The 54,151-nt window shown below is 40.7% G+C and carries 71 protein-coding genes, 2 tRNA genes and 3 pseudogenes (1 of these 76 cut by a window edge); 35 read left to right on the top strand and 41 right to left on the bottom strand.

Going from position 1 to position 54,151, the window contains the following annotated elements; translation table 11 throughout:
- On the top strand, nt 1-162 hold the end of the coding sequence (gene nifH / locus F8S12_RS28575) for a nitrogenase iron protein (RefSeq protein WP_196519648.1). Its footprint begins 732 nt before the window's first position; 162 of the gene's 894 nt are visible here — the last part of the coding sequence; the start codon falls outside the window, past its left edge; it ends in the stop codon at nt 160-162.
- Between the two features lie 150 nt (nt 163-312).
- Nucleotides 313-1,755 carry a nitrogenase molybdenum-iron protein alpha chain gene (gene nifD, locus F8S12_RS28570; protein ID WP_196519647.1) on the top strand — a complete coding sequence of 481 codons (1,443 nt, stop codon included), beginning with the start codon at nt 313-315 and terminating at the stop codon, nt 1,753-1,755.
- Nucleotides 1,756-2,082: 327 nt separating this feature from the next.
- Here the strand turns inward: nifD and F8S12_RS28565 are convergent, their stop codons facing one another.
- The 13 genes from F8S12_RS28565 to F8S12_RS28505 form a co-directional block, all read right to left on the bottom strand.
- A complete protein-coding gene (locus F8S12_RS28565) occupies nt 2,083-2,586 on the bottom strand; it encodes an SLATT domain-containing protein (RefSeq protein ID WP_196519646.1) in 504 nt (167 codons plus the stop codon).
- 526 nt (nt 2,587-3,112) lie between these two features.
- Complete coding sequence (locus tag F8S12_RS28560; protein WP_196519645.1) at nt 3,113-3,526, bottom strand: type II toxin-antitoxin system VapC family toxin; 414 nt, start codon at nt 3,524-3,526, stop codon at nt 3,113-3,115.
- Complete coding sequence (locus tag F8S12_RS28555; protein ID WP_196519644.1) at nt 3,523-3,837, bottom strand: hypothetical protein; 315 nt, start codon at nt 3,835-3,837, stop codon at nt 3,523-3,525. Before F8S12_RS28555 ends, F8S12_RS28560 begins: the two co-directional genes overlap by 4 nt.
- Before the next feature lie 289 nt (nt 3,838-4,126).
- Nucleotides 4,127-4,342 (bottom strand): hypothetical protein, encoded by a 216-nt coding sequence (locus F8S12_RS28550; RefSeq protein WP_196519643.1) that lies wholly within the window; start codon nt 4,340-4,342, stop codon nt 4,127-4,129.
- 309 nt (nt 4,343-4,651) lie between these two features.
- On the bottom strand, nt 4,652-4,885 hold the full coding sequence (locus tag F8S12_RS28545) for a hypothetical protein (RefSeq protein WP_196519642.1): 234 nt from the start codon (nt 4,883-4,885) through the stop codon (nt 4,652-4,654).
- Nucleotides 4,885-5,172 (bottom strand): type II toxin-antitoxin system HigB family toxin, encoded by a 288-nt coding sequence (locus tag F8S12_RS28540; RefSeq protein ID WP_196519641.1) that lies wholly within the window; start codon nt 5,170-5,172, stop codon nt 4,885-4,887. The genes F8S12_RS28545 and F8S12_RS28540 overlap by 1 nt, the downstream gene beginning before the upstream one ends.
- A gap of 471 nt (nt 5,173-5,643) precedes the next feature.
- The gene (locus F8S12_RS28535; RefSeq protein WP_196519640.1) at nt 5,644-5,844 is read right to left on the bottom strand and encodes a hypothetical protein; all 201 of its coding nucleotides are present in this window, start codon (nt 5,842-5,844) and stop codon (nt 5,644-5,646) included.
- On the bottom strand, nt 5,831-6,037 hold the full coding sequence (locus tag F8S12_RS28530; protein WP_196519639.1) for a hypothetical protein: 207 nt from the start codon (nt 6,035-6,037) through the stop codon (nt 5,831-5,833). The genes F8S12_RS28535 and F8S12_RS28530 overlap by 14 nt, the downstream gene beginning before the upstream one ends.
- Nucleotides 6,038-6,530: 493 nt before the next feature.
- Complete coding sequence (locus F8S12_RS28525) at nt 6,531-6,671, bottom strand: hypothetical protein (protein ID WP_230968336.1); 141 nt, start codon at nt 6,669-6,671, stop codon at nt 6,531-6,533.
- Nucleotides 6,672-6,767: 96 nt separating this feature from the next.
- A complete protein-coding gene (ppk2, locus tag F8S12_RS28520; protein ID WP_230968335.1) occupies nt 6,768-7,721 on the bottom strand; it encodes a polyphosphate kinase 2 in 954 nt (317 codons plus the stop codon).
- Nucleotides 7,722-8,027: 306 nt separating this feature from the next.
- On the bottom strand, nt 8,028-8,627 hold the full coding sequence (locus tag F8S12_RS28515) for a hypothetical protein (RefSeq protein ID WP_196519638.1): 600 nt from the start codon (nt 8,625-8,627) through the stop codon (nt 8,028-8,030).
- A gap of 134 nt (nt 8,628-8,761) precedes the next feature.
- Nucleotides 8,762-9,244 carry a hypothetical protein gene (locus tag F8S12_RS28510; RefSeq protein ID WP_196519637.1) on the bottom strand — a complete coding sequence of 161 codons (483 nt, stop codon included), beginning with the start codon at nt 9,242-9,244 and terminating at the stop codon, nt 8,762-8,764.
- Between the two features lie 268 nt (nt 9,245-9,512).
- Entirely contained in the window at nt 9,513-11,036 is a 1,524-nt protein-coding gene (locus F8S12_RS28505) for a slipin family protein (RefSeq protein ID WP_196519661.1), read from the bottom strand.
- A 452-nt stretch (nt 11,037-11,488) separates the two neighbouring features.
- Here F8S12_RS28505 and F8S12_RS28500 point away from each other — a divergent pair, with 452 nt between their 5' ends.
- The gene (locus tag F8S12_RS28500; protein WP_196519636.1) at nt 11,489-11,644 is read left to right on the top strand and encodes a hypothetical protein; all 156 of its coding nucleotides are present in this window, start codon (nt 11,489-11,491) and stop codon (nt 11,642-11,644) included.
- 24 nt (nt 11,645-11,668) lie between these two features.
- Here the strand turns inward: F8S12_RS28500 and F8S12_RS28495 are convergent.
- The 3 genes from F8S12_RS28495 to F8S12_RS28485 all read right to left on the bottom strand — a co-directional run bounded on the left by F8S12_RS28495 (nt 11,669) and on the right by F8S12_RS28485 (nt 12,886).
- Nucleotides 11,669-11,745: transfer RNA gene (locus F8S12_RS28495), tRNA-Ile, on the bottom strand.
- Nucleotide 11,746: 1 nt separating this feature from the next.
- A tRNA-Ile gene (locus F8S12_RS28490) sits at nt 11,747-11,822 on the bottom strand.
- Nucleotides 11,823-12,307: 485 nt separating this feature from the next.
- Nucleotides 12,308-12,886, bottom strand: a complete 579-nt coding sequence (locus tag F8S12_RS28485) for a hypothetical protein (protein WP_196519635.1) — start codon at nt 12,884-12,886, stop codon at nt 12,308-12,310.
- A 172-nt stretch (nt 12,887-13,058) separates the two neighbouring features.
- Here F8S12_RS28485 and F8S12_RS42485 point away from each other — a divergent pair, with 172 nt between their 5' ends.
- From F8S12_RS42485 to F8S12_RS28470, 3 genes are all read left to right on the top strand, one after another.
- Nucleotides 13,059-13,709: a TraX family protein gene (locus F8S12_RS42485; protein WP_196519634.1), complete on the top strand. Its 651-nt coding sequence runs from the start codon at nt 13,059-13,061 to the stop codon at nt 13,707-13,709.
- 337 nt (nt 13,710-14,046) lie between these two features.
- Complete coding sequence (locus F8S12_RS28475) at nt 14,047-14,478, top strand: arsenate reductase ArsC (protein WP_196519633.1); 432 nt, start codon at nt 14,047-14,049, stop codon at nt 14,476-14,478.
- A gap of 36 nt (nt 14,479-14,514) precedes the next feature.
- Entirely contained in the window at nt 14,515-15,870 is a 1,356-nt protein-coding gene (locus tag F8S12_RS28470; protein ID WP_230968334.1) for a sensor histidine kinase, read from the top strand.
- Between the two features lie 78 nt (nt 15,871-15,948).
- Here the strand turns inward: F8S12_RS28470 and F8S12_RS28465 are convergent, their stop codons facing one another.
- The 3 genes from F8S12_RS28465 to F8S12_RS28455 form a co-directional block, all read right to left on the bottom strand.
- Entirely contained in the window at nt 15,949-16,092 is a 144-nt protein-coding gene (locus tag F8S12_RS28465) for a hypothetical protein (protein ID WP_196519632.1), read from the bottom strand.
- A gap of 133 nt (nt 16,093-16,225) precedes the next feature.
- The gene (locus F8S12_RS28460) at nt 16,226-16,714 is read right to left on the bottom strand and encodes a hypothetical protein (protein ID WP_196519631.1); all 489 of its coding nucleotides are present in this window, start codon (nt 16,712-16,714) and stop codon (nt 16,226-16,228) included.
- Between the two features lie 66 nt (nt 16,715-16,780).
- The gene (locus F8S12_RS28455) at nt 16,781-16,969 is read right to left on the bottom strand and encodes a hypothetical protein (RefSeq protein WP_196519630.1); all 189 of its coding nucleotides are present in this window, start codon (nt 16,967-16,969) and stop codon (nt 16,781-16,783) included.
- Nucleotides 16,970-17,646: 677 nt separating this feature from the next.
- Here F8S12_RS28455 and F8S12_RS28450 point away from each other — a divergent pair.
- The 3 genes from F8S12_RS28450 (at nt 17,647) to F8S12_RS28440 (ending at nt 22,405) form a co-directional block, all read left to right on the top strand.
- On the top strand, nt 17,647-18,606 hold the full coding sequence (locus F8S12_RS28450) for an orange carotenoid protein N-terminal domain-containing protein (RefSeq protein WP_196519629.1): 960 nt from the start codon (nt 17,647-17,649) through the stop codon (nt 18,604-18,606).
- A gap of 854 nt (nt 18,607-19,460) precedes the next feature.
- A complete protein-coding gene (locus F8S12_RS28445) occupies nt 19,461-19,886 on the top strand; it encodes a hypothetical protein (RefSeq protein ID WP_196519628.1) in 426 nt (141 codons plus the stop codon).
- Nucleotides 19,887-20,179: 293 nt separating this feature from the next.
- Nucleotides 20,180-22,405, top strand: coding sequence for a sensor histidine kinase (locus F8S12_RS28440; RefSeq protein WP_196519627.1), 2,226 nt, complete (start codon nt 20,180-20,182; stop codon nt 22,403-22,405).
- Nucleotides 22,406-22,440: 35 nt separating this feature from the next.
- Here the strand turns inward: F8S12_RS28440 and F8S12_RS28435 are convergent, their stop codons facing one another.
- Nucleotides 22,441-23,070, bottom strand: a complete 630-nt coding sequence (locus F8S12_RS28435) for a Uma2 family endonuclease (protein ID WP_196519626.1) — start codon at nt 23,068-23,070, stop codon at nt 22,441-22,443.
- Nucleotides 23,071-23,474: 404 nt separating this feature from the next.
- Here F8S12_RS28435 and F8S12_RS28430 point away from each other — a divergent pair, with 404 nt between their 5' ends.
- Nucleotides 23,475-24,122 (top strand): class I SAM-dependent methyltransferase, encoded by a 648-nt coding sequence (locus F8S12_RS28430; RefSeq protein ID WP_196519625.1) that lies wholly within the window; start codon nt 23,475-23,477, stop codon nt 24,120-24,122.
- 527 nt (nt 24,123-24,649) lie between these two features.
- Here F8S12_RS28430 and F8S12_RS28425 read toward each other — a convergent pair.
- The 5 genes from F8S12_RS28425 to F8S12_RS28405 form a co-directional block, all read right to left on the bottom strand.
- Nucleotides 24,650-25,000 carry a XisI protein gene (locus tag F8S12_RS28425; protein WP_196519624.1) on the bottom strand — a complete coding sequence of 117 codons (351 nt, stop codon included), beginning with the start codon at nt 24,998-25,000 and terminating at the stop codon, nt 24,650-24,652.
- A 48-nt stretch (nt 25,001-25,048) separates the two neighbouring features.
- Nucleotides 25,049-25,525 carry a XisH family protein gene (locus F8S12_RS28420; RefSeq protein WP_196519623.1) on the bottom strand — a complete coding sequence of 159 codons (477 nt, stop codon included), beginning with the start codon at nt 25,523-25,525 and terminating at the stop codon, nt 25,049-25,051.
- Between the two features lie 164 nt (nt 25,526-25,689).
- A complete protein-coding gene (locus F8S12_RS28415) occupies nt 25,690-26,487 on the bottom strand; it encodes a dienelactone hydrolase family protein (protein ID WP_196519622.1) in 798 nt (265 codons plus the stop codon).
- A gap of 501 nt (nt 26,488-26,988) precedes the next feature.
- Nucleotides 26,989-27,927, bottom strand: a complete 939-nt coding sequence (locus F8S12_RS28410) for an SDR family oxidoreductase (RefSeq protein WP_196519621.1) — start codon at nt 27,925-27,927, stop codon at nt 26,989-26,991.
- A 60-nt stretch (nt 27,928-27,987) separates the two neighbouring features.
- A complete protein-coding gene (locus F8S12_RS28405; protein WP_196519620.1) occupies nt 27,988-28,707 on the bottom strand; it encodes a DUF4386 domain-containing protein in 720 nt (239 codons plus the stop codon).
- A 442-nt stretch (nt 28,708-29,149) separates the two neighbouring features.
- Between F8S12_RS28405 and F8S12_RS28400 the strand changes: the two genes are divergently transcribed.
- Nucleotides 29,150-29,719, top strand: a complete 570-nt coding sequence (locus F8S12_RS28400) for a Uma2 family endonuclease (RefSeq protein ID WP_196519659.1) — start codon at nt 29,150-29,152, stop codon at nt 29,717-29,719.
- Between the two features lie 194 nt (nt 29,720-29,913).
- Here F8S12_RS28400 and F8S12_RS28395 read toward each other — a convergent pair.
- The 3 genes and pseudogenes from F8S12_RS28395 to F8S12_RS28390 form a co-directional block, all read right to left on the bottom strand.
- Nucleotides 29,914-30,250, bottom strand: a pseudogene (locus tag F8S12_RS28395) (XisI protein).
- Entirely contained in the window at nt 30,238-30,372 is a 135-nt protein-coding gene (locus F8S12_RS41795) for a hypothetical protein (protein ID WP_269144857.1), read from the bottom strand. The pseudogene F8S12_RS28395 and the gene F8S12_RS41795 overlap by 13 nt, the downstream one beginning before the upstream one ends.
- Nucleotides 30,373-30,529: 157 nt before the next feature.
- Nucleotides 30,530-31,012 (bottom strand): HAMP domain-containing histidine kinase, encoded by a 483-nt coding sequence (locus tag F8S12_RS28390; protein ID WP_196519619.1) that lies wholly within the window; start codon nt 31,010-31,012, stop codon nt 30,530-30,532.
- A 265-nt stretch (nt 31,013-31,277) separates the two neighbouring features.
- On the opposite strand from F8S12_RS28390, the gene F8S12_RS28385 reads away from it, so the two are divergent.
- Nucleotides 31,278-31,817: a DUF2267 domain-containing protein gene (locus F8S12_RS28385; protein WP_196519618.1), complete on the top strand. Its 540-nt coding sequence runs from the start codon at nt 31,278-31,280 to the stop codon at nt 31,815-31,817.
- Nucleotides 31,818-32,207: 390 nt separating this feature from the next.
- Here the strand turns inward: F8S12_RS28385 and F8S12_RS28380 are convergent, their stop codons facing one another.
- From F8S12_RS28380 to F8S12_RS28370, 3 genes are all read right to left on the bottom strand, one after another.
- A complete protein-coding gene (locus F8S12_RS28380) occupies nt 32,208-32,486 on the bottom strand; it encodes a type II toxin-antitoxin system RelE family toxin (RefSeq protein WP_196519617.1) in 279 nt (92 codons plus the stop codon).
- A complete protein-coding gene (locus tag F8S12_RS28375; protein ID WP_196519616.1) occupies nt 32,467-32,679 on the bottom strand; it encodes a hypothetical protein in 213 nt (70 codons plus the stop codon). The genes F8S12_RS28380 and F8S12_RS28375 overlap by 20 nt, the downstream gene beginning before the upstream one ends.
- Before the next feature lie 64 nt (nt 32,680-32,743).
- Nucleotides 32,744-32,908: a hypothetical protein gene (locus F8S12_RS28370; RefSeq protein WP_196519615.1), complete on the bottom strand. Its 165-nt coding sequence runs from the start codon at nt 32,906-32,908 to the stop codon at nt 32,744-32,746.
- A 340-nt stretch (nt 32,909-33,248) separates the two neighbouring features.
- On the opposite strand from F8S12_RS28370, the gene F8S12_RS28365 reads away from it, so the two are divergent.
- A complete protein-coding gene (locus tag F8S12_RS28365; protein WP_196519614.1) occupies nt 33,249-34,703 on the top strand; it encodes a tellurite resistance TerB family protein in 1,455 nt (484 codons plus the stop codon).
- Between the two features lie 181 nt (nt 34,704-34,884).
- Here the strand turns inward: F8S12_RS28365 and F8S12_RS28360 are convergent, their stop codons facing one another.
- From F8S12_RS28360 to F8S12_RS28340, 5 genes and pseudogenes are all read right to left on the bottom strand, one after another.
- The gene (locus F8S12_RS28360; protein WP_196519613.1) at nt 34,885-35,145 is read right to left on the bottom strand and encodes a hypothetical protein; all 261 of its coding nucleotides are present in this window, start codon (nt 35,143-35,145) and stop codon (nt 34,885-34,887) included.
- A 19-nt stretch (nt 35,146-35,164) separates the two neighbouring features.
- Nucleotides 35,165-35,320 carry a hypothetical protein gene (locus F8S12_RS28355; RefSeq protein WP_196519612.1) on the bottom strand — a complete coding sequence of 52 codons (156 nt, stop codon included), beginning with the start codon at nt 35,318-35,320 and terminating at the stop codon, nt 35,165-35,167.
- Nucleotides 35,307-35,675 (bottom strand): DUF5615 family PIN-like protein, encoded by a 369-nt coding sequence (locus F8S12_RS28350; RefSeq protein ID WP_196519611.1) that lies wholly within the window; start codon nt 35,673-35,675, stop codon nt 35,307-35,309. Before F8S12_RS28350 ends, F8S12_RS28355 begins: the two co-directional genes overlap by 14 nt.
- Nucleotides 35,672-35,956, bottom strand: coding sequence for a DUF433 domain-containing protein (locus tag F8S12_RS28345; protein WP_196519610.1), 285 nt, complete (start codon nt 35,954-35,956; stop codon nt 35,672-35,674). Before F8S12_RS28345 ends, F8S12_RS28350 begins: the two co-directional genes overlap by 4 nt.
- An 85-nt stretch (nt 35,957-36,041) precedes the next feature.
- Nucleotides 36,042-37,383: pseudogene (locus tag F8S12_RS28340) on the bottom strand (site-specific integrase).
- Nucleotides 37,384-37,866: 483 nt separating this feature from the next.
- Here F8S12_RS28340 and F8S12_RS42480 point away from each other — a divergent pair.
- Nucleotides 37,867-38,034, top strand: a pseudogene (locus F8S12_RS42480) (nitrogenase molybdenum-iron protein alpha chain); the annotation flags it as partial.
- 208 nt (nt 38,035-38,242) lie between these two features.
- On the top strand, nt 38,243-39,778 hold the full coding sequence (nifK, locus tag F8S12_RS28330; protein WP_196519607.1) for a nitrogenase molybdenum-iron protein subunit beta: 1,536 nt from the start codon (nt 38,243-38,245) through the stop codon (nt 39,776-39,778).
- Nucleotides 39,779-39,801: 23 nt separating this feature from the next.
- Here the strand turns inward: nifK and F8S12_RS28325 are convergent, their stop codons facing one another.
- A complete protein-coding gene (locus F8S12_RS28325; RefSeq protein WP_196519606.1) occupies nt 39,802-39,951 on the bottom strand; it encodes a hypothetical protein in 150 nt (49 codons plus the stop codon).
- Between the two features lie 20 nt (nt 39,952-39,971).
- On the opposite strand from F8S12_RS28325, the gene F8S12_RS28320 reads away from it, so the two are divergent.
- From F8S12_RS28320 to F8S12_RS28265, 12 genes are all read left to right on the top strand, one after another.
- Nucleotides 39,972-40,313, top strand: a complete 342-nt coding sequence (locus tag F8S12_RS28320; RefSeq protein ID WP_196519605.1) for a Mo-dependent nitrogenase C-terminal domain-containing protein — start codon at nt 39,972-39,974, stop codon at nt 40,311-40,313.
- 124 nt (nt 40,314-40,437) lie between these two features.
- Nucleotides 40,438-41,817: a nitrogenase iron-molybdenum cofactor biosynthesis protein NifE gene (gene nifE, locus F8S12_RS28315; protein ID WP_196519604.1), complete on the top strand. Its 1,380-nt coding sequence runs from the start codon at nt 40,438-40,440 to the stop codon at nt 41,815-41,817.
- Nucleotides 41,817-41,975: a hypothetical protein gene (locus tag F8S12_RS28310; RefSeq protein WP_196519603.1), complete on the top strand. Its 159-nt coding sequence runs from the start codon at nt 41,817-41,819 to the stop codon at nt 41,973-41,975. The genes nifE and F8S12_RS28310 overlap by 1 nt, the downstream gene beginning before the upstream one ends.
- A complete protein-coding gene (gene nifN / locus F8S12_RS28305; RefSeq protein ID WP_196519602.1) occupies nt 41,975-43,312 on the top strand; it encodes a nitrogenase iron-molybdenum cofactor biosynthesis protein NifN in 1,338 nt (445 codons plus the stop codon). Before F8S12_RS28310 ends, nifN begins: the two co-directional genes overlap by 1 nt.
- Before the next feature lie 304 nt (nt 43,313-43,616).
- The gene (nifX, locus tag F8S12_RS28300) at nt 43,617-44,030 is read left to right on the top strand and encodes a nitrogen fixation protein NifX (protein WP_196519601.1); all 414 of its coding nucleotides are present in this window, start codon (nt 43,617-43,619) and stop codon (nt 44,028-44,030) included.
- Nucleotides 44,027-44,503, top strand: coding sequence for a NifX-associated nitrogen fixation protein (locus tag F8S12_RS28295; RefSeq protein ID WP_196519600.1), 477 nt, complete (start codon nt 44,027-44,029; stop codon nt 44,501-44,503). The genes nifX and F8S12_RS28295 overlap by 4 nt, the downstream gene beginning before the upstream one ends.
- 134 nt (nt 44,504-44,637) lie before the next feature.
- The gene (locus F8S12_RS28290) at nt 44,638-44,853 is read left to right on the top strand and encodes a CCE_0567 family metalloprotein (protein WP_196519599.1); all 216 of its coding nucleotides are present in this window, start codon (nt 44,638-44,640) and stop codon (nt 44,851-44,853) included.
- Nucleotides 44,850-45,167 (top strand): nitrogenase-stabilizing/protective protein NifW, encoded by a 318-nt coding sequence (nifW, locus tag F8S12_RS28285; RefSeq protein WP_196519598.1) that lies wholly within the window; start codon nt 44,850-44,852, stop codon nt 45,165-45,167. Before F8S12_RS28290 ends, nifW begins: the two co-directional genes overlap by 4 nt.
- Before the next feature lie 10 nt (nt 45,168-45,177).
- Complete coding sequence (locus F8S12_RS28280) at nt 45,178-45,984, top strand: HesA/MoeB/ThiF family protein (RefSeq protein ID WP_196519597.1); 807 nt, start codon at nt 45,178-45,180, stop codon at nt 45,982-45,984.
- Between the two features lie 135 nt (nt 45,985-46,119).
- Nucleotides 46,120-46,491, top strand: coding sequence for a HesB/IscA family protein (locus tag F8S12_RS28275; RefSeq protein ID WP_196519596.1), 372 nt, complete (start codon nt 46,120-46,122; stop codon nt 46,489-46,491).
- Nucleotides 46,492-46,645: 154 nt separating this feature from the next.
- Complete coding sequence (locus F8S12_RS28270) at nt 46,646-46,945, top strand: 2Fe-2S iron-sulfur cluster-binding protein (protein WP_196519595.1); 300 nt, start codon at nt 46,646-46,648, stop codon at nt 46,943-46,945.
- A 321-nt stretch (nt 46,946-47,266) separates the two neighbouring features.
- Entirely contained in the window at nt 47,267-47,548 is a 282-nt protein-coding gene (locus F8S12_RS28265; protein ID WP_196519594.1) for a FeoA family protein, read from the top strand.
- Between the two features lie 209 nt (nt 47,549-47,757).
- Here the strand turns inward: F8S12_RS28265 and F8S12_RS28260 are convergent, their stop codons facing one another.
- Complete coding sequence (locus F8S12_RS28260) at nt 47,758-47,967, bottom strand: TOBE domain-containing protein (protein ID WP_196519593.1); 210 nt, start codon at nt 47,965-47,967, stop codon at nt 47,758-47,760.
- 489 nt (nt 47,968-48,456) lie between these two features.
- Between F8S12_RS28260 and F8S12_RS28255 the strand changes: the two genes are divergently transcribed.
- Genes F8S12_RS28255 through F8S12_RS28245 form a run of 3 tightly spaced genes read left to right on the top strand, consistent with a single transcriptional unit; the run spans nt 48,457 to nt 50,587 of the window.
- Nucleotides 48,457-48,933, top strand: a complete 477-nt coding sequence (locus F8S12_RS28255; RefSeq protein WP_196519592.1) for an ankyrin repeat domain-containing protein — start codon at nt 48,457-48,459, stop codon at nt 48,931-48,933.
- Nucleotides 48,908-50,206, top strand: coding sequence for a SagB/ThcOx family dehydrogenase (locus F8S12_RS28250; RefSeq protein WP_196519591.1), 1,299 nt, complete (start codon nt 48,908-48,910; stop codon nt 50,204-50,206). Before F8S12_RS28255 ends, F8S12_RS28250 begins: the two co-directional genes overlap by 26 nt.
- A gap of 6 nt (nt 50,207-50,212) precedes the next feature.
- Nucleotides 50,213-50,587, top strand: coding sequence for a hypothetical protein (locus tag F8S12_RS28245; protein WP_196519590.1), 375 nt, complete (start codon nt 50,213-50,215; stop codon nt 50,585-50,587).
- Between the two features lie 40 nt (nt 50,588-50,627).
- Here F8S12_RS28245 and F8S12_RS28240 read toward each other — a convergent pair whose 3' ends face one another.
- A complete protein-coding gene (locus F8S12_RS28240; RefSeq protein ID WP_196519589.1) occupies nt 50,628-51,101 on the bottom strand; it encodes a hydrogenase maturation protease in 474 nt (157 codons plus the stop codon).
- Nucleotides 51,102-51,309: 208 nt separating this feature from the next.
- On the opposite strand from F8S12_RS28240, the gene F8S12_RS28235 reads away from it, so the two are divergent.
- A complete protein-coding gene (locus F8S12_RS28235) occupies nt 51,310-51,624 on the top strand; it encodes a hypothetical protein (RefSeq protein ID WP_196519588.1) in 315 nt (104 codons plus the stop codon).
- Here F8S12_RS28235 and F8S12_RS28230 read toward each other — a convergent pair.
- Nucleotides 51,571-51,810 carry a DUF433 domain-containing protein gene (locus tag F8S12_RS28230; protein WP_196519587.1) on the bottom strand — a complete coding sequence of 80 codons (240 nt, stop codon included), beginning with the start codon at nt 51,808-51,810 and terminating at the stop codon, nt 51,571-51,573. The genes F8S12_RS28235 and F8S12_RS28230 overlap by 54 nt on opposite strands.
- A 78-nt stretch (nt 51,811-51,888) precedes the next feature.
- Between F8S12_RS28230 and F8S12_RS28225 the strand changes: the two genes are divergently transcribed.
- Nucleotides 51,889-52,164, top strand: coding sequence for a DUF2281 domain-containing protein (locus F8S12_RS28225; RefSeq protein WP_196519586.1), 276 nt, complete (start codon nt 51,889-51,891; stop codon nt 52,162-52,164).
- Nucleotides 52,161-52,574 carry a type II toxin-antitoxin system VapC family toxin gene (locus F8S12_RS28220; RefSeq protein ID WP_196519585.1) on the top strand — a complete coding sequence of 138 codons (414 nt, stop codon included), beginning with the start codon at nt 52,161-52,163 and terminating at the stop codon, nt 52,572-52,574. The genes F8S12_RS28225 and F8S12_RS28220 overlap by 4 nt, the downstream gene beginning before the upstream one ends.
- A gap of 70 nt (nt 52,575-52,644) precedes the next feature.
- Here the strand turns inward: F8S12_RS28220 and F8S12_RS28215 are convergent, their stop codons facing one another.
- Nucleotides 52,645-53,067 (bottom strand): hypothetical protein, encoded by a 423-nt coding sequence (locus F8S12_RS28215; RefSeq protein WP_196519584.1) that lies wholly within the window; start codon nt 53,065-53,067, stop codon nt 52,645-52,647.
- Nucleotides 53,068-53,175: 108 nt separating this feature from the next.
- Between F8S12_RS28215 and F8S12_RS28210 the strand changes: the two genes are divergently transcribed.
- Together F8S12_RS28210 and F8S12_RS28205 are read left to right on the top strand one after the other, a co-directional pair.
- On the top strand, nt 53,176-53,385 hold the full coding sequence (locus F8S12_RS28210) for a hypothetical protein (protein ID WP_196519583.1): 210 nt from the start codon (nt 53,176-53,178) through the stop codon (nt 53,383-53,385).
- 138 nt (nt 53,386-53,523) lie between these two features.
- Nucleotides 53,524-53,952, top strand: coding sequence for a GNAT family N-acetyltransferase (locus tag F8S12_RS28205; RefSeq protein WP_196519582.1), 429 nt, complete (start codon nt 53,524-53,526; stop codon nt 53,950-53,952).
- Nucleotides 53,953-54,151: the final 199 nt, after the last annotated feature.

Genomic DNA, 54,151 nt, shown 5'->3' with positions numbered 1-54,151 from the left:
GCATTAGCCACCAAGATTATCGAGAACAAGAATCTCACCATCCCCACACCTATTGAGATGGAAGAGTTAGAAGAGTTGTTGATTGAATTTGGTGTTCTCGAAAGCGAAGAAAATGCTGCAATGTTGATTGGCAAGAGTGCTGCTGAAGTTCCTGTAGTATAATTCGCTGCTAAGAAATAATGCTTTAGCACAAGGAAAAAGGAAGAGTTTCATATCTTCCCTTTTACCTTCTCCCTTCCATTTCCCCCCTAACCTTAGAGGGGACTCCTAGTCCCCCTATGCCCCGATCCTTACGAGTCACAGAGGCTAAGTATGACACCTCCAGAAAACCAAAACATCATCGAAGAAAGAAAAGAACTGATTAAAGAAGTTCTCAGTGCTTACCCAGAAAAAGCTGCTAAAAAGCGCGAAAAACACTTAAACGTATACGAAGAAGGTAAGTCCGACTGCGGCGTTAAGTCTAACATCAAATCCCTTCCTGGTGTAATGACCGCTCGTGGTTGTGCTTACGCCGGTTCTAAAGGTGTGGTCTGGGGTCCTATTAAGGACATGATCCACATCAGCCACGGGCCTGTAGGTTGCGGTTATTATTCTTGGTCTGGTCGTCGTAACTACTACATCGGCACCACAGGTATTGACTCCTTTGGTACCATGAACTTCACCTCCGATTTCCAAGAACGAGATATCGTTTTTGGCGGAGACAAGAAACTTGTCAAGCTCATCCAAGAACTTGATGTACTTTTCCCCCTCAACCGTGGTGTTTCCATTCAATCTGAATGTCCCATCGGTCTAATTGGGGATGACATCGAAGCTGTTGCTCGGAAAACATCGAAAGAAATTGGCAAGCCAGTTGTACCTGTGCGTTGCGAAGGCTTCCGGGGTGTTTCCCAATCTTTGGGACACCACATTGCTAACGACATGGTTCGTGACTGGGTGTTCACCAGATCCGACCAAGCTAAGAAAGACGGTACACTTCAGTTTGAAGGTACTCCTTATGATGTAGCCATCATTGGTGACTACAACATCGGTGGTGATGCTTGGGCGAGCCGCATCCTGTTAGAAGAACTCGGCTTGCGCGTAGTCGCTCAGTGGTCAGGTGATGGCACCATCAACGAAATGTTGATGACTCCCAATGTGAAGATGAACCTCATCCACTGCTACCGGTCGATGAACTACATCAGCCGTCACATGGAAGAAGCTTATGGTATACCCTGGTTGGAATACAACTTCTTCGGCCCCACTAAGATTGCTGAATCTTTACGGGAAATTGCTTCTAAGTTTGACGAGACAATCCAAGCGAACGCTGAGAAGGTAATCGCCAAGTATCAGCCCACAATGGACTCGATCCTTGCTAAGTATTACCCCCGCTTGGAAGGTAAGACTGTCGCCATCATGGTTGGTGGTCTACGTCCTCGCCACGTTGTCCCAGCTTTCCAAGATTTGGGCATGAAGATGATAGGTACTGGTTATGAGTTCGCTCATAATGACGATTACAAACGTACCACTCACTACATCGAAAACGGCACCATCGTTTATGACGACGTTACCGCTTACGAATTCGAGGAATTTATCAAAGCGTTGAAGCCTGACCTTGTAGCTTCTGGTGTGAAAGAGAAGTACGTCTTCCAAAAGATGGGTCTTCCTTTCCGTCAAATGCACTCTTGGGATTACTCCGAACCTAGCGATCGCACTTCAACATCACATAATGCAAGGCTTTCTAGCGACGGGAGAATAAAGAGCCTATTTCTAGCCTAAATGCAAGTTGCAGGGTTATTTAGGAACAATCTGTTTTTACGCTTTAGATAATATAACTCTTATTCAGTCTAGTTTTTAGATTTTGCTTGCATTTTGCTTAAATAATAACTGTAAAATGAAAGACTATTTAGAATGACGATTCTTTAGATTAAATGGTGCGATAGATTTCTCAAAAGTCCTACGATCGAATTCTTCATAACCTTTACCCCGACTCTCTTTCAAGCATTTCTGAAGGCTAAAAATTTTTATCCAGTCTGAAATTCATAAATCCAGGTTTTATAAGGCTTTGATAAATCTTGTGATAAATCCGGGAAAAGTCAGTACTACTTAGTATTGTTTTGCTTTTCGATAATCTTTATCGTTTGTAGGAAATCCTTCGGCATTACTGTTTACGGTATTGTACTTCTCATTAATTATTTCTACTTGTTTCACCAGCCCTGGTAAATCAATCAAATTATCAGCAAAGGCTGCCAATACCTGTTCGGATTCACGCTGAACTTCAAGATAATTATTAGCAATTCTTCTATGTCCCTCAAAGAGTTTTTCAAAGTTAAAAAAAGTTTGTATACCACCGCAAACAGCAGCAATCATAGCCATAAAGCCGCTTACCCACTTTGTAATTTCTGGTAAAGTGTTTGAAGCAGTTATAAATAATACAGATCCTAAAATCACATTGATAAGTATTGCCGCAGAGCCGAAGATGTTGTTGTAAAATTTGTTTCTTTCGGCAGCATTAAAGTGTTGATGCTTATTAAGACGGGCATTTTTGCTAATTTGCCTCAAAAAAATGAGCGTTTCGGGTGGTGGAGCATCAAACTTTGCATTTGTCATAAAGATAATTCACATTTCAATAGTAACCCAACTTGTGGGTTATCTGAGATCGAGTGCTTCGCACTCTGAGATTGTATCATGAGCAAGATATTATATTTAAAACCAGGGTAAGCGTATCTAAATTAATAATTTTCACAAAAATCTTGGTTAATGTAATGCGACGCCGAACAGCCCGTCGTAGACATCGCACTAAAGGAAGTAGACCGTTGTTGCGATCGCCTTTAAAGATTGTGTGTGAGATGTATAAGAAGTAGACCGTTGGTGCGATGTCTGCGACGGGCTTCGCCTACGCCCTCATTCGCCAATAAACTAGGCGATGTCTGCGACGGGCTACGCCTACGCATTAAACCGTCCAATCCTCAATTAACAAGCCGGGTAATTTGCCTAAATGCCGATGATTGTGCGTTAATAAAACTAATTTACGAGATAGTGCGATCGCTGAGTAGCCCGTCGTAGACATCGCAGTAAAAAAAGTAGACTATTCTTGCGATCGCTGCTTCAATAACGTTTTGCTTACTTCCGACACTCAATTAGACAACAAGATCGCAAAGCCTTCTTGGGTGAAGTGTTTATCGTGTGTCAGTACCTCTATGATCTCTAGTTGGCGCATAGTGTGCATAGAAATGCAATCTGTCAAGCTATAGCCTTTATCGAAGCGTTGAGAATACAGAGCTAGACCAGCTAAAAAGGATTCGCGTGTTTGTGGAATAACTTGAACCTGATCATTTTGCAGAATGCTTTGTGCTAGTTGAAATATTCCGCTTCGGGTGTATCTACCAGCAGTTGAGAAATAATTCACAAACTCAGTCAGCACCTCATCGGTTGTAATCAGTTTTGTTTGCATCAGCGATTTGTGTATGTCTTGAGTGCGGACGTGCCATGCATCTCGTGGATTAGCAAGTGCTATCCAGTAAAACGTGTCTACGAAAACAAAATTCATGCTGATGTTTTTGGAGTTCCGTAGAGATACTGGTCGTGCTGCTCTGCGCTATCTGTGTGCAAGTTAACAAGTTCTTCAGAAGGAATACTCTGAGCAAATTGCTCGAACTCGTTGAAGAGATTTTGTAAGGAGTTATCCGCTTCAAGAGGAGAAGCAATTACTTGGGTGCTATCTGCTTCCTGAATACTATCTTGATTAGAACCTTGGAAGCTAGGTTGCGCCTTTACAGACTGCAAAATGTATAAAATTGCTTCAATCAGTTCCTCTGGTGCTTGCTCAATTTCTCGAAGAAGTTGCTCTTTCGCCGTCATTGCTGATACCCTCAAGCAAATACTTTAAATTGTACTATTAAGTTGAACTGCGATCGCCTTTAAAGATTATCTGTCAGATAAACAAGAAGTAAACCGTTGTGGCGATGTCTGCGACAGGCTATTCGGCGTCGCCCTAAACCGATAATAAACTAGGCGATGTCTGCGACGGGCTATTCGGCGTCGCATTAAACCGTCCAATCCTCAATTAACAATCCAGGTACTTTGCCCAAATCCCGATGATTGCGCGTTAATAAAACTAATTTCAGATGATCTGTATCTAACAAATATTTCATGGCTCATCCTGAATTTCGATTATTAGCTCCTCGCCTTGACGAATCGCACGTCCATAAGCGAGTACCTCTTCAAACGCAGGCTCGTCTTTGAAGGAAGCTGTAATTTGTTGCAGCCAATTGGTTGGTTGAGAAGCTGTTACTTGTTTTTGCAACTCTGTCACCGCCGCTTCGACAGCTGCGAGACGTTCTTCCAGAGAAATATTAGTTGACATTTGAGGTTTTCCTTAACTGCATTACGCCTATCTGAAGAATAACGAGTTAGAGTAAGCGGTGGCAACTCTCTCGAAGGTAATAAAGATATTTAATTGCTTTTATGAGCGATCGCTTTCACTCGATAACAGTTAGAGATTGTGTGTGAAATGCATAAGAAGTAGACTGTTGGTGCGATCGCCTTAACTCGACAACATTTAAAGATTATCTATGAAATGCACAAGAAGTAGGCCGTTGGTGCGATGTCTACGACGGGCTACGCCTACGCCTTTACTCGACAACACGCCACTGTATATTTATACTGGGTGAAGTTAAGCGATCGCCTCTAACTCAGGAATATACTCAGTTTCGTAGTTTTCAATTAAAACACCGATAACTTCCATTAGAGACGCGAGTGGATGTGTCTCGTCTTCACCAACTTGATCGATGAGACAATCAAGGATCTCAACTAAGCGTTCATATTGCTCTTCTGTGTGAGGAACAAAGACGTTTTCCGCGATAGATGGCCAAGCGGTGATGGTTTGATCAAGGTTGAAACTTTGCATTATTCTTTCCACTTTCCTTCATCATATTCTGAATGCGTTAACACAGCCCGAATGTAGACTTTTTGACGGTTGTAATGAATTGCAGCAATGAGTCGAACTTTGTTACCACCAATGTTAAATACTGTCAGTTTACCGACTTGATCTGCTGATGGAAACATTTCACGGAGTTCTACAAATGTGGCAAACTCATTTCCCTTGATTAATCCATACCACTGAGCCAAGGCGTTATTTGTATCTGGATAAAGTTTAGCAAATTCATTCAGCCGTTTACGAGTAATAACGTGCATCTAAAAATCCCTGATGTCTTAATAATTTTGTTATCCATATAACTCACCTCCCACTGCTAATCTTAATATTTTAATCATTACCACAACTCGAAAACACGGCACTGTATATTTAGATATTGTGTGTGAGATGCACAAGAAGTAGACATCGTAGTAAAAAAAGTAGACTATTGTTGCGATGTCTGCGACGGGCTTCTCTACGAGACGCTCTTCGCGTTCGCCTACGCCCTCACTCGACAATAAACTAGGCGATGTCTGCGACGGGCTATTCGGCGTCGCATTAAACCGTCCAATCCTCAATTAACAATGCGGCTACTTTACTAAAATCCCGATGATTGCGCGTTAATAAAATTAATTTACGGGATAGTGCGATCGCATGACATAACGTTATAACAATAGTGCGATGCCTGCGGCGGGCGAAGCCATCGCACTGAATAATCCTCGGTTTTCTACAGCAAGTTTAACCGATCACTTCTATGCTTCGGCTTCAATACCTTGTTGTGGTGCGGATTCTGAAATTTTTGTCTGCTGCTCTCTGTACTGAATAAGGTGGGGATATTGCTTCTGAAGTTGAATGTAATAATTTACCAACTTCTGGGGGTTGTGTTCATTCTCCTGAGATATAAGATGGCGAATTTTACGTATTTGGCTGATTGCCTCATCATTCTTCGTCATTTTGCGCTCCTATTAACTCTAATAGCGTAACTAGCGTTGGAACGAATAACCCCAGCATAACGTTCAGTCGTCGGATATGCCCAAACTTATTGGCGTTTGCCAAGTGACGACAATTCCAGGTTAAGAGAAAATCACATTTATGATACGAAGCTAGGGCAAGATGTAGTGCATCTCCAAGTGGATCTTTGGGCATCAGTTGTTGCTGAATATACACTTCAACGATTTCAGCGATTGCAGATTCAATCGGGAGAAATAACAAGCCACAATCAGTTCTATTGCTTCGCTCTTGCCAGGAAAGTTACCTCGATTGAGTTCATCCAGCACTGCAAGACTGGTTACAAGCACATAGTTGTCATTTGCATCAGCTCCACCATTCCCGTGTCCAGTCCCGCCGCGCCACCATATCAGCTTCAGTACGTGCCTCGTAATAAAAACTGGGAATGGAAGTTTCAATGTAAACTTTTGGCTTCATTGCGATAAGGAGTGATATAAATAAACGGCTTGATCATCTTGGACAATGCCTGCTGCAATATTACCGTCTTTAATTTACTACCTAAGCGATCGCCCCAAATCGACAAGATTTAGTGTGAGATGCACAAGAAGTAATCCGTCATGCGATGTCTACGACGGGCTACGCCTACGCCTTTACTCGACAACACGCCACTGTATATTTATACTGGGTGAAGTTAAGCGATCGCCTCTAACTCACGAATGTGTTCAGTTTCGTAGTTTTCAATTAAAACACCGATAACTTCCATTAGAGAGGCGAGTGGATGCGTGTCATCTCCACCAATTTGATCGATTAGACAATCAAGGATCACAACCAAGCCTTTATATTCCTCTTCTGTATGAGGAACAAAGAGGTTTTCGGCAATGGATGGCCAAGTTGAAACTTTGCATTATTCCTTCTAGAGTGATATTCCCTAATACACTTGAGGAACAAAAAACTGTTCATTACGGGGGGCGCGAAGATAATCCTCTGCCACAGGTCTAGACGGAAGCTCTAAGGGAGGAGGTGTCATATCTTCGTAAGGAACTTTACTCAACAAATGATGAATGCAGTTGAGCCGCGCCCGTCTTTTATCATCTGCTTCAATCGTAAACCAGGGGGCTTCTGGAATATTGGTGTAAGCAAACATGGCATCTTTTGCTTTGGAGAATTCTACCCAGCGATTACGTGATTCCAAATCCATCGGGCTGAGTTTCCAGCGCCTTGCTGGATCGTGGCTGCGAGAAAGAAAGCGTTGCTCTTGTTCTTCATCGCTGACTGAGAACCAGTACTTGATTAAAACAATGCCCGATCGCACCAGCATTCGTTCAAATTCCGGGCAAGATTGCATGAATTCTTCATATTCTGCTTCGGTACAAAAACCCATCACCCGTTCAACCCCGGCTCGATTATACCAACTGCGATCGAACAGGACTATTTCGCCTGCTGTCGGAAGATGTTGCACGTAACGCTGAAAATACCACTGAGTTTTCTCGCGATCAGAGGGGGTTCCTAAGGCAACTACACGACAGCCACGAGGATTTAGTGGGTCGGCAATACGTTTAATTACTCCTCCTTTGCCGGCAGCATCGCGCCCTTCAAATATTACGACAACCCGATAGCCGACGTGCTTAATCCAGTATTGCATTTTAACTAGCTCAATCTGGAGTTGCTCTAGTTTAGTTTCAAAAGTACTTTTGGAAATTTTCTTGGCAAAAGTTTCAGTGCTACCATCAAAAATCCGTTTTGATTTTTTAGATTTTTTCTTGTCTTTTGTCTTTGATAAGCTTTCTATTAAGCCTGTAGCGGGTTGAGCTAGATCATTATTTTGCTGGTTTTTAACTTCATCAATTGACATCGCAGTGACTCCATGCCATTGAGTCGGCATAATTATAGTTTATCTATAAAGTATATATTTTAATCCGAATTAGTGTAAATATACACCTTCGCAACTATTACTACAACAAAAATTTAAAATATATTTGAGCGAGTTCAGCTATTAATGTGTTGCCAGAATATTTATTACCGATGTTGGTCAATGGGCTTTGTCTGACTTGTTAACCAAAAACCCGCTAGAGCGATCGCACAGATTAAATTACAAAGCCCAACTTTATTTTACAGGTTCCTGCTATTTTTGTCGAACAGTTTTAGGCGCTACTCCGAGCAGATGTTTAAACTGGTTTTGGCTTACAAATTAACTACTGAATTGCTGGACAATTGTCTGCACAATTGCCAAAATTGCTCCGACATTATCTAAGTAATATCTTTGCTGATCAAGCAAAGCCACTTTTTGAGAAAGTTGAAGAAACTGCCATACTTCTCCTGTTGTCACGCATCCATATACAGTAATTTCTGCTTGGTTAGATGAACGATTGAATAAATCCGCCGCCACCATTTGCGCTATACACTGTCCTAAACCAGCTTCAACATCATTTTTCTTCGCTTCCACCACACTAATAATTGGCGATCGCAGTGGTAATACAGGTGGAGCTATTGCTAAAATAAAATCACATTCCCCAATCAAACCCTGTGCAGGATCAACGTCAAGTCTTTGTCCTGAAAAAATAGCCAAACTATCTTGGCTAATATCACGGCAGGCCAGTAGAATCGGTACAATAATAAACTCGCTCCGAGCCTTTTCACTAATTAGAGATAACTGGGTTCGTTTTCCTAGAGTTTCATTTAACCAAGAAGGTATAGAAATAGGTATGAGCTTGGGAAACAGATCAGCCTCTTGGGTAGTGATTCCCAAAACAGCCGAAACCTTTTCTAAAGTAAAATCGCTGTACGCCATAGTTTTGCGGTGCTTTTAGTGTATGACGTTTTCAATCAAAGAGAATTGCTTCTATTTTACCCCTGTTCTACAAGCGATCGCACGATGCTATAATTACAGTACCTCGTCATACTTGTTACCCTCAAACACTATTTTTACTGAAGGTTCGTTGTATTATTTTTGGGCAACTCAGGACGTTTAAGTAAAGCTCGTACTATTCTAGTATCTTTTTTTATGTCACGTTTTAAGCTGATATGAAGATAAAAATCATCATTATCGATGTGAAATTCATCAAGCTTCATTCCCAATCGTTCAACAGCTAACTCGAATGCTTTCTTATTTGATGGATTAATACAAAGCGATCCGCCTTTCGATTTCAACATGATTTGTATATTCTTTGCCAATCGACCAGCTTTATCAAGCTTGCTTGTGTTCTGTTCTCCACTCACTTGACTGCTATGGGATGGAGAGATGGACTTACATTTCTTCTGCTTTTCAGTCTTGTGAGAAGGCTTTGGCTCCAACTGCTGCCTAGAGTTGCCTTGAATAGCCTCAGATTTAATTATAAACCCTGTTATGCAGCTACCACACATGAAGTCTCCATCATCATAAATGCCGTCAAATAAATCAAATGCCATTGCACAATAGTCACATATTGGCATAATCTTCCTTCACCCTCTACAGCTATTTGCTGCTGACACTCTAGCTCAGGTTGTCATAATATACAAAATTTTTATACAAAACATTATATTATACACTTAATACGTATATATACTATAAGGTTTAAGCTAACTAGAGACAAGCAACTTTTACACGTTGGGTTAGGCGCGATCGCAAACCTTTGCTTACAATTCAATTTACCAATAGGCAACCTAACCGAACACTTAAGCTTCAATAACCAAATCGCTACGGATTCATCCGAATCAAGTCTGTCAAAATACTATCCAAACTGCCGTTAACTTGAATCCGATCAATCTTCTCTGCAATGCGCTCTAGCACTTCAAGTTCCTTTAAACGCAATGCGACGGGGTTATCCTCCATCACTTTGGCAGTGTTTAGCATACTGCGAGTAGCAGCAGTTTCTTCTCTACGTCTGACTACGTTTGCTTGAGCGGCTTTTTCTGCCTCGACTACTTTGCTCAAGATAGCCTTAATCTCACCAGGTAAAATAATATCTTTGACACCTACAGAATCTACTTCAATGCCGTAGTCTGCGGCTTTTTGGCGAATGTATTCAGAGATACTTCTATCAATTGCACCTTTATCTTCTAATAAAGCATCTAAACTTCGTTCGCCAACCGCACCACGCAAAGCAAATTGTAATTCTTTGTATAAGAACCCGGAAATATCTGATAACCCGTTTTTTGCCCTCAATGGATCTTGGATGCGGAAGCCAGCCGTCAAATTCAACCGCAGAGGTACTTTATCTTTAGAGAGGATGTCTTGACCGGATACTTCCATATTTTGTAGTCGCAGGTCAATGGTTTCGGTTTGAAAAGAGCGACCAAATAACCACCAAGCGTGTACCCCTGGCGATCGCTGCCCTTGAAACTCTTCATTAATATATAATAGTCCAATATGTTGTGCCGGAACTTGGCAAATATGCAAACAGTTGCGACTGAGCAATTTCACTTCTGTTGACCCTTCAACCAACTCAGCCACCAAGCCAGGCTGTAACTGAGCATCGGCGCTGATATCAATAATTTCCACTTCCACACCCTGCCAAAATAGCTTGCGACTTGTGGGTGGCAAAATAGAAATCACTTTCCCTCGATACCGCACAATTGCAACTTGTGAAGTCAGTAATTGCACTATTTCACAGTAGGCAGCAACAAAGTCAGGATGTTTTTCAATGAGTACATCTTCGAGGGGAAAGTCTGGGTTAGGCACAATCCGGCTGAGAGTTCGGACTGTAACATCCCTATTTATTGACCAAAAAGCATACTCTCCTGGTTCTAGAGGTCGTACAAAATTGTTTTGCAGATATAGTAAACCAATCTCATACTCGGAGATTTGGAACTTTTTTAGTCCATTCAATGTAACTGAGCGCAATTGCTGTACAAAGGAAGTAGGCAATTCCCAGCTTTCTTCCAAGTTGAAAAGATAAGATTCTACCTCAATAAAACCGCGCCAAAAAGCAATCAATTGATTTGGTGCAACGCTTATCCAATTCTGACCACAACGGACTAAAGCAGCTTGGTTGAATGCGGTTCTGATAATTAATAAATATTGTTGCAATTCAGCCTGATGATCTCGCAACAATAGTTCTAGGTTTTCAATCTGAGCTTGTGGCTGTTTGAGGTCATAGGTTTTGACTTGCCAATGCCAACCAAAATAAGTATGTGTACCAGGCTGCAAAATTTTCTTAAAGTCACTGCGATGATATAAGATGGCGATTTCGTTAGGTTTGATATAAAATGTTTTCCACATAGTAATTTGCATAAATAATTTGCCCGATACCTTAGATAAGTTACGCGATGCCTGGGGTGGGCGTAGCGATCGCAACCAGCTAAGAAGATTTGATAAAGACATTTATAACCTTCCTTGAACTCAAATACCACCTGCGATTTAAATTGCCGTCTCACAGCTTAAGTATTGGAGTTTACAACCTTATCAAAAAAGGCTAAAGGATTGGTTTTACCTGCTCGTACTACTATATACTACAAAAGTTTTTTACTCTGCCAGTGCAAATGTTTACAGTTCAGGTGTGGGCAAAAGTTTCTCCAAAGCTGGATTAAGATTGCTGTTACTTTTCCCAGATTGCTCAATGGCAATCTAGAAAAAGAGAACCACGCTCAAATATACCGTTCGGTTGCTAATCTAGAATCCCCGAAGGAAAACTAAATGTAAGAAACGAAGGGACATACTCAAGTTAGGGAGAAATGCAGTTGCGCTTGCTCCTTGACTGTGGCTACCGAACATCACCCTTACGAATAATGACCGACAGCAAAACACTTGCACCGCAGAGTTTGGAAAATGACGGACTCGAACCGTTTGGGGATTTCTCCCGTACCATGTTGTCTACCGTGACAGAGTAGTGTCTTTTGACCCGGACAGGGTTTTGGGTGAAAGTATAGGAATTGAACCTACAACACATCGATTATGAGTCGATCGCTCTAACCAATTGAGCTAACTTCCTTTGGAGTTTGATACAGGAGTCGAACCTGTGACCCATCGATTATAAGTCGATCGCTCTACCATCTGAGCTAATCAAACGATGGTATAGTTTAAAGCACTCGGCGGTATACGCTCATAGCAAAACTTGGCGCACCAGTCAGGTATAAAACCTGAACTATAGCTTTGTAACTTTGTTACTATCCCGCTCCAAATTTAGCATATAGAAATATGTAGGTGTAGCCTGTATTAGCGATGTCTACGACAGTCATTGAACTTTGTAAAAGTGTGGGCTACACCTACACCCCAATTTAATATATGTTTCAATACCTTTGCCAAAATAAGAGCCAACAAAAATTTGGGCAAAAATGGCAAAATGACCCATACATAAGCGTTTAGCTTATAAGGTAGCTTGGAATATCAAACCCTTGATACTACGGACAATACGTTAAAAAACCTTGTGGGAAACCTTGAAGGAATTTTTAGGACTTATTGTTTTTGCCAAGCCTCAGAGAAAAGGGAGTTCAGATATCAACTCACCCTCGTAAATTGGCAAAGGTATTGTGTTTACGATTCATTTTTATGGCTCAATCTGGGAAAGCCAAACCAGTCATTGGATCACGGATATATAACCCTAATGTGAGACTACGCATCGCTTCATCCCAAACGGGTATTAGCGGCTCTGCTTGATCTGCCCAATAATCGAATGTTATCAAGCACTGAACATTTGACCCCAAACCAATGCAAGTCCGCGAAAAAGCTTCGCGTGGTTCTTCCTGAGTGTCAATAAACTTCATCTCTGTCCAGACAATCCTGGCGGTTTGGCGCTTGATAGTAAAAATTTCTCCCCTAGCAATAACGTTGCGACTGTCGTCTTCCATGACTTTCTTCAAAGTGGATTTGAGCGGAAACTGGCTCCAGTCATTGGGTGGCAGGCGATTAAAAGATACTTCTAGGCAGCAATCATCGTCAGGCGGTTTTTTATCGAGGAACTTAAATGATTTTTCTTGTGGTTCAAAAACCCAATCCTGGGGAACATTGAAACGAACAGATCCCCGATCTGCTACAAAAATTTTGTAGCCTGATGGAGATTCCCAGCGATGGTCAGGTTTGAGTTCAAGCGTTTCTTTAATCCACTGGAGATTGCTTTTTTTACGCTTTGCCATAGTGTTTTTGCAAGTTTGCTCAAGAGTGCGTAGGCGTAGCCTGTCGTAGACATTGCCCTCTTTGTTAATGTTATCAAATTGCTAGTATTTTGAATAACTCTTATATTAAAGAAATAAATATATAAGATTTTAGAGATTTTATATCAAGGAATCCAAGGTAAAACTTAGCATTGTGATTAAAATTTCAGCTTTCAACATTAAAATCTTAGCAGCAGTGTTCATGGTTATGGATCATGTCTGCTATTTGTTCATGCCAGACTTTCTAATCTTGCACTTTATTGGGCGATTGAGCTTTCCCCTCTTTGCATGGCTTCTAGCTAAAGGCGAAAAACACACCCAAAATGTGTACCGCTATGGGAGCAGGCTATTAATTACAGCAATTATATCTCAGCCAATCTATAGTTTTGTTTTCCAGAGATTATCATTTAATATTCTCTTCACGCTTTTTCTTGGACTTGTGATGTTGCGCTTAGTAAAGCGTTACCCGCAATTGTGGCAGCAATTAATAATTACTGGATTGTGTGCAGTAGTTTCTGAGAGTTTGGGCTTTGAGTATGGAGGATATGGGATTGGAGTAATTTTATTGATGTCTCTAACAGACAAACTGAAGCCCAGAATATGGTTGCTCTGCTGGTGCATCTTTCACTTAATTTTTCTAATTATACCTACGCATTCTATATTTCAAAATTGGGCAATTTTTGCAGGACTCATTGTTTTTCAATTCAATGGTAAGCAAGGTTCACGAGCTAGATGGTTTTATGTGTTCTACCCGGCTCATTTAATAATTTTAGGTATAATCAATTATTTAATCCAGTCCAGGTAGGATTGAGGATTTGATAAGCGATCAACCACTTCGTTAATGTTATCAAATGGCGGCGTTGCTAAATCAAAGTATGTATAAAATTCAAAAATTTAGTTTCTCAAACTCCTCTTCTCTGTGCATCTGGAACTCAAGTCGGGGAACCCGACGCACTGACTCGGCTATACAAACGTAGACGCTTTGCGGCTTCCCGCAGGGTAGTCTGCGTAGTCTGCGGATTCTGCGAATTTATTAGCTTTTCAATCATTCTGGGTACTCTAGCATTTAGAGGTAACCTCAATTGTCAGGTAACGCTTCTAACTTCACCATATTAATTAACCTAATCTTCTTCAAAAAAACCATGAACCAACCCCGGCTAATCATTCTTTGTACAGGCAATTCTTGCCGCAGCCAAATGGCTGAGGGCTTTTTGCGAGAATTAGCTGACGATTTATTTGATGTCCAAAGTGCAGGCATGAATCCCGCTACAGAGGTACATCCCCTGGCGGTAAAGGTCATGTTGGAAGTAGGTATTGACATTTCTGGCAATACCTGTAAACACATTAATACTTTCTTTGATGAGCTAATCGATATTGTCCTTACTGTCTGCGATCATGCTGATCAGAGTTGCCCTGTTCTGCTTGCTTCAACCAAGCGCCATCACTTCAGTTTTCCAGATCCGGCTGCTGCTGAAGGAACAGAGGATGAAAAACTAGTTGTGTTTCGTGCAATCCGGGACGATATTAGTCGTGTCTTTTTAGCCTATGTTGCAGGAAGGCGCGATGCCCTCTGATCTTCACTCCAAACACCCAGCCTAACCATACTCAGTATGTTTGACTTACCAATGGTCGTAACACAAGCCCTTGCTAATCGCCAGGATTTATTTATGGCGCTGATTGATCGAGCCGGACGGCTTTTGTGGGCTAACCAGACATTTGCTTCTTACAGTAAACTGTCAATTGAGGAATTGCTTGGGCAAAAGTTTTTCCATATCCTATCGCCGAATTCTCAAAATTTGCCTCAACAAACCTATATTCGAGAGCAGCTGATTAAAGGCGAGAGCTTTAAGTTTGAGTTTGCTTATCACCGTGATGATCATTCCACTCAATCATGGCTTTTGATGGATGGGCAGCCAATTAGGAATTCAGAGGTAATTATTAGTCAATACTCTCTTTTGGCAACAGATATCACCTTACGAAAGCAGGCAGAAGTTGATCTCAAAGAAGCAAAAAGTCTGTCAGAGCAAATCAATCAAGAACTGGAAGTGCGTGTTCAAGAACGTACATCTGCACTTATTCAAGAAAAAGAGAAAGCAGAACAGGCACTTAAGCAACTCCAGCAGATGCAAATGCAACTTATTCAAACTGAAAAAATGTCGGCTTTGGGCAATCTTGTGTCTGGGGTAGCTCATGAGATTAATAATCCAGTGGGCTTTTTAGCAGGCAATCTGCAACCAGCAAGAGATTACGTACAAGACTTGTTTAGCTTGATTGACTTATATCAAGATAAATACTCCACTTTTGATCCAGATATTTATGCCAAAATTGAAACAATTGATTTGGAATATTTGCGAGAAGATTTACCAAAGCTGATTAGTTCTATGAAGGAAGGGGTAAATCGCCTCCAAGACATTAGCACTAGTTTGCGTATCTTCTCACGAACTGATAGCGATCGCCCCATTTCTTTTAACATTCACGAAGGTCTAGATAGTACTCTATTGATTCTTAAACACCGCCTGAAAGCCAATGAGATTCGACCGGAAATTGAAGTGGTAAAAGACTATGGAGATTTGCCCTTAATAGAATGTTATGCTGGACAACTGAATCAGGTATTTATGAACTTGTTGGCAAATGCAATCGATGCCTTAGAAGAATCGAATCAAAAGCAGGGATGGAGTTTTGAAGATATTAAAGCCAATCCTAATCAAATCGGAGTTCGTACAAAATTATCTGAAGATCAACAACAGGTTTTGATTCACATTTCTGATAATGGGCCGGGCATGATGCCAGATGTGAAAGAGTGTATTTTTGAGCATTCTTTTACCACTAAAGCAGTGGGCAAAGGAACAGGATTAGGATTAGCGATCGCTCGTCAAATTATTGTTGAGAAACATGGCGGCAATTTGTATTGTTGTTCCGAACCCGGTGAGGGAGCAGAATTTATTATTGAACTTCCAATTGGATAACAAGTCTCAGAGAAGAATATCACAAACTTACAGCTATTTTCAAGTAAATAGACGACGCGGTAGTGTGCGTTGTCGCTGTCAAGACTGGCTGACAAACCCTTGAGGCGTAATAATCGATACAGCGCCGCTATTATGCAATACAGCTTTTCTGCTTGCCCTTTCCAGCATAGCTGCCGGAAGTGCTGTATTGTGATGTCTGCCATTGACATATTCCCGTTTCATGAATAACGGTTTTGGTTTATTGACAATATCATCTTAACAAGAAGACGGAAGATACTCACCGATAGCATAGACTCTGTGAACACTGCCAATCTTAAGACTGATCCACGCCAAGGTTTTTATCAGTTTTTTAAGTTTAAGTTGTTGCTTGTTTAGGTCTACTTGCCTCAGCTTTCCCCAACACTGTTTGCCAGAAGAAACCGTTTTGAAAAGCAAAACATAAGATTAATGTACTAACCTCTAAACTAGAGTTTTGCAAGACGCTAATGAAGACAATTGGAGAAACTAAAGCAGGCTTCAATAAAACCCAAGAATTAATTTTTATAGGTTTACTTTCTTCACGATTCTCTATGGCATCCCAAATGGCTTTTGAACACATTCCTAAAAGCATACAACTAAATTGAAATAAGGTTTGCCAGCCACCTAATTTTTCCCAAGCAGACCTTTCTGGAGTATTCGAGAAACCAAGATTGGGTAGAAAAGAGATTGTCAGAACAGAGTTGAAAATTACAGCGCACAAAACGGTAAGAATGCTAAGAGCAACTATCCTCAACTTCCAATTTTTTAGAAGCGCAAATATCATAATCACTGTAACGAAAACAATGGACAATAAGATAAACAACATATTTTAGCCTTATACCTTTCATGCGAGATATTTTTTATGGACTTTAACAGGGTAGTTAATCTAACTCTAATTACTCATAAATGTTTTTTTAACTAGAAACCAGATTATTAGTCCATCTGAAGCAAGTTGTACCCTGCTCAAGCTTTCCAAAACATCGGCAGCGAGATGTTCTGCAAGATGGATTTTTCCTGCTTGAGCTTTGTCCCGAAGAATCATAATTCGTCGGTGAAGTTCTTTTCTGTCAACGTTAGACATAACTTTGAGGATATCTCTAATCTACATGTAAATATTTTAATCAATTTATTCATGACTTGACTCTAAATGTGACAAAAAAAATTTATTACGTTCTTACGTCAGTTACGTTCGAGTGCAGCACTGTTGTTAAAACTTCTATATAAACATTTTAGATAATCTTTCTGCATAGATATTTGGATTGTAGCAGGGCTATGATCTTTGACGACACTTCATCGGATGCAGCCTGAACCGTTACTGTCATATCATAGTTTGACCCAAACTCGGCAGCAAAAGAATTGAGCTAGAGCCATCCTTTATCCAAACAGCGATGTCTACGACGGGCTGCGCCTACGCAAAAGATTTGTAAGTTGCGTCTCAATTTCACATAGATAGATGCTATATATCTTCCTAAAGGAAGATATATTTTCCAAAAAATTACTTTTCTTAGACTATAGATTTAAAAAACAAATAGTTGACATAGATTTCATTAAATGAAATCTATCAAATAAATATTGTAAATCTTAGTTTTTTGTTAACGTTTAACAGGTATGATGCCAGAGTAGCAAATGATAATGATTCGGACTTAAACATCTAGGGATAGTTGTGTCATCTAGGAAAAATGCCCTAGATTTATCCCCCAAGCTGTAAAATGCAGCCGAAAGCAACTACTGAATAGCTAAATCTTTAAGGTGATAAGCATGAGTTATACTATCGATTCCGCACGCAATATTTTCTCTAACACTCAGATAGCAGATGCTGTTCCAGCCACTACAGCAATGTTTGCTAAACTCAACATTGACGATCAACTAGCATTTCTCTGGTATGCCTATGCTGAATTAGGTCGTACAATTACTCCAGCTGCTCCCGGAAAAGCAAATCTCCAATTAATGGAAGGTATATTCAACGATATTAAGCGGATGTCTCATGAAGAACAAACGCAATTAATGAGAGATTTGGCGAGTAATGCTGATACTCCCATCAGCCGTTCCTATGCATACTTTGGTGTTAATGCCAAGTTGGGATTCTGGTGGCAGTTAGGAGAGTGGATGAAACAGGGTATTGTCGCTCCGATGCCAGCCGGCTATCAAATGTCAAGTGAAATTAAAGCAGTATTAGAAGCAGTTCAGCAAATCGATCAGAGTCAGCAAATTACTGTACTACGCAATACTGTAGTAAATATGGGCTTTGATCCGTCTCTGGCTGATACCCAACAAGGACAAGTCATAAACTTTAAATTCACACGCGCATCCCAAAGCCCCAAATTTACTATTGAGGGAGTCACACAACCAACAGTGCTGCAATACATTGAAGCCATGAATGCAGATGACATTGAAGCTGCTGTTGCTTTATTTGCTAACAATGGTGCGCTGCAACCGCCTTTCCAAAAACCAATTGTTGGTCAAGAGGCGATCACTGCCTACCTACGAGATGAAGGACAAGGGTTAGTGATGAAGCCAACTAAAGGCGTTTCGGAAATCATAGAAGATGGTTATACACAGCATAAAATTACTGGTACTGTCGAAACTCCTTGGTTTGGAGGTAATGTTGGGATGAACATTGCCTGGAGATTTTTACTCGATCCTCAAGGTAAAATTTACTTTGTGGCTATTGATTTACTTGCTTCTCCCAAAGAACTGCTTAACCTAACTCGCAAGTAAAACTTCTTTGCTTTGGATTTGGAGTACCTCCTCTTAATACAAAGGCAATTGTGCTTGTCTAAAATGATGTTTTAAAAGGATTTTTTGCTCTCATAGTTAGCACAGCAAAACATCTCATTACATAGCTAAAACCTTGATTTTGCTTTGTATTTAACTCAGTGCAAAACTGCAAAAATATACCTTTTGGGACTTTTAAAACATCCTCTAAACGCCACGATTCTCATCAAATAAAATCTCAATTAAAGCTCGGTTCTAGATGAACCGAGCTTTAATCAAATGTAGGCAAACTAGTGGAAATTGGCTGTTCACTTAAATCAACTTCAACCACGTTCCCCAATTTTAAAGCTAGAGATTATTAGGTAGGGGCAATTCATGAATTGCCCCTACATATCTTGCTAACAAAATTTTATTTTTTAATTCTTCACAATAATTCTAACTGGTCATTGCGGCGCAGAAATATAGCTCAAATCAAATTTAGTTAGCAAAATGAGCTTTTACTTATTCAAACCCCAGTTTGCTTTCTCATTTTGGTGTTTTCCGCAAGTCAAATAAGCTTTTACTTACTCAAACCCCAGTTTGCTTTCTCATTTTGGTGTTTTCCGCAAGTCAAATAAGCTTTTACTTACTCAAACCCCAGTTTGCTTTCTCATTTTGGTGTTTTCCGCAAGTCAAATAAGCTTTTACTTACTCAAACCCCAGTTTGCTTTCTCATTTAAGTAGTTCGCGCAATCTGCTGTAATTATCCCTATGTATCAAAAACTATTGCAGATTTGCCGGAATTCTCTCAGGCTGATCTATACGTAAGTTTTTTAAGGTAAAGAATATTAACCGTATTAGATTACAAGGTGTATATTATGGCTCGGAGAAAAAGAACTTCCGTAGTGTTGGAAAGAGCAGTGCGTCGTGCGGCTAGCATAAACTCAATTAATCAAAATTTAGATTTAGGCAATGGACTCACTCTACCTACTTTCTCAATCCTGATCGAGACGATGCGAACTAAAGAAAATGCATATAACAGTGCCCTTTCTAGCTTGGATAAGTTGTATCGTGAAATGCTGGAAACGGAGGACGAGTTGGGAGATATGACAGAGCATATGTTAATGGCAGTTGGAGCTCGATATGGCAAAAGCAGTGTAGAGTATGGCATGGCGGGAGGAGTTCCTAAGAACCAGCGTCGGAAGGGACTGCGAGGCGAGTTGCCAACTCCCAGTATTGAGCAACCCTCATTTGTTGTTAGTGTGGAGGGCAATAATGGAAATAAAACAGTAGCGACAAGTTAGGATGTACGCTAGTACTCAAAATTTTGTCATGCCCAAATAATTGTGTAGGCGCAGCCCGTCGTAGACATCGCTGTTTTATCTAACAAAATATTTATCCGTTAGATTGGGGTAATAGTGAGGTTTAGCTTTTGTCAGATGTTGGGGATATTTGATCTAATGGTGCGTTGTCATAAAGCGCAACGCACTCTACAGATGCTTCTTCCTTAACAAAAAAATTAAACAAAGGTGAGTTTGTGAGCATCTTGGGAACTATAGAAGTAAATCAGATTAGCATCAACTTCTAGTTTCCAACAATGAAAACTCACTATCTTAGCAAAGTTAAAGCGTTCCCATTACAGATTGTTCTTGTTGTTCCCTTCGTTATCCAAATTTTTGCAGCAGTCAGTTTGGTGGGTTATTTGTCTTTTAAAAATGGACAAAAAGCAGTTAACGACTTGGCAGAGCAGTTGATGGCTCGCACCAGCGAGGTAGTGGATGAACATTTGAAGTCTTATCTTTCAATTCCGCAAACGCTCAATCAGATCAATGCAGATGCTATCCGCAGGGGAATATTAGATGTGCGCGTAGGCGGAGCCAGCCGTAGGCATCGCGAAACCCTTGGTAAGTATTTCTGGGATCAGATGCAAGCCTACGATCTGACTTATATTGGTATCGGACTAACGACAGGTGAGGGGCTTGGAGCCGCTCGTTATGATGGCAAGACGATCACTATTGATGATTGGACTGATTGGACTGCCAAGCTTCCTAACAACACTACTAACTATGCCACGGATAACCAGGGCAATCGGACTCAAGTTAATAATCGTTTTACTTGGAACAGTCTTAGCGAAGTTTGGTACACCCAACCCATTGCGGCTGGTAAACCCATTTGGGCAAAAATTGTGACTGCAAATCTTCCAACTGGCCCTTACGTCGTCGCCTCTGCTAGTCGTCCCATTTATGATTCGCAAAATCGCTTATTGGGAATGATTGCAACGGACATTCACTTGCTGAAACTCAGCGATTTTTTACGCAGTTTGAATATTAGTCAGTCTGGGCAGGTATTCATTTTAGAGCGGGATGGTGCCTTAATCGCCAGTTCTGGTACAGAGAAGCCCTTTACCTTCGTTAATCAAAAAATTCAGCGATTGCAGGCAATTAACAGTTCTAACCCAATGATTCAGAACATTGCTAAACACCTCCAAACCTCCGGGTTTAGCTCCATCACCCAAGACAGAGATTTTCAGCTTGAGGTGCAAGGAAAACGGTATTTTATCCATGTTGCACCTTGGCGTGACAAGTATGGCTTAGATTGGCTGGTGGTGGTGAGTGTGCCAGAAAACGCATTTATGACGCAAATTAACGCCAACACGCAAACCACGATCGCACTTTGTTTTGGCGCATTGGTTATTGCCTCAGTGATGGGCGTGTTCACCTCTCATTGGATTGCTCGCCAAATTCTGTGCCTGAATTGGGCAAGTGAAGCGATCGCATTTGGCAATTTAGATCAAACAGTAGAAACTGGCAGCATTCGAGAACTTAATACTTTGTCCAACTCTTTCAACTACATGGCAGGACAACTACGTGAATCCTTTGCTGCCTTAGAGAAAAGCAAGGAAGAACTAGAAGACCGAGTAGAAGAGCGCACCACTGAACTTAAAAATGCTTTAGAGGAATTGCAGCGAACTCAATCTCAAGTTATTCAAAGTGAAAAAATGTCTAGTTTGGGACAACTAGTTGCTGGAGTTGCACACGAAATTAATAATCCAGTCAACTTTATTCATGGCAACCTTGTCCATGTGCAGGAATATACCCAGAATTTATTAGCGTTTGTGCAGTTGTATCAAGAGCATGATTCTAAACCTATTCCTGAAATTCAAAATGCTGCCGAGGACATGGATCTGGAGTTTTTGCAGGAAGACTTGCCAAAAATGTTGTCTTCTATGAAAGTGGGTACTGATCGCATTCGCCAAATTGTATTGTCGCTGCGGAACTTCTCCCGGATGGACGAAGCGGAATTCAAAAGCGTCGATATTCATGAGGGGATTGACAGTACGCTGATGATTTTGCAACACCGCTTCAAAGCTAAACCAGAACAACCCGAAATTGAAGTCATCAAAGACTACGGCAATATACCCTTAGTAGAATGCTATGCTGGACAACTCAACCAGGTGTTTATGAATATTTTCGTGAATGCAATTGATGCTTTAGAAGAAAATAATGCCAAGCGTACTTATCAAGAGATCGAGAACAATCCCAGTCGAATAAAGATTCGGACATCGGTAGTTAATTCAACGTCTGTAGAAGTGGCGATCGCTGATAACGGAGTAGGTATTTCTAAAGAATTTCAGCAACGAATATTCGATCCCTTTTTCACCACCAAAGCTATTGGGAAAGGAACTGGAATGGGTATGTCCATAAGCTACCAAATCGTCACAGAAAAACATGGCGGCAAACTGGAGTGTTTCTCAACTTGTGGAGAAGGAACCGAGTTTATCATTCAGGTTCCTATCCATCCAAAGGTTCGTGGAGTAGTTTAAAATAATTACAAATTATTTTAATTATGCCTACCTACTTATCTGTTGCTGGCTAAAAAATTCCTTAGCCACCTAATCGCCTCACTTGTTGTTTGTTGGCTGGCAATTAAAAGACATTGCTGCACAATTTCTGAGATATTAGGGAAGTAACTGCTTTCTCCAAGTATATAAGTAGAACTTTGCAATATATAAACCAATAACTGATTGTTCTTTAACAGCCAAACTTCTGGGACTCGATAAGGCAAGTAATCATTGATATCGGTATAACTAGTTACATCAACTTCAATGACTAAATCAGGTGGAGGGTCATTTTGCCAGTCGATACGATCTTTGCCTTGAACTTGTTGCCAATTTTCAATGTAAAAGCAATAATCAGGTTCAATACCGCTAATATCTGGCAAGCTCATAGTGATGGGTGTAAATGAGTCATATACCCGATTTAAGTGTTCAAGCACAGTTGTTACTACCAATGCCAGTAGACTTACCTTTTTTCCATGTTCTGGTAGCGGTGCCATCAACAGAAGTACTCCTGAGCGATATTTGATCCGAGGAATTGCGCGATCGCCTAATTGGTGACTTAATAGTTGATAATCATGCCAAGAACCCAGCATCCGTACAACTGTACCTGGCGAAAGCTCAATTATCTCTGGTGTAATGACTGTATTCATTTATTGTTTATCAATCAAATCTCGTTTAACGGCTTCGCTTTATCCTATAGTAATCCTTCATAAAGTTGGATTGAATGGCGAATATTGCCGATTAAGCAAAATATTATCTTAATAATCATATTCAAATAATGGCGCAACTGATACCTGTTTCACTGACAGTCTAGAGGTGGAATTGTCAAGTTATATAGCTAATATAGCAATCCTAAATGAGTCGTGAAAAATATAAATAAGGAAACGAACCGCCAAGAACGCCAAGGACACAAAGGGAAGAAAGAAGAAAGAGATATAGAATTTTCACAAATGATTTAGGACTGCTATAGTAAAATACACGAGCTTTGGGAGATAACGCCGCATACAGTTGAAAAGCTAGTTAAAATCAGTAGTCCTAGTTTGTTAAAAAATCTATGCAGATAAATCAGGTGATTGAAACTTACAATCAAGGCGCAGCAGATTATGACGCAATTATGATGCGCTACTGGCACATTGAGCGCGAACCTCTAATTGCTTCCTTGCAGCTTCAGCCAGGACAAACCGTACTCGATGCTGCGGTAGGAACAGGTCTTAATCTTTCAGCCTATCCTGAAGGGGTACATGTCGTCGGTGTTGATCTTTCTCTAAAGATGCTAGATGAAGCACGTAAAAAACGCGTATCCGCAGACATCACCTTGAAGGTATCGGATCTGTACAATCTGGATTTTCCTGATAATAGCTTTGATGCAGCAGCGTCAGGATTTACCCTCTGTGTGATTGATGATCCAGTCCGTGCTGTTAAAGAGATTTTACGAGTTACCAAGCCTGGTGCATTTATTGCCATTCTCGATTATTGCAAATCGCAAGATCCAGAAGTTCAAAAATGGCAAGAGTTAATATCTGATGGAGCTTTACAGCTAGGCTTCCCGACTGGCAAGATCAAGTGGTATGCTTTGATGGATTATGACGAATTGCTTTACAACAGTAAGCTTCCCATTGAAGTACTTGTGGACGATCGCACGGAGAGTCTCAACCCGTTCTCATGTGGTTGTCAATTACTGCTTAAAAACTCAAAAGCTTAAAAGCAATAGGATCGCAGTGGGTGCAATGGGCGAGTGCGGATACTAGGTCTTCGCCAACAGTATCGAATTCTTCAGTTCAACCCTTTTCTATATATTTGGTAATCACTTCCACATCGTTCATTGCAATCCTCTAGCCCTAGCTCATGTTTAATTATTCGGCGTTGCTGATTGAAAATATGGGCGTTGCTGAATTAGGTATGAAAATTAATGTTTTAAAATCTAAAATTTAAATTCTTCGCGCGGCAGTCACTCATGGGGGAAACCCCCATCGCTTTTAGCATCTCCCTTTGGGAGAAGACCGCGCTGCCTTGTCTTTGCGCGAAACAAAATTCATACTGCAATCAGCAACGCCAAAATATGAATTTGCCGGGCTACGCCCCGCTAACGCTAACACGCAGAGACGGACATGGTATAACTCAGTTTTGGTCATGCTATTAAAGTCAGACTTGATCACAAGAACCTCCAAAAACCATTGCGATAGATTTCTATAGTCAAATGCATAATTGTAGAATGTGATCTAAAGGAATCTATTCATTTGAGTTACCTACAGCAAACTCTGTATACTGCCTTACATGAGGTGCATGATATGCTATCACAATATCTTGCTTAGGCACTCCTTGACTCACAAGTTGATCTGCGATCGCATCCTCTGTTCCGTCATGTTGCACCCAAATTTTTCCATCCTTAATATCCACATGTAGCACACAACCGTAAATCCTGGTATTGCTATCTTTCCATCCCAGGTGTACAAGCTGATAGTGGTCTTCTGTAGTATCAAAAATAGTTTGACTTTCTACTGGATCACTCCCAGAACGCAACTTTGCCCGCGCTGTCAATAATCTCTGAATTAGTTGGCGATACAAATTTAGCTTATCCATTGTGCAATCTCCTGTTTTTCTGTGTCGTATACCAAAAGCGGAATTTGGTTACGCCCAATGACCGTTTGAATAAATGGATACTTGAAAAATCGGGCGTTGCTGAATCAAGGGATGAAATGTTATGTATTTAAATCTGAAACTCTTTATCCTCTCTGCGTCTCTGCGCCTCTGCGTGAGAAAAATCATCCCGTATTTATGCAACGCCAAAAATCGCTTATAAACGTCGAGGGGAACTGCCAAATACAGCCGTCGCTCTAGATCGTCATCTTCCAATGCAATGCGGTAATTAATAAATTGTCCAATTGCAGTATGAAACTCAGAAATCGTAGAGGCTGCCAAAAATGTTTTGATCTCAACTGCGATCTTTTGATCGCCCTTTGTCGCTGCTAGCAACTGTTCTGCACCCAAGTCGATGTAAAAATCAACAAACCCTAAATCAATGTGGTAAGGATCATGAGTAATTACCCACCCTTCATTCTCAAGAGCAGTCCTGACCAGTTGATGAAATGTATCTCTTGCAGACATCGTAGACAGCTAACCAGAAGGATAAAGTCTTTGCCTAAATTCTATCCTGCATCATACTTAAATAGCAGAAATCGTAGACACGAAATGGTTTGTCGTACCCTTCTCCTGTTGGAGACGCTACGCGCAGCGTCTCGTTGACGCTGCCTCATTTAGATGATCGAGTTTTATAAATTGTTTTTAAACAGTTCCATAACATGTTTCCAAGCATCAGGAGCAGCTTCGGGATTGTAACTTGGGTTCTGGGTGATGAATGGGTACTGGTCTTTAAAGAATCCGTGAAAGAATCCGTGTCCTGCGTCGTATCGGAATACACGATGATTTATGTTATGTTTCTTTAATTCTGCCTCAATTTGCTCGTTTTCCTCTTGCGAAATTAATACATCTCTTGTACCAAAGAACGCATAGATAGTACCTTTAATTTCCGAGGTGCGATTGATGGTTGGAGTGTTTTCACCATAACTAGCAGTGGTAATTCCACCACCGTAGAATGAAGCTGTTGCTTTGATGTCGGGTAAGGTTGCAGCCATATAAGCAACATGACCGCCAAAACAAAAACCAATAGCACCGATTGTATTATCTTTGACATTGGGTAAAGTTTTGAGGTATGCGATCGCAGCTTGAATATCGCTTAAAATTTCCTGATACTTTACTTGTTGATAGTATTGCAAGCCGAGTTGATAAGCTTCTGGGCTAAACCCAGCATCTTCTTGGCTATACTCAACCTCAAAACCGGGAGCAAGACGCTGATACAGGGCGGGTGCTATTGTTACATAACCTTGTTCAGCGATTAATTCGGTGATATCTCGAATATTACTGTTAACTCCAAAGATTTCTGGAAAAACTATAACCGCCCCAAAGCTTCCCTTTTTTGCTGGTTGAGCTAAGTAAGCATCGATTTCTAAGTCATTGTTAGGTACTTTGACATAGCAAGTGTTAATTTCGATGTTTGTTGTTTCTACCATCTTTGTTTCGGCTGATTTTATACCAACTCATTTAGTTTAAAGCACATATCTACAACCGTGAATCATGGGTAGGCGATCGCATCATCATCCTGCTGCTAGCATTATATGATCGATGCGATCGCACCAACTTTCCCAAAAGCCACTGCATATTTAGAAAGTTGGTGAAGTGAAACGATTGCCTCTAACTGAAGCATGTGTTTAGTTCGTAGTTTTCAGGTGTTGCATAAATACGGGATGATTTTATGGATTTTTCTTTGCGCCTTTGCGCGGCAGTCGCTACAACGGGGGGAACCCCCGCAACGCGCTGCCTTGCCTTTGCGTGAGATATTCATCCCTTAATTCAGCAATGCCCGTAGTTTTCAATTAGAGGCGCAACCGGATGGTTTTCATCTTCACCAACTTCATTAATAAGGCGATCAAGTATCTCAATTAAGCGCTCATATTCCTCAACTACAAGCATTCAAGCCTAAATCAGAAAAATTGATATTTTAATATGCCGCATCAATGATGACTTCGATACCACTCTAAGGTCTGGCGGATGGCTTCTCGCAGTGGCGTTGCCTGAGTGCCAAACATTTGAACATACTTGCTATGATCGACAACAAAAGGATTTTCAAACTCATACATCATCTCAACAGTCTCGCGCGCTTCGGGAATAAATAAACCCCCCAGCCACATCATAAACTTGCCCATTGAGTTAATTTTGGCGGGGTGTCCGGCTTCTTTAAAGGCGATTTCAAGAAACTGGCGTGTAGTGACCGTTTCCGGATTGGGGACGTGCCAAATTTGTCCCAATGCTTCGTCTCGTTCACCAAGAACAACCAATGCCTTGCCAAAATCGTTGATAAACGTGTAAGTGTGAAGCAAATCAATATTGCCTAAGCCAGATGCAGGTTTTCCTGCTAACACAGCTGGAAAAATTCGCTCTCCCATCACGGAACCTAGTACCTGCGGCCCAAAAAAATCTGATCCGCGTCCGATGGCAACTCGAATGCGATTCTTCCGATGAGCTTCGAGCAACGCTTCCGCCATGAGGGCGCGAGTGCCACCTTTGCGCGTGGTTGCGACATTGGGCAAATCTTCTCGCATGGGTTTGTTGACTAAGCCATACATGTAGAGATTATCGCCGACAATGAGTTTAGCATCATTAGCAGCAACACCATCCACGATCGCAGCTTGCAGCGCCGGAAATTTCTCTGCCCACTGGGTGTAAGCAGGTTGGGCGCACTGATAAACCACTGATGCATCTGCTGTTACGGCTTTTGTGCTTGCAGGGTCATAAGCATCAGCAGCAATAACTTCCACTTCATTGGGTACGACTGCTTGCCCACTGCGGTTTACCATGCGGATGCGTTTTTTCTGGGTAACTAATTCACGCATCACAGCTTGCCCCAACGGCCCAGTTCCAAAAATTACATGCAGTTCTTGATTCGGTGTCATACCTTATTTCCTATGTTGTCAACTTAAAGTGTTAGAGGTTTAACAATCAAGAAGATTGGATTAGTGAGCAACCTGTTTGGTGAGAGTTTGTGCCCGCCGTAACATTACAATGCCTGTTACTAAAAACCAAAGCTGCAACACACTAACTGACACTGAGATGAATGCTCCTAAGTCCACTCCCACAAGTTCAAACAACTGAACTGCCAACAGGGAGGCTGTTAGCAAGCCAAACAGTCCAATCCATCGAGGCAGGACTTGGGTTTGCAAAATGGTGATGGCAATAAGGATCAACCATAATGCGGCAAAGAAGCTCACGCCCAAAACTTCACCGATTCCGCCTGCATAGTCATTCAGCACAGTGTAAACGACAGCGATCGCGTTTCGTGTAGCATCTGACGTAGATGGATCAACGTAAAGTTTTGCTAATGCCGGCATCGCTACTAACCAGCGAATAATCCCCAAGGTGCGAGCAATCATCGAAGCCAACCCAAATCCAACTGCTAAATGCAGCAGTATGGGATTAGCTTTGTCTGTTTTAACAATTTGAGCGGTTAGCAGTGCGATCGGAAAGAAGAGAATGGAATAGAGCAGATAAAGCCCATAACCAATAAATACTGCTTGAGACTGATTAACCAGTTGTGGCAATACAACATTAGCAGGTTCGTTGAGACTTACGGGCCAGTTGATTGCTGCGCCAAGAATACCGACTGGCAAAAATAGGAGTAAACTTTCTGCAATCAGCAAAAAACCCGTTGTCCGATAGAGTGGTGCGGTTGACATCAAAACGCTTCCTTTCTGGATGACTGCTCAAACATCTGATCGCCAGATGTTTATATCAGGTTTACATCAAAGATAAACCCTTATGCTATGTCAAAGTCAAGCAGTTAGCCTATTAGATGTAATTTTGCAAAAAGTTAACATTAACACCGTGAGGGGCGATCAAGATTTGTATTTCCACCACCACAGGTTTATAAGGCGTTGCTGATTAATTGGATGAATTTTGTTTCGCGCAAAGGCAAGGCAGCGCGGTCTTCTCCCAAGGGGAGACGCTAAAAGCGATAGCGTAGCGTTAGCGAGTCTGCGTTCGCGTAGCGTCTCGTAGAGAGCGCCTAGGGGTTTCCCCCATGAGTGACTGCCGCGCAAAGACGCAAAGAATTTAAATTAAGGTGTACAGTTCTTTATAATATTGTTGTTCTATAGTGAATGCGATCGCCTACGACCTATGATTTCTACTATCTCGCGCCGCTACAGTTTAGATGAATATCGGGCGATCGAAGAAAAAGCCGAAGAACGCAGTGAATATCGAGATGGAGAAATTGTACCCATGCCCGGAGGAACCCTCAAACACAGCCGCATCGGTCGGAACATTTTGACCTATTTTACTTCTGTGCTGCGCGATACTCAATTCGAGCCAATTAACAGCGATTTACGGCTGTGGATTCCCGAATATCAACGCGGAGTATATCCAGACGTAATGATTTTTAACGGCGAACCGCAACTAAATGCTAATCGCTTCGATGAAGTCTTGAATCCCACGCTGATTGTTGAAGTCTTATCTCCTTCCACCGCAGATTACGACCGACAAAATAAATTTCGGATGTATCGCTCAATTGAAAGTTTTAGCGAATATTTATTAGTCGAGCAAGATGAACCTTTTGTTGAACGCTATAGCAAGCAAGCTCAAGGTTGGTTGCTCAGTGATTTTAGCGGCTTAGAGCTATCTATTTCTTTGGATTCAATTAGTATTGAATTGCCGATGGCAGAAATTTATCGCGGCGTTGTTTTTGAGTAAAATAGCTCTGGTTTTTTGCGACAACGCACGCTAGTACCGCTTTGCGTAATTCGTAATTCGTAATTCGTAATTCGTAATTAAGTTTTAGCAAGGGTTTCAGACATTACAAATGGGTGGCTTATTTACGCCATACTGTACTAGGGGAGGGATGCGTATTAAACAGAGGTTTTCCTGTCATTATTTGTTTGACAAATTTATGCTACACCATATTGCGTATATTGACGCAGGTAAGATGGCTGTAGTCCCAAAACAATATCCTCTCTAGGTACTCCCATCTCAGTCAAACCTTCAGCAATTTGAATATCCGTCATATTATGCTGAATCCATATCTTTTCATTTTTGATATCTATAATGTATCGCACAATTATAAATTCGGTCATATCCATCCCAACCAATCTCTAGAATCTGGTAATGATCTCGCGCCGTATCAAATATCAATTGGATTTCAACATCTTCTTCTGAAGGTTTGTAACTGCCATACTTTGTTAGTAAATTCTGAATATATTCACGATATTGCTCTAGTTTTGCCATTGCACAATCACCTCAACTTTTGGATCGTAAACTATCAACTTAACTTGATACTCTTGTACTGAAGTTTGGGCAAAGTTCCGGCTAAACTGTCTTTTGCAGACACGAACAGAACCAGAACTCAATACCTTATAATACCGAACTATTGTCAATCAATGCAATAACGCACCCTACAGAAGGAATGCGATCAAACTACATACATCTCTATGCGATCGCCTGCTAATATAATGAAGGTGCATTGCGCTTTGCGACTCCTACTTGCGAAGGGAAAGGTGCGATCGCTCATCTTTGCCGCATCGGAATTTCAATGACAAACTCACTGCCTTCTCCAGGAACAGAAACACAAGATAGCTTACCACCATGCCGTTCCAATGCATCAATTGCATTCGCCAACAGATTCAGCAACACCTGATTCAGTTCTCCAGCATAGCATTCAACCTGGGGCAGACTGCCATAGTCTCTCACTACTCGAATTTCTGAGCGTTTATCAGTAGCGTTGAAACGATGCTGCAAAATCATTACTGTGCTATCAATTAGTTTGAAAACAGTACTGACTCGCTGTCCTCGTTCAGTAATGTATTTCTCTAACTGCTTCTTAGTCTGTACTTCCAAATTAGAAATGACGTGAAAGTAGCTCACACCCGTAGAAATCAATATAACCCCTGCTACTCGCAGCGTCATATTCAGCAGGGTTTTGCGTGTGAGTGATGTCTTGGCGGTCGAGTCATACCGGAGCAGCGATTTTAGAGAAGACAGCTTGAACATAAGCCGGGAACTAAATTTAATTTTTCTTTGCTAATAGAATGCCCATATTTGTGCCGATCATTTGGGCATCAATGCGATCGCTTACGGGAGCATCTGAGTTGCAATGTGAGATAATTTACCAACAGATAGTAAAACGCAGGTGTTGTTTATCCGTTAAATTTCTAACTTTTGAATAGATGGCATCTCAAACTTCTGGACGATACTAAGGGTTTTTGATTTGTGTAATCTTAGATAAAGTAAGCATAAACACTCAAAATTAATAACGATGCCCGATCAAACATTTAGAAATAACATTCCAGAAATTGACCCAACAGAGATTGAAGATACTCGAACTGCGATCGCTGAGGAATATCGCTCGTTTCTAGAAAAGGTTTTAGTCAAAGGCGGATTTGCGGATTTGTATGACGCAAGAGACTTTTCCGAAGTTGTGTTTCGCGTCATCCGCGACTTAATGACCACGGACACAATTGATCGCGTTGAGGCAGAACTACATACAGAGGCTGTGTCTACAGATGAAAAAGCACTTCAGTTTGAAGTGGCTGACCTCTGGAAAGACACCAATCCCATTGTGAGATTTTTGAGTCGAATCCGTCAACCTTTAACAGGCCCGGCTCCCCTTGGAATTGATTCCAATCTATTTCTCACGCGGGTTGCTAATGAAGGAGGACTTCCAGGAACAGTTAAGGTAGAGCAGGCAATTAAAGCGGTGTTTTCTGCTACCAAAGACGAACTTTCCCCAGAGCGGATTCAAGAAATCGCTGGCTGTTTGCCTGACCGTATCCGTGAGCTTTGGGAGCAAGCTTAATTATAAGTCTTCTCGTTCCCATGCAGAGCATGGGAATGGCTGATTAAGGGTTGCTGCCTCCAGTCAGACATTGAGCCAGAGACTCAATGAATGCGTTCTCAGCCGGCAGCCCAAGAACGAGGAACTGTTGACTTTTATTTTCAAACTTATATTATCTAAGGATTCCTGTAAATCTGTTTCTGAGCTAGCAAGAGCGTTTCGTTTGCACATCCTCTGGTAGAGAAGAAAAGCGGCTTGTAGTAGACATCGCTCTTCTCCTCATCTCAAACAAAGCGTACAGGCTACTTAGTTGAACCAATAGCAGTTTTAACTGCAATAACTGCAAGCATAATTATTATATTTTGCTGCGGCGAGAAGCTCAGATAACATCTAAACTTACTAAAATAGTCCTTATTTATAAACATTTCCTCTCATGCCAATGGTGTAAATTTCAATTTCACCCAAATCAATATTAACTGTAAAGATAATTCTGGTTTTACCAATACGCAGTCTATAAAATCCTTCCCAATCTCCCTTCATTTTTTTAATGTCAAGTTCTGTGAACGGAATAATCGCCTGTTCCTCAACAAAAATCAGCAGTTGCTTGAGTTGCTCTTGAATTTTAGCAGTATCTTCAATATTTGCCTTTTCTAAAAACTTAATTGCATTTTTACGGAATTTGATTGCCATATCTGACCCATTCTGTCATATCAACTGATTCCTCTTTTTCATAGTCTGATGGTGAACCAAACATTTCATTCAGTTCTGCTTGTTCTTCATCACTCACATAGGGTATGAGAACTTGACAAAGTAACATTCTCTCTTCTCGCAAAACTTCCCGTATGCTCTCTTTAATTAATGCTTTAAGTTCCTGAATTTCCATTAGTCTTTTTCTTGAGAATACAAAAAATATAGCATTTCCAAACTGCTCCCATTTAAAGCGTATATCAAAAATCCTGAATCAGCCCCATATCAATCTCAGCTGTAATGCTAATACTTCCGTTGCGCGTTCCCCGCAGGGGTTGCCGCAGGCATCGCTCGGTAATTGCCGCTATAATTTCTACATCAGTTATTGCAGCAATAAATACTTTATTGTTGAGAGCCGAGACCATTGGATCTCTTTGCGATCGCACACGCTACAAATATATCTGAAAATATTAGCAGGGAATAATCTATATTTCTGTAGGGTGCGTCAGCATTAATTCCTTTTCATCATGCAATAGGTTACTTAGGCTGACGCACCCTACTTGCGATCGCGGTGTAACAAAAACCATTGAAAATTTGCCGAAATTCTCTGATGACGATCAATACGCATCTTTTTTAAAGTAAAGAATATTACCGTGCTATATGACAAGGTGTATATCATGGCTTGTAGAAAAAGAACCTCACAAGTATTACCACGTCGTTGGTCTGGCTCAAACTAACTAAATAAATTCTCTTAGGTAATTTGCTATGCCCATCATTCTTCCCTTTGTAATTCAGACTGTTTTACCCGTCCTCACCACCATTTTTGCTCTTTTGATTCCTGTATTGGTTGCTGTTATCAATTTCACCTTGACTCGTATCCCTAAAATTCCTTCGTATATTCGCCTGATAAAAATTTTGTATTCTGATATTGATTCATCTGCCAAAGAACGCAAAATTATTAACGCGGCACTTCTGGCAATTGGTAGTATTTTGACTTTTATGGCTTATTCCCTTATACCTTGGACTGGTGTTCCCTTAATTGGTGCTATTACCAGTCCTATTGCAGCTGCGATCGCCATTGTGGTCGCCCTGACAGTTTTAGACACGATTTTTGCTATGAATAAAGGTTATTATCTGGAACGACTTAAAAAAGAGAATTTTGCTGGACTACATGAAATAGAAGACGATATTCAGAATTTGAAAAGCATTTTTGGCAATTCATGGCATAAAGTTGTAACTACTATTAATGATTCCACCAAGAAAATATATGAAGATGGTAGTAAACGCGGCATCAACTTTACTGATAAATCTTTTCAGAACTACCTTAACCATGAATTAGATGGATTAAATGTATATATTGCTAGAAGCTCAATTAAAGAGTATCAAGATTTAAATGCAGATTTATCAAGCCAAAATAACAGTGATACTTGGTTAAAAGATACAGCCTATTTTGGCACAGGTGCAGCTTTGGGGACATTGGCTGGTGCTGGAGCTTCAGCCGTTGCCTCATCAGTATTTGTGCCAGGCAGTATTTTGACAGCTGTACAAGGCTTTTTTGGAATATCAACGGGTATAGTTGTCGGTGCATCAACATACACATTACTAACGCTTGCGGCTCCTGTCGGGCTGGGAGTACTGGCAACTGTCGGAATTTACAGTGGTTTGACGAACTGGAGTAGTAAAGAAGAAGCTGCCAAAAAAAGTAAGTTTTTATCAGAAATTATTATTGCTGCGTTACCAATGGCTTGGATAGACGGTGAATTAGCTGACCAGGAGAAAGATACAGTAGATAGGTTGATAACTACCTCCGGTATTAGAAAGGAAGAGCAATCTCTGGTTTGGAAAGCTATAAAAGAACGCAAAACTTTTGACCAAATTATAGAAACAAGTATTCTTTTCGACAATGAACATCGAGAAAAAACTTGTAGCCAAAGCGATTATGAGCGGCTGAAGCATCGCTTAATATTGTGTGCGGCTTGGGAAATTGCCATTGCTGATGGAAAAATCCAGGGGTCAGAATTGCAACTTCATAACCGTATGGCAGATAAGCTAGCTATTTCTCGTGACGAGGTGAAGGAAATTCGTCGGGTACTCAACCTTAAGCACGAGCGCGAACTTTTAGAAGTGGCAGAAGTATTAGAGCCAAATGGTTCAAAGACCAAGTTATTAAGAAGTGTTCGTGAACAATATCGTCTGCGACCAGCTGCTGATAATCTGTAATACTAATACTTCCACTGTGCGATCGCCTCGTAATTGCCGCTATAATTTCCACATCAGTTATTGCAGCAATAAATACCTCATTGTTAACAGTCAGATCAAATAACCCCAAAACCCAAACTGATCCAGTTTCATTAATATAACGCTTGACCAATGCGCTACTGTCTATGAAATAGATTGCCATTTAACGGCGTTCCTCAATGATAGTTTCAGAAACAGGCTTTCCCTCAGGTGGATCACCTTCCCAACTACCTATTACTTCTTCAACAAACTTATGAGAGTATCCTAGTTCTGACGGCGTTTTGGTTGCAGACTGTGAGGATTTTTCTATAATAGGTTGAAAGACAATCACTACATCTAATTCTTGGTTGGCAATTTCAGCCGGAAGCTGGATTTGCAGAATTCCATCATTACCAATGTACGTTCTAATTCTAATGCTTTCCATAATCTGACCTCCTAGCTTATTATATTATCAGTAGTTGAGCAAGTTTATCTGCTTTGAATTGATTGCGTGTTATTGTCACATCTGTAATGCTAATACTTCCATTGCGCGATCGCCTGCTAATTGCCGCTATAATTTCCACAATAGCGATCGCACTACTATATTTATATTCCTCCATGATAAGCACTGAGAAATACCAATTGATTTATCATATCTTCGGCTGACTTAGTTGCCATCAGCTTGAGTACTCTTCGCATTTGTTCACCAATCGAGTAATCCTGCGATGAAATTATAATCCCTGCATGACTTTGTTTCTCTTCTATGTGGATACTGTGCAACTGGCAAAAGTCACCAACATTGAATGTGTATAAAACTCTTTGCAGTTCAGTTGCTAAAGTCAGTTGTTCCTTATCGCTAGAACTGATCGTTTGAACCTCACCAACACTTGTAATATCTACTCCCCTTGCTCTCAATGCTTTGATAAATCGTTGATCCATTGAGTCTTCATCAAAAAATAATCGAATTGGACTCATATTGCTTGCTCCATTTCTGTAGCTAACCGCTTATAATCTGCTTTTTCAGCAGAAATATACGCCTCAATTTCCTCTCGATTAGCGTGATAATAAGTTAAAGCGGCATAAACCTGTACGAGATTTACATTTCCCATGCGTTCAGCAATTTCTTCTGCATTCAGCCCAAGTTTGTACCAAGCTGTGATGCGTTGAACAGAAACTCTAGTACCAGCGATGCGAGGACGACCCCCTAGAGTTTCAGGTGAGTTAACAATCAGTGTTCCAATGTCAGTAACCGACATAAATATTTTAATGGGTTTATTGTGATGATTTTTCACTCATAAATCATAGCAAATTATCTAAAATTGGTATGATTTATCAGTAAATTTAACTTTGTTTATAAACTATTTCCATTTTCAACTTTTCAATCTCTAATCTAAACTTATCATTCTCTATCCTCAACTTTGCATTCTCTTCCCTAATCAACTCAACTTCATTCCTCTTACTCAACGCCTGATTAATTGCCAACTTCCGCATATCTAGCGAAAACCAACGCTGATAAGTTTGAGTATGAACCTGCACACTATGCCCTAAATTATCCGCCGCCGCTTTAATTGGTATTCCTAAAGTATGCGCTCGAATTGCCCAAGCGTGACGTAAATCATAAGGTTTAAAATCCAATCCTATCTTACGAAACCACCAACTAACTCGCTGTGTTAATGCCGTGATATCCGCATGATTAGTATTATCTTTTTTAGCGATCGCACCCCTTAACATCTCTAAATATTTAGGATTTCTCAAATCAAAATCCTCAATCCATTGCCTATGTAATGGTAATGCTTCTCTATCACCAGTTTTACAATCTTTATGGACTTTCCATGTCAAATCTAAATTTTCTTGACTCAACCACCAATCAATATCAGGATTAATAAAAAGTTCCCGTGGACGTAAACCAAAAACTGCTAACATTCCATAAGTCCAGCGCCAAAGTTGCCAGCTATCTTGAACATTTTGATTAACTTGATTACCTCTGCTATGAAGATAATCTTCAAACTTAACAAACCCCTCATATATTTCCGCATCGGTCGGTATATTTCGAGAATTATTCTCCGGCATTTTGGAATATTTAGATAAATCGATTTTAATTTTAAATGTAAAGCAAAATGCAGCTATAGCTCTGGCTGCATTATACTTAGCCCATTCCTGATCAATTTGTTCAATTGAAGTGATTAGGTTTTGGGCGATCGCTAAATCTTTGGCATTAGTAAATCGTTTAGTTCGGGAAAAGTAATAAAAAAAAGTATGTTCGCTTTTAGTAGTTCGTTTATGAGTTTTAAAATACTCAGTTTCAAATTCTTCAAGTAATTCTCCTATTGTTTTAAAATCTTTTCTAATCGCCTCATTGCCTAAATATTTATCATTCCATTCAAAGGTTTTACGCGCGATTAACTTCCCCAACTCATAAGCTTCTTCCTCAGCCGTCTTGAGTCCATCCAAGTTAGCAGGAATATTCAAACTGAGATTATATTGCTTTCTCCCAGTTCCGCTACTGTCCTTGTCTCCCGGTTTAATTGGTAATGTCGCCCGTAATTGCAGACTTCCATTTGATTCTCTAATTGTCACTTTTGCTTTTGCAGACTTCAAACGCAGATTAACTTTCTCTAATTCAAGTAGTACTTTCGTTCTCATCGTGCGCTCTTTGTTGCTGTGATTGCAGAGATGAACACAAACACCAGGCGAATAGAATTTGTAGCTACACAAGCAAAACAATACGGTTCGGTTAATATGTTTGGCTCTCGGAGATCCCCCCAACCCCCCTTTTTAAGGGGGGCTTTTTTCCTCCTTTACCCCATTTTTAAGGGGGTCGCCACAGGCGGGGGGATCTTATCCAAACCGTATTGACAAGCAAAACCCGCTCCAAAGTTCTGATCTAACGAAGCTTTATCTCTGCGCGGGTTAACTTATGCTACTGCTACGCCTACAAACGCTTAATTTTTCCCTAATACGCGTAGACGGACTACGTTTGTGTAGCTGCGATTTCTAATCGCCCTGGCTCAAGACAACATTTAAATGATGCGTGAGTCCTGAACCTGATTATGCATCACTGTGTTTTTAGCCTATATTTAGTCTAAAAATAAATGTGTTATCAGCAAACAATGTTTATCGCTGACATTGCTTACTGCAAACATTAGGCTATTTAGAGCTATTGAACCACCAAAAGGATTACTCCGGTCCATATCACGGTTATGACGGCTTCGCCATCTTTGCACGCGACATGGACTTGGCACTCAACAGCCCAACCTGGGCATTAATTGGCGCTCCTTGGAATGAAAAAGCTCAGGCTAAGAAGGCTGAAGCTAAGGCTAAGGCTGCCGTCTAGGGAAATGAGAGAAAAAGAAGTAGGGATAGCCTGGGGCTAAAACAAAACCCCAGGGGGGAGTTGGGAATCCAAAGTTCAAAACTAAAAAATTAAAAATTTATTTTGATTTTTGCATTTTGAATTTTGAATCATATTCTCACCTCCCACTCCCGCCTCAAATCCTCATTCCTCAATTATTAAAGAATTCAGTAAGCTTGGAGATCCAAAAATGCCTCAGAATCCAGAAAAAATTCAAGACCACGTAGAGTTATTCCACCAACCGGAGTACCAACAGCTATTTGAAAACAAAAAGCAGTTTGAAAACGGTCACGACCCCGAAGAAGTACAACGGGTTGCAGAGTGGACAAAGGGTTGGGATTATCGTGAAAAGAACTTCGCTCGTGAAGCTTTAACCGTCAATCCTGCTAAAGGTTGCCAACCATTGGGAGCAATTTTTGCTGCTGTGGGTTTTGAAGGCACTCTACCTTTTGTTCAAGGTTCTCAAGGTTGCGTTGCTTACTTCCGCACCCACTTAACCCGTCACTACAAAGAACCATTCTCTGGTGTATCTTCTTCAATGACTGAAGATGCAGCCGTGTTTGGTGGTCTGCAAAACATGATTGACGGCTTGGCGAACTCTTACCAACTCTACAAGCCTAAGATGATTGCTGTCTGCACCACTTGTATGGCAGAAGTAATTGGTGATGACTTGCAGTCTTTCATCAACAACGCCAAAGAAGCTGGTTCAGTTCCTCAAACCTTCCCAGTACCCTACGCTCACACCCCTAGCTTTGTTGGTTCCCACATCACTGGTTACGACAACATGATGAAGGGAATTCTTTCTAACCTGACAGCAGGCCACAAGAAAGAAACCAGCAATGGTAAAATCAACTTCATCCCAGGTTTTGACACCTACGTAGGCAATAACCGCGAAATCAAGCGGATTGCTTCTTTGTTCGGCTTTGACTACACTATTCTAGCCGACAACAGCGACTACCTGGATTCGCCTAACACAGGTGAGTTCGATATGTATCCAGGTGGTACAAAGCTAGAAGATGCAGCAGATTCAATTAATGCTAAAGCTACGATCGCTCTGCAATCACACTCTACCCTCAAAACCCGCGAATACATCGAAAAAGAGTGGCAGCAACCAACCTCAGTTTCCCGTCCTTGGGGTATTAAGGGTACTGATGAGTTCTTGATGAAACTCAGTGAACTAAGTGGTATACCCATTCCTCAAGAATTGGAAATTGAACGCGGTCGGGCAGTTGATGCCATGACTGACTCCCATTCATGGCTTCACGGCAAGCGCTTCGCTATCTACGGCGAACCAGATTTAGTATACAGCGTAGTTGGCTTTATGCTAGAAATGGGTGCTGAACCTGTGCATATCTTGGTTCACAACAGCAACGAAATATTTGAAGCAGAAATGAAAGAACTGCTTGCTTCTAGCCCCTTTGGTAGCAATGCAACTGTTTGGCCTGGTAAAGACCTGTGGCACATGCGTTCTTTGATGTTCACCGAACCCGTAGACTTGCTCATCGGTAACAGCTACGGTAAGTACCTGTGGCGCGACACTAAGACTCCCTTAGTAAGAATTGGCTATCCCATCATAGATCGTCACCACTTACACCGCTACACCACCATTGGTTATCAAGGTATAATCAACCTCCTCAACTGGGTTGTAAATACTCTGTTTGAAGAAATCGATCGCAACACCAACATTCCTTCTAAGACAGATATTTCCTACGACTTGATTCGTTAGGAATTGCGTAAACGCACTGCGTGCTAATTAAGGGTAAAGAAGGGGAGTAGGGAGTAGGGAGTAGGGAGTAGGGAGTAGGGAATAGGGAATGGGGAAATATCCAAACCCAATGCCCAATGCCCAATGCCCAATGCCCAATGCCCATTCCCCAACTTTCCTTTTTCTTCTAGCATTTACCTAAGGTATTAAATAAATGGAAACTATCAATCATACTCACGAACACACTCATACTCATCCTGATTACCATCCACCTAACTATAGAAAACCGGGGAAGTTCAACAATCTTCTCAATCCGTTGCGCCGTCTAGTGGATGGAATTCAGGTTAAAAATAATCGCATCGCTCATCTGATTTGCCAAACAATTCCTTGTTGTTGTCCCTTTGAGCGACAATTTAAATTATTTGGACGGTCTATTGATATCCCACCACTGTGTAAACTCAATCCTTTATATGACGAATTTGTAGGATTGCGTTTTCGAGCTTTATCTTACCTCGCTGATGTATGTGGAGAGGATGTCACAAAATACATTTGCTAATTATTGAGCATTGGGCATTGGTCAATCAATTTTGGATTTTAGATTGCCAATTTTAGATTTTTCTTTCAATCCAAAATCCAAAATTCAAAATCCAAAATTGGCATAGTTCAGTACGAGAAGAGACATGAAAATCACCCAAGGCAAAATCAACGAGCTGCTCACTGAGCCAGGATGTGAGCATAATCAGCACAAACAATCCGAAAAGAAAAACAAGTCATGCGCCCAACAAGCACAACCTGGCGCGGCTCAAGGGGGCTGTGCCTTTGATGGTGCAATGATTGCCCTAGTCCCGATCGCAGATGCAGCGCATTTAGTCCACGGGCCGATCGCTTGTGCTGGTAATTCCTGGGGTAGTCGTGGTAGTCTCTCCTCTGGCCCTCAACTCTACAAGATGGGCTTTACTACTGACTTGGGTGAAAATGATGTCATCTTCGGTGGTGAAAAGAAACTCTACAAAGCGATTCTGGAACTCAAAGAGCGCTACCAACCAGCAGCAGTATTTGTCTACGCCACTTGTGTTACTGCCTTAATTGGCGATGATGTTGATGCTGTCTGCAAAGCTGCTGCTGAGAAAATTGGTATTCCTGTTGTTCCCGTTATTGCACCAGGATTCATTGGCAGTAAAAATCTCGGCAACCGTTTTGGTGGTGAAGCTTTGTTAGAATATGTTGTCGGAACAGCAGAACCGGAACATACAACGCCCTATGATATTAACTTAATCGGTGAATACAATATTGCCGGGGAAATGTGGGGAGTAACACCACTGTTAGAAAAATTAGGCATTCGCATTTTGTCTAAAATTACGGGCGATGCTCGCTACAATGAAATTCGCTACGCCCACCGCGCCAAACTCAACGTGATGATCTGCTCACGAGCATTGCTGAATATGGCGAGAAAGATGGAGGAGCGTTACAACATCCCCTACATTGAAGAGTCTTTCTACGGCATCGATGATATGAATCGTTGTTTGCGAAATATCGCTGCTAAATTAGGTGACGCTGATTTACAGGAGCGGACAGAAAAGCTGATTGCAGAAGAAACGGCTGCTTTAGATTTGGCACTGGCTCCTTACCGCGCTCGACTCAAAGGTAAGCGGGTTGTCTTGTATACTGGTGGTGTTAAGAGTTGGTCGATTATCTCGGCTGCTAGGGACTTAGGTATTGAAGTTGTTGCTACCAGTACGAGAAAAAGTACTGAGGAAGATAAAGCCAAAATCAAGAAGTTGCTCAACAACGATGGCATTATGTTGGAAAAGGGCAACGCTCAGGAATTGCTACAAGTGGTTAAAGACACTCGCGCAGATATGCTGATTGCTGGTGGTCGTAACCAATACACCGCTTTGAAAGCTCGAATTCCTTTCCTTGATATCAACCAAGAACGCCACCATCCTTATGCAGGTTATATAGGGATGATTGAGATGGCACGGGAACTGTACGAAGCTTTGTATAGCCCGATTTGGGAACAAATACGTAAGCCCGCGCCTTGGGACGAGGAGGTAGTTTAATGGCTCTTATACCCTCGTTCCCAGACTCCGGCTGGGAACGCATTCCTGAAGGCTCTGCCTTCTTTTTAAAGCAGATGAGGCGGAGCCTCACTGTCAGCATTCCCCGGCGGAGCCAGGGAACGAGAAAGTCCGCTCTGTGGAATGAGGAAGTAGTTTAATGGCGATCGTCACCGTTTCTAACAAAGCACTGACAGTTAATCCCCTCAAGCAAAGTCAAGCTTTGGGTGCAACCTTAGCCTTTTTGGGATTGAAAGGGACGATGCCCTTATTCCACGGTTCTCAAGGTTGTACTGCTTTCGCTAAAGTTGTGCTGGTGCGGCATTTCCGGGAAGCGATTCCCCTAGCTACGACAGCGATGACGGAAGTCACTACTATCTTGGGTGGTGAAGATAATGTGGAGCAAGCAATTCTGACTTTGGTGGAAAAGGCTAACCCGGAAATTATTGGTTTATGTAGCACTGGGTTGACTGAAACTAGAGGAGATGACATTGAGGGTTTTCTGAAGGAAATCCGCGATCGCCATCCAGAATTGAATGATTTAGCGATCGTTTTTGCACCTACCCCAGATTTTAAAGGTGCGTTGCAAGATGGCTTTGCTGTTGCTGTGGAAAGCATAGTTAAGGAAATTCCTCGCGCGGGTGGACTCAGAACTGAACAAGTGACGATTTTGGCGGGTTCTGCCTTCACCCCAGGGGATGTACAAGAAATCAAAGAAATGGTTACGGCCTTTGGGTTGATACCGATCTTTGTACCTGACCTTGGCGCTTCTCTAGATGGACATTTAGAGGATTCTTATAGTGCGGTTACAGTCAGTGGGACTACCTTAAAACAGCTACGAGAAGTAGGTAGTTCTGCCTTCACACTGGCATTGGGTGAAAGTATGCGGGGGGCTGCAAAGATTCTGGAAGAACGCTTTGGCACACCTTATGAAGTGTTTGGCGAACTGACGGGATTAGAACCGGTAGATGAGTTTATCCAAGCATTGGCGATTCTGAGTAGTAACAGCGTACCCGAAAAATACCGCCGCCAACGCCGTCAGTTGCAAGATGCGATGCTGGACACTCACTTTTACTTTGGTGCAAAACGAGTTTCCCTAGCGCTGGAACCTGATTTGTTGTGGTCAACAGTGCATTTTCTGCAATCGATGGGGGCGCAAATTCATGCGGCGGTGACTACCACGCGATCGCATTTACTAGAAAAACTCCCGGTTAAAAGCATCATTATCGGCGATTTGGAAGACTTTGAAAGTTTAGCAGACGGTTCTGATTTGCTGATTGGTAACTCGAATGTCGGTGCGATCGCAAAACGGCTTTCGATTCCTCTTTACCGTCTAGGATTGCCCATTTATGACCGCTTAGGTAATGGTCAATTTACCAAAGTTGGCTATCGAGGCACGATGGAACTTGTGTTTGGTATTGGCAACCTGTTCTTAGAAGCAGAAGAAGCGAGAGTTAAGCAGTTGCAAGAGTTAGGAATTGTAAGCGCAGAGTTTTGAATTAACACTTCAAAATTCAAAACAGTTCAGTTAAGAATTGATCCTCCCTAACCCTCCTTTTTAAGGAGGGAATTGAGCAAATCTTAAATTAGCCCCAATACAGTTCAGATAAGACGAAAACATTTGTAGAGACGGCGATTTATCGCGTCTCAAAAACCCAAAATTTTGTACCAGTAGCCCTTAACTGAACCGTATTGAAATTAGCCCCCCTTTTTAAGGGGGGTTGGGGGGATCTTCCGAGGCTAAATATCACTAACTGAACCGTATTGCTTCAAAATTCAAAACTTTAGAGAGGAGAATTACAATGAAAATTGCCTTTACGACAAGTGACCGAGTTCATATTAATGCTCACTTCGGATGGGCAAAAATGATTGATGTTTACGAAATTTCCGATGAGGGATATCACTTCGTAGAAACCCTCAATTTTGAAGGCGACCTTAAAGAAGATGGGAATGAAGATAAAATCACCCCAAAACTTGAGGCAATAGGCGACTGTACGATTGTTTATGTAACAGCAATTGGTGGTAGTGCCGCCGCTCGGTTAATTAAGAAAGGTGTTACCCCAGTCAAGGCGCGATCGGAAGAAGAAGAAATTAGTGAAGTGCTAAATAAGCTAGTAAAAACCCTCAAAGGTAATCCTCCACCTTGGTTGCGTAAAGCTTTACAGCCAAAATCTACAAATTTTGCCGATGAAGTTGAAAATGAAGCAACAGTATGACCACAAATAATAGTGTTAACGGAACTGCAACAACAGAAGTCTTGAACTCACCTTTTCTTAAGGTATTAATTAAACAAATCCGTGGTCAAGACAGTTATGGAGTTTATCGTAATTGGTCGGATGAATTGATTCTTAAACCCTTTATTGTCAGCAAACAAAAGAAACGGGAAATCTCCGTTGAGGGCGAAGTTGATCCGGTAACTCAAGCCCGGATTATGGCATTTTTTCGAGCTGTAGCTGCTGAAATTGAGCAGGAAACAGGTTTGATATCTCAGGTTGTAGTTGATTTGAGCCATGAAGGATTTGGCTGGGCGCTAGTTTTTTCTGGTCGTCTTTTGCTAGCTGTGAAAACCTTGCGAGATGCTCATCGCTTTGGCTTTGACTCGCTGGATAAATTAGCAGAAGAGGGAGAAAACTACGTCAAAAAAGGTCTTGATTTGGCGAAGCGCTTTCCTGAAGTTGGCAATCTGTAACAATTTTAGATTTTGGATTTTGGATTTTGGATTAAATATTTTATCACTAGTCTCATCACCATGTGATTAAAACAATATCATCCAATCCAAAATTTAAAATCTAAAATCCAAAATTCCATGTGGAGTGGCTGATTGTGCAAGCAGAAGAAACGAGTATTGAAGAACTACAAGGACAAATCAGACGGCTTAACAGCAAAGCAGGTCAAATGAAAATGGATCTGCATGATTTAGCTGAAGGGCTACCAACAGATTACAAACAACTTATGGATGTTGCGGCGGCAACTTATGAAATCTATCGCAAGTTAGATGAACTTAAGCAACATCTGAAAATTTTGGAGAATGCTACATGACTGGAACTATTGATGAATTCAAGCAGCTCGTAGATGCAGAAGAATTTTTTAAATTCTTTAACCTATCCTACGATTTACAAGTTGTGAATGTAAATCGTTTACATATTCTGAAAAAGTTTTCTCAGTATATCCAAGAAATTGATAATAATTCTCCTGACTTGAGTCAAGAAGAGAAATTAAATCAATATTCTTTGGCTTTGCAAAAAGCCTATCAAGTATTTATCGAATCGACACCCCACGAACAAAAGCTGTTCAAAGTGTTTAACGACAAGCCGAAAAATGTAGTCACACTGACAGAAATCACTTCTGATTAGGAGGTATAAATTGGTTAACCTGACGGCTACCGAATTAGAACGCTATCGTCGCCAAATGATGCTTCCTAATTTTGGCGAAACAGCACAGAATCGCCTGAAGTCAGCGACAGTTCTGGTTACAGGTGTGGGAGGATTAGGCGGTACGGCGGCGCTTTACCTAGCAGTAGCGGGCGTTGGGCGGCTAATCTTAGTCCGGGGTGGTGACTTGCGGCTAGATGATATGAATCGTCAGGTTCTCATGACTGATGATTGGGTAGGTAAGCCAAGGGTATTCAAAGCTAAAGAAACTCTGGACTCGATTAATCCTGATGTCCAAGTGGAAACTGTTCATGATTACATCACCCCGGAAAATGTAGATTCGTTAGTGCAGTCTGCTGATATGGCTCTTGATTGCGCCCACAATTTTACAGAGCGCAATTTGTTAAATGAAGCCTGTGTGCGATCGCGTAAGCCAATGGTAGAAGCTGCAATGAATGGGATGGAGGCTTACCTGACAACGATTATTCCTGGTGTGACTCCTTGTTTGTCTTGTCTGTTTCCCGAAAAGCCTGATTGGGATCAGCGCGGCTTTTCAGTTCTAGGCGCTGTCTCTGGAACACTAGCTTGTCTAACGGCTTTGGAAGCTATCAAGTTGATTACCGGGTTTAGTCAGCCTCTATTGTCGCAATTGCTGACAATGGACTTGAATCGAATGGAATTTGCTAAACGCCGTTCTCACCGCGATCGCTCTTGTCCAGTATGCGGCAATAGTGCGCCTTGGAGACACGCGCATTCCAATTCGATGGAACCCACGGGTATTACACAAAATAGTCATTAGTCATTCAATTTTAGATTTTTAATTTTGGATTTTGGATTGAAAGAGAAATCTAAAATCTAAAATCTAAAATCCAAAATTGGCTGACAACCCCCACCTGAAATCAGAACAATTAATCGCTACAAATCAGGAGACTTAATGGCCGTTATTTTATCAGAAAAAGCAGAATTTCATCTGCGGGCATTCCTCAAAGGTTCCGCACCCGACGCTGATGGCGCAACTAAAGGTGTTCGCATCTCTGTAAAAGATGGTGGTTGCAGTGGCTATGAATATGCGATCGATATCACCAGCAAACCCCAACCAGATGATTTAGTAAGTCACCAAGGTAAAGTGCTGGTTTATGTTGATGCCAAAAGTGCGCCGTTATTAGACGGAGTTATTGTTGACTTCGTTGAGGGAGTGATGGAAAGCGGTTTTAAATTCATCAACCCTAATGCAACTGATACCTGCGGTTGTGGAAAGTCCTTTAAAACAGACGACGGTACGCCTACGGGTGTACCTTGCAGCTAACACAATTCTGTTAGCGCCAAGTCTGATTGTAAAGGCTATCCAAAAACTCACTTTGCGTAGCGTCGAGTTCAGGATAAGGGAAGCTGAAAGTAGGATACAGAGACTCAAAAGCTTCGGAAATTCAATTTAATTATAGTTTGAGGAGAATCGCAAAATGGCTACTTACCAAGTTAGATTAATCAACAAAAAGCAAGAACTCGACACCACAATCGAAGTTGACGAAGAGACTACCATTTTGGACGCAGCAGAAGAAAATGGTATTGAGTTACCCTTCTCTTGTCACGCAGGTTCTTGCTCTAGTTGTGTTGGCAAGATAGTTGAAGGGGAAATTAATCAAGAAGATCAAATCTTCTTAGATGACGAACAAGTTTCTAAAGGATTCGCTCTACTTTGTGTTACCTATCCTCGTTCTAATTGCACAATTAAGACACATCAAGAACCATATCTTGTCTAAGAGGTTGTTTGAAAAGTAGTTAGCTGTGACTTTAGGCACTTTTAGATCCCCCCTAACCCCCCTTAAAAAGCTATGGTGTACACACAAGTCATCGAATTACCCGAAATCCTTGGAAAACCTCACCCTGTCCTGGCGGACATCCCTCTCCTTACTAAGGAGAGGGACAGGTTTTGCGTAGCATAACCAGGGTGAGGTTTTAGGAAAGACTTGTGTGTACACTGTAGGTTAAAAAGGGGGGAACCGGAATCAATGGCAAGCAAATAAAACATGAAGGATGAAAACATACTTCATCCTTCATAATTTATATAATTTATAATTCAAATGTTTGTACCATTTAGTATAACTGGTTGTTCATTAGAATTGTTGAAGACAGGAGAGCAAGGAATTGTGAGTTTTTGCAAAAGTCAGGATGAAACAATCTTAAAAAAACTGATATCGCTAGGGATAACACAAGGAACTGCTGTTACTTTGGAACAGCGCTTACCTTCTTTAATTATTAAAGTTGAAGATAAATCTTTGACAATAGATATGAAAACTATTCGCGCTATCTATGTGCGTATTGTTGATAATTTCAGGACTTACACAAACAATAGCCAAAAATAATGATTTTTAGGTAGGGGCAATTCATGAATTGCCCCTACAGCGTATAGTTTTGCGTAAGTCCTACATTTATATTAATTAATATCTATACATCAAAATGACCTCACTCGTTTTGTAAGTACTTCTAGGAGTGAGGTCACTAATTTATAGATATAAACGCAATTTTGTATCAGAAATAGAGAGGCTTGCAGAGGAAAGCAAGTCGTTTATTTTCAATCAACAGCAAGTATCACATCTGATGATTTAATCACGGCGTAAGTCTCCTTACCTTCTACAAGTCCCAGCTTTTCTGCTGACGACTTTGTGATTATTGACACTAACTCTATCCCTGGTGCTAGTTCTAAAGTTATCTCAGTGTTAACTGAACCATGTATAACTTGTTTTACAGTACCTTTAAGAGAATTACGAGCGCTAATTTCCATTTTTTATCAGTGTTTTGCTTCTACTTAAACAATTTAGCACATTTTTTTTTAAAAGGAAATTATTTGAGATTTCTTGATAAGAATGACGGAAACACAGTAAAGCTTAATCAAAAGTTTACTTCTATCAGTTATCTGCTGTTAGTCCAACTTATGAAATAAAAATGTAATTTTTCCTAGATATTTCTGGAGATATTCATAAATGATTCATGATTCAAACTTATCAAAGTGATATTATATAACTAATACCAATTTCTTATGAAGTGCAGAGCTTCATCATTCCTGAAAGCCTAGCAACACAGGCTTTTGTATTGTCAGATAATGTGCAGCTTCTTAAAGAATTGGTAGAAGCTAAATTGTTTCTAGTCAACCTAGACTTCAACTACTCGTATAGGATTTTTAAATAATGGTGGAGTAATACCCACTATTACGTTTACCAAGCAAATTTATGCTTAGTAATTGCTCCAGAACTTTTGCATTTAAAGAACAATCATGAGTCAATTAGACAGACAAAGCTTGAGTGCAGTAACAACCCAATGGCTAATAGCAAAAGGCTATAATCCTGGGGATTTAAATCAGCCAGGTGAAAATGGCGATACAGCTTTGATGAGAGCGACAAGAGAAGGAGTTTATGCAGTCGTTAAAGAACTGATTGATGCAGGTGCGGATATCGATTCTATAAATAGCGATTGCAACAATGCTTTGTGGTTTGCTTGTTTTGGTAATCACTACGATTTAATTAATTTGCTGCTAGCTGTCAACATTAACATTGACAACCAAAATGATAATGGCGCAACTGTTTTAATGTATGCAGCATCAGCCGGAAAGACAGAAGTTGTTAAGTTACTTTTACAGCATCATCCTAACTTAGATTTGAAAAACTTAGACGACTATAAAGCTATAGATTTTGCGAGCAACGTAGAAGTTTTAAGGATACTTAAAAATGTCACAAAGTCCAATATCGGGTAAAGCCTATCATGAAGCTACCAAGCATTCTTACTTATCGGTACAAATTGATCCAAATTATGTAGATGCTTCAACACAGCCATCTCCATTTAAAGTTTATCCCAAATTTTATCGGAGAGTGAAATTAAATCTCAATAATCCTGTTCATTCTTTTATCTCATTAACTAGTGCAATAACACTGGAAAAAATATATAAAGATAGCCCCTATAAACTGCGGGTGAACCCATCAGCAGGCGCTCTGTATCCTACAGAAGTTTACGTACAGGTTCGCGGTATTGAGGGAATAGTAGATGGTATATATCATCTAGAAGTTGAGAATAATTGTCTAACTCTCATCTATGAATTAATTGATGATGGTTTAGAGAGTTATATTATACCGGGTAAAAGTATCAACGGATTCATCTTTTTAATTAGTTGCGTTTATTATAGGTCTAGCTGGAAATATCAAAATAGAAGCATGAGATATTGCTTATTAGATAGCGGACACCATTTAGGTGCAGTTTCCGCCTCAGCTTTTCTCCACAACAAAGATATACAACTAATTTTCGACTTTGATAAACTCGCTCTCAATTCAGATTTGGGATTTGAGAATAAGGAGTTTATTACGGCTTGTGCGGTGTCAGGAGAACTACAAGACAAGAAAATCAGACACTTAAGGCTAAAAGTTCCTTTTGTCTGTGGTACTGATTATTTTGAATCCAATCAATTTATTGAAGATGCTTATCAAGCAACGGCTCTACAAAAGAGTCGCCAGCAGAAAATAGAGTATCCTCAATTTGACTTGGATAAAGATAAATTTTATCAAACAGTTTGGAATAGACGTTCTGTTAGACGTTTCCGGAAAGAGTCGATTTCTCAAGAAGATTATTTATATATAGTGCAGCAACTTCAGCAGCCAATACCGACAGAAAACTATGAGCAAATAGAAATTTACTCAGTGGTGCATCGAGTAGAAGGAATGACACCTGGGTTATATAAAGGTACATATCTGGTTAAGACGGGTAATTTTAATGAAAAGACGGGTTACTTATGTATTAATCAGGCTATTGCTAAAGATAGCGCTGTAACTTTATTTTTTGTGTCAGATTATTTAAATTATCAAACTGCTATGCAAATAGCTGGTTTTCTCGGACAGAGACTTTATTTAACTAGTAATTATTTGGGAATTCAGTGTAGTGGAATTGGTGCTTATTATGATGACGAAACCCAAGAATTATTAGAAACAAATAAAGATGTACTTTATGGAATGGTAATTGGAATACAAGTAGGAAGTTAAAGAGAGATGGCTAAAGAGATGTATGATTTTAATAGTGATGACTCACGTCCTATACAACCAACATCTGCGGATATTATACTGCGGCAGCAACTAGAGTATTCTATTAGCAGATACTTTTATGAAGCTTGCGATCGCACCATTCAAAATCTTCTATCTAATTGTCGCTGGTATGTTACAACCCATGCCAATGCTCTGACGTTAGTAATAGAATGTCCCGATCAAGTCACTAATTGGCGTGTTTTACAAACAATCGTGCCAATGGGGACATTACTATATGGAATTCTTAGCAGTGCTAAAATCCGTGTTTGTCCGCCAGAAAGTCAAGGCGTACCTTTTGAAATGAGGGTAGATGAACTTTCTGTTTATCGGGATTGGGCGTGATTCAATTTTGGATTTTAGATTTTGGATTTTGGATTGTTAACTAAAAGTTGATATTTTGGCTGATAAATGTAGTTAGTTCTTTAAAAACCAGATCAGCAGAATGTTTGACAACAGGACTTAACTCCAGTCCAAAATCAAGATTTGCTGCCTCAATTAAATAAACTGTTACTTCTTTGGGAAAGTCATTTTTAAAGATTTTCTGTCCGGCGGCTAAAGCATTATCCCAGCGAAAATCGTGCAAGTTATAACTAGGTTCTGGCAAAGCTTCCAGTTCTTTTCCTGGAACTTTAAACACAGCACCAGGTTCAGAACCAGTTGAACTTGCATCAACAATTACTAATTGTTTACTACCTCTAGCCTGAAACATTACTTCCATCCCTGCGGTGCCACAGTCATATACTCGCACATGAGGATGAGGGTTTTCAGCTAGATATTTTTGTAAGCGTTGGGCAATGATTACACCTACTGCGTCGTCATTGCGATTGAGATTTCCGCAACCAATAATAGTTAGCATGGGATAATGCTTTAAATTTTCCTATGTCATAAAGGCCAACATTTCTGACTAAAACCCTTGTTCTGACTACTACATTAATTTATAAAAGTTCATATTCGCATACAATATATGTAATTGTTTTTTTACCTAAATCTCTGGCTTAACTGAACTAGAGATGTGTTACTTTGATTAGAGAAAGCATTGACACTAAGTGGATCAACTACTAAATATGTCTACTCAAACTATTTATCGGGTACTACTGAATTTACCTCCCATTAATCCACAAGATCCTCAAGGAGGTCAATTATTTCTTGAGGAATCCACAACAGATCCAGATTATCAAGAAGGTGATTCTTTCAAAGTTACAAAAATAGTTGGCATAACTACTCAGACAGGACTGGAAAATCAAGAGTTTTCTTTTATGGTAACTGTACTTGAGCGTCAGGTTCATTATGAGAGCAATCAAAAATTTGTTAACATAATCACTGAATCACCTGATAGAACAAAGATACAAGCATATGCAAAGGCACTTTATCACAAGTAGCGTACTCATATATTGTAAGCACGCACGAATATCCTCAATTTGTAGGTCTGGATAGTAGTCTCGGATAATTTCTTCAAATGAAAGTCCGTCATTGAGCAGTTCAAGAATGCTTTGTACAGTGATGCGTGTGCCTGCTATGCAAGGTTTACCAAAATGAATTTGAGAGTTAACTACAATTGTGTCCATACCACTGAAAACCTGTAATATGTTTCCTCAATTCTAAGATAAAATGCTGACAAGCAATTATTTTCGTATGTCAAGCAGATGAATAGTTTATCTACAGATCGGCACAAATTGATTGAAGCAGTTAATGCTCTACCGGATGAAACATTAATTGAACTTGCAAGCTTTCTTGAATATCTTCAATATAAATCAACAAAGGAAAAAGAAATAGACAACCATAAATCTTCTTTTCTAATGTCTATTGCAGGATTAGGAGCTTCTGCGGAAACTGATGTCTCAGAACGAGATGAAGATATATTAAAAAACGAGATTGATTCTGTACGTGGTTGGGGTTTTAAAGCAAATGATCGTACATGACAGCAATCCTAGATACAAGTTTCTTATTTGCACTTACTGATAAGAGCGATGCCAATCACTCTCGTGTTGTAAATGTCGCAAAGACTTTAAGTGAACCCTTAATTTTACCAACTTCTGTCCTTCCCGAAGTTTGTTACCTAATTTCGTCTAGACTCGGACATCCGGTGATGCGTCATTTCTTAATTGAACTTGCAACTAGCGATATTCAACTGGAATCACTTCACTCTGAAGACTTGGAGCGAGTTAATGAAATTCTGGAGCAGTATGCTGATAGTCAGCTTGACTTTACAGATGCAACGATTATTGCACTTGCAGAAAGAGACAACATCACTCGCATCTTGACGCTTGACCGTCGTGACTTTGGTTTTGTTCGTCCTAGACACTGTGATTACTTCGAGTTATTGCCATAATCTGCAAAATATGAGGCTCTGACTGATGGGACAGACAAAGCCTCTAAAGAATTAAGTTATCAGCCGAAAACTAAAACTCTACACCATATTTCTTGGCAATTTCAGTAAGTTTCTCACACTGATGTTGTGATGCTTTAGTCAATAACTCTTCAGCCTGTTCTCTAGTACTTCCCTCTTTAGGAATTAAATACTTGACATAAAGGGATACAAAATCAGCTGCGATCGCTAAACCGGATAAAGCATGTTTGTCAGCTTCCTTGCCAGCGATCGCTGCTACTAGACCAGCTTTGATTGGGTCTGGTTTAACTTTCATGAACTGATCAACAAGTTTTGGAATGTAGTCTGCTGGCGGCAAATTATCTAACTTACTTCTATCTGGAGTAAAGTTACATTCTGCGGCTTTTGCCTGCTCTAAAACACACCATTCGATGAATTCTTGCAATGCTGCATCAGGAAGGCGAGGAAGATATTTATGTAGCGCTAAATCAGACACAAGCTCACCGTGTAAATTTCTGTTTTGTTGAAGTGCATTAACGCAAGCCTAACGCACTATCTGTATAAGTTTTAGTGTGTTACGCTACGACTTTTAAATAATTTAGCAGTGCTACCAGGAGCTATCGATATTGGCATGGGCAAGTCTTTCCCCGATCCGAAAGTACCTCCAGAGGAAGTAGTTAACGATGCACTGCAAGCTGTTGTTGATGGCATTGAAGAAGTTTACCCAGGTGAGCAGGCCAAGCAACTCAATGAGCAACTGATGCAAGACCCCAAAGCGGTTGAAAAGTTTATCGCCACATTCTTACTAGGTTAAAAGAATTGGTCGGGCGATCGCCGAAATAGCAAATTCTATCTTCAAAATGGTAATTAATATCTCCAGATTATGGTTCACTAGACTATGAGTAATATTTCTGTTCTCAAAAATGCTGGAGTCGCAGTGAGGCCGAAACTAATGACTTTAATACTTGAAACTCAAAGGCTTGTGTTAAAACCAATTTTGAAGAGTGGGCTGAACACACTACACGCCATTCTCATCGACTCATACGTGAGAAAGTATCTGTGCGATGACAAAATTTTTCTCTTGGAACAGGTTGAAGAAATGGTGAGTTTGAGCCAAAATAATTTTGAAGAAAAAAGATTAGGTTTATGGTTTATTGAGACTAAAAATGAGCAAGAAATTACTGGGTTTGTTGGTTTATGGGATTTCTTTGATGAAGAACAGCCCCAATTAGTTGTAATCGACCACGGGGCGATCGCAAATTACAAGAAAGTAAAACCCATTGACATCAAAGAGTTAGAGTTCAAAAGAAGCAGACAGCAGACTGATTCAATTTGGGAAATCAAACTGTATAAATTCGTGGGTTTTAAGCAGCATTTTTGACAGCAACTTTACTCGGCAGGAACTTGTGGAAGTAAAGAAGGAGTTGGTTGACCCTGGCGTTTAGCGCTAATGGCTTGAGTCAAAAATTCCAAGACATTTCGACGCTGAGACTTGAGCGGAGCCGGAGACGCTCCGCCTCCGGAGTAGTCACAACAGTTAACATCCTTTGCACAAAATGGCTACCAGCCTGGGTTTGAGA

The sequence above is a fragment of the Nostoc sp. WHI genome (assembly GCF_015714725.1).
GTDB lineage: Bacteria > Cyanobacteriota > Cyanobacteriia > Cyanobacteriales > Nostocaceae > Nostoc.
Note: the sequence above shows the minus strand (reverse complement) of the source record. Positions and strands in the feature narration are given on the sequence as shown.

Coding starts and splice junctions, on each gene's coding strand:
- nifD (WP_196519647.1), top strand. CDS start 313: ATGACACCTCCAGAAAACCAAAACATCATCGAAGAAAGAAAAGAACTG.
- F8S12_RS28565 (WP_196519646.1), bottom strand. CDS start 2,586: ATGACAAATGCAAAGTTTGATGCTCCACCACCCGAAACGCTCATTTTT.
- F8S12_RS28560 (WP_196519645.1), bottom strand. CDS start 3,526: ATGAATTTTGTTTTCGTAGACACGTTTTACTGGATAGCACTTGCTAAT.
- F8S12_RS28555 (WP_196519644.1), bottom strand. CDS start 3,837: ATGACGGCGAAAGAGCAACTTCTTCGAGAAATTGAGCAAGCACCAGAG.
- F8S12_RS28550 (WP_196519643.1), bottom strand. CDS start 4,342: ATGTCAACTAATATTTCTCTGGAAGAACGTCTCGCAGCTGTCGAAGCG.
- F8S12_RS28545 (WP_196519642.1), bottom strand. CDS start 4,885: ATGCAAAGTTTCAACCTTGATCAAACCATCACCGCTTGGCCATCTATC.
- F8S12_RS28540 (WP_196519641.1), bottom strand. CDS start 5,172: ATGCACGTTATTACTCGTAAACGGCTGAATGAATTTGCTAAACTTTAT.
- F8S12_RS28535 (WP_196519640.1), bottom strand. CDS start 5,844: ATGACGAAGAATGATGAGGCAATCAGCCAAATACGTAAAATTCGCCAT.
- F8S12_RS28530 (WP_196519639.1), bottom strand. CDS start 6,037: ATGCCCAAAGATCCACTTGGAGATGCACTACATCTTGCCCTAGCTTCG.
- ppk2 (WP_230968335.1), bottom strand. CDS start 7,721: ATGCCGACTCAATGGCATGGAGTCACTGCGATGTCAATTGATGAAGTT.
- F8S12_RS28515 (WP_196519638.1), bottom strand. CDS start 8,627: ATGGCGTACAGCGATTTTACTTTAGAAAAGGTTTCGGCTGTTTTGGGA.
- F8S12_RS28510 (WP_196519637.1), bottom strand. CDS start 9,244: ATGGCATTTGATTTATTTGACGGCATTTATGATGATGGAGACTTCATG.
- F8S12_RS28505 (WP_196519661.1), bottom strand. CDS start 11,036: ATGTGGAAAACATTTTATATCAAACCTAACGAAATCGCCATCTTATAT.
- F8S12_RS28500 (WP_196519636.1), top strand. CDS start 11,489: ATGCAGTTGCGCTTGCTCCTTGACTGTGGCTACCGAACATCACCCTTA.
- F8S12_RS28485 (WP_196519635.1), bottom strand. CDS start 12,886: ATGGCAAAGCGTAAAAAAAGCAATCTCCAGTGGATTAAAGAAACGCTT.
- F8S12_RS28475 (WP_196519633.1), top strand. CDS start 14,047: ATGAACCAACCCCGGCTAATCATTCTTTGTACAGGCAATTCTTGCCGC.
- F8S12_RS28470 (WP_230968334.1), top strand. CDS start 14,515: ATGTTTGACTTACCAATGGTCGTAACACAAGCCCTTGCTAATCGCCAG.
- F8S12_RS28465 (WP_196519632.1), bottom strand. CDS start 16,092: ATGAAACGGGAATATGTCAATGGCAGACATCACAATACAGCACTTCCG.
- F8S12_RS28460 (WP_196519631.1), bottom strand. CDS start 16,714: ATGTTGTTTATCTTATTGTCCATTGTTTTCGTTACAGTGATTATGATA.
- F8S12_RS28455 (WP_196519630.1), bottom strand. CDS start 16,969: ATGTCTAACGTTGACAGAAAAGAACTTCACCGACGAATTATGATTCTT.
- F8S12_RS28450 (WP_196519629.1), top strand. CDS start 17,647: ATGAGTTATACTATCGATTCCGCACGCAATATTTTCTCTAACACTCAG.
- F8S12_RS28445 (WP_196519628.1), top strand. CDS start 19,461: ATGGCTCGGAGAAAAAGAACTTCCGTAGTGTTGGAAAGAGCAGTGCGT.
- F8S12_RS28440 (WP_196519627.1), top strand. CDS start 20,180: ATGAAAACTCACTATCTTAGCAAAGTTAAAGCGTTCCCATTACAGATT.
- F8S12_RS28435 (WP_196519626.1), bottom strand. CDS start 23,070: ATGAATACAGTCATTACACCAGAGATAATTGAGCTTTCGCCAGGTACA.
- F8S12_RS28430 (WP_196519625.1), top strand. CDS start 23,475: ATGCAGATAAATCAGGTGATTGAAACTTACAATCAAGGCGCAGCAGAT.
- F8S12_RS28425 (WP_196519624.1), bottom strand. CDS start 25,000: ATGGATAAGCTAAATTTGTATCGCCAACTAATTCAGAGATTATTGACA.
- F8S12_RS28420 (WP_196519623.1), bottom strand. CDS start 25,525: ATGTCTGCAAGAGATACATTTCATCAACTGGTCAGGACTGCTCTTGAG.
- F8S12_RS28415 (WP_196519622.1), bottom strand. CDS start 26,487: ATGGTAGAAACAACAAACATCGAAATTAACACTTGCTATGTCAAAGTA.
- F8S12_RS28410 (WP_196519621.1), bottom strand. CDS start 27,927: ATGACACCGAATCAAGAACTGCATGTAATTTTTGGAACTGGGCCGTTG.
- F8S12_RS28405 (WP_196519620.1), bottom strand. CDS start 28,707: ATGTCAACCGCACCACTCTATCGGACAACGGGTTTTTTGCTGATTGCA.
- F8S12_RS28400 (WP_196519659.1), top strand. CDS start 29,150: ATGATTTCTACTATCTCGCGCCGCTACAGTTTAGATGAATATCGGGCG.
- F8S12_RS28390 (WP_196519619.1), bottom strand. CDS start 31,012: ATGTTCAAGCTGTCTTCTCTAAAATCGCTGCTCCGGTATGACTCGACC.
- F8S12_RS28385 (WP_196519618.1), top strand. CDS start 31,278: ATGCCCGATCAAACATTTAGAAATAACATTCCAGAAATTGACCCAACA.
- F8S12_RS28380 (WP_196519617.1), bottom strand. CDS start 32,486: ATGGCAATCAAATTCCGTAAAAATGCAATTAAGTTTTTAGAAAAGGCA.
- F8S12_RS28375 (WP_196519616.1), bottom strand. CDS start 32,679: ATGGAAATTCAGGAACTTAAAGCATTAATTAAAGAGAGCATACGGGAA.
- F8S12_RS28370 (WP_196519615.1), bottom strand. CDS start 32,908: ATGGTCTCGGCTCTCAACAATAAAGTATTTATTGCTGCAATAACTGAT.
- F8S12_RS28365 (WP_196519614.1), top strand. CDS start 33,249: ATGCCCATCATTCTTCCCTTTGTAATTCAGACTGTTTTACCCGTCCTC.
- F8S12_RS28360 (WP_196519613.1), bottom strand. CDS start 35,145: ATGGAAAGCATTAGAATTAGAACGTACATTGGTAATGATGGAATTCTG.
- F8S12_RS28355 (WP_196519612.1), bottom strand. CDS start 35,320: ATGGAGGAATATAAATATAGTAGTGCGATCGCTATTGTGGAAATTATA.
- F8S12_RS28350 (WP_196519611.1), bottom strand. CDS start 35,675: ATGAGTCCAATTCGATTATTTTTTGATGAAGACTCAATGGATCAACGA.
- F8S12_RS28345 (WP_196519610.1), bottom strand. CDS start 35,956: ATGTCGGTTACTGACATTGGAACACTGATTGTTAACTCACCTGAAACT.
- nifK (WP_196519607.1), top strand. CDS start 38,243: ATGCCTCAGAATCCAGAAAAAATTCAAGACCACGTAGAGTTATTCCAC.
- F8S12_RS28325 (WP_196519606.1), bottom strand. CDS start 39,951: ATGCTAGAAGAAAAAGGAAAGTTGGGGAATGGGCATTGGGCATTGGGC.
- F8S12_RS28320 (WP_196519605.1), top strand. CDS start 39,972: ATGGAAACTATCAATCATACTCACGAACACACTCATACTCATCCTGAT.
- nifE (WP_196519604.1), top strand. CDS start 40,438: ATGAAAATCACCCAAGGCAAAATCAACGAGCTGCTCACTGAGCCAGGA.
- F8S12_RS28310 (WP_196519603.1), top strand. CDS start 41,817: ATGGCTCTTATACCCTCGTTCCCAGACTCCGGCTGGGAACGCATTCCT.
- nifN (WP_196519602.1), top strand. CDS start 41,975: ATGGCGATCGTCACCGTTTCTAACAAAGCACTGACAGTTAATCCCCTC.
- nifX (WP_196519601.1), top strand. CDS start 43,617: ATGAAAATTGCCTTTACGACAAGTGACCGAGTTCATATTAATGCTCAC.
- F8S12_RS28295 (WP_196519600.1), top strand. CDS start 44,027: ATGACCACAAATAATAGTGTTAACGGAACTGCAACAACAGAAGTCTTG.
- nifW (WP_196519598.1), top strand. CDS start 44,850: ATGACTGGAACTATTGATGAATTCAAGCAGCTCGTAGATGCAGAAGAA.
- F8S12_RS28275 (WP_196519596.1), top strand. CDS start 46,120: ATGGCCGTTATTTTATCAGAAAAAGCAGAATTTCATCTGCGGGCATTC.
- F8S12_RS28270 (WP_196519595.1), top strand. CDS start 46,646: ATGGCTACTTACCAAGTTAGATTAATCAACAAAAAGCAAGAACTCGAC.
- F8S12_RS28265 (WP_196519594.1), top strand. CDS start 47,267: ATGTTTGTACCATTTAGTATAACTGGTTGTTCATTAGAATTGTTGAAG.
- F8S12_RS28260 (WP_196519593.1), bottom strand. CDS start 47,967: ATGGAAATTAGCGCTCGTAATTCTCTTAAAGGTACTGTAAAACAAGTT.
- F8S12_RS28255 (WP_196519592.1), top strand. CDS start 48,457: ATGAGTCAATTAGACAGACAAAGCTTGAGTGCAGTAACAACCCAATGG.
- F8S12_RS28250 (WP_196519591.1), top strand. CDS start 48,908: ATGTCACAAAGTCCAATATCGGGTAAAGCCTATCATGAAGCTACCAAG.
- F8S12_RS28245 (WP_196519590.1), top strand. CDS start 50,213: ATGGCTAAAGAGATGTATGATTTTAATAGTGATGACTCACGTCCTATA.
- F8S12_RS28240 (WP_196519589.1), bottom strand. CDS start 51,101: ATGCTAACTATTATTGGTTGCGGAAATCTCAATCGCAATGACGACGCA.
- F8S12_RS28235 (WP_196519588.1), top strand. CDS start 51,310: ATGTCTACTCAAACTATTTATCGGGTACTACTGAATTTACCTCCCATT.
- F8S12_RS28230 (WP_196519587.1), bottom strand. CDS start 51,810: ATGGACACAATTGTAGTTAACTCTCAAATTCATTTTGGTAAACCTTGC.
- F8S12_RS28225 (WP_196519586.1), top strand. CDS start 51,889: ATGAATAGTTTATCTACAGATCGGCACAAATTGATTGAAGCAGTTAAT.
- F8S12_RS28220 (WP_196519585.1), top strand. CDS start 52,161: ATGACAGCAATCCTAGATACAAGTTTCTTATTTGCACTTACTGATAAG.
- F8S12_RS28205 (WP_196519582.1), top strand. CDS start 53,524: ATGACTTTAATACTTGAAACTCAAAGGCTTGTGTTAAAACCAATTTTG.